The sequence below is a fragment of the Paenibacillus sp. 7523-1 genome (assembly GCF_002276415.1).
In the GTDB taxonomy this organism is placed as follows: Bacteria; Bacillota; Bacilli; order Paenibacillales; family Paenibacillaceae; genus Paenibacillus; species Paenibacillus illinoisensis_A.
In genome coordinates, this window is sequence record NZ_NPBR01000005.1 from 230,687 (window position 1) to 288,357 (window position 57,671).

General features: G+C 45.4%; 52 protein-coding genes and 1 riboswitch (2 of these 53 running past the window's edge). Of the genes, 23 read left to right on the plus strand and 29 right to left on the minus strand.

Annotated elements, in window-relative coordinates; genetic code table 11:
• Positions 1–82 carry the end of an AraC family transcriptional regulator gene (locus CHH60_RS04515; protein ID WP_095358120.1) on the plus strand. Its footprint begins 791 nt before the window's first position, so the window shows 82 of its 873 coding nt (coding positions 792–873); the start codon falls outside the window, past its left edge; it ends in the stop codon at positions 80–82.
• 121 nt (positions 83–203) lie between these two features.
• Here the strand turns inward: CHH60_RS04515 and CHH60_RS04520 are convergent, their stop codons facing one another.
• Positions 204–2,072 carry a methyl-accepting chemotaxis protein gene (locus CHH60_RS04520; RefSeq protein WP_255247824.1) on the minus strand — a complete coding sequence of 623 codons (1,869 nt, stop codon included), beginning with the start codon at positions 2,070–2,072 and terminating at the stop codon, positions 204–206.
• Positions 2,073–2,555: 483 nt separating this feature from the next.
• The gene (locus tag CHH60_RS04525; protein WP_095358122.1) at positions 2,556–3,479 is read right to left on the minus strand and encodes an ArsR/SmtB family transcription factor; all 924 of its coding nucleotides are present in this window, start codon (positions 3,477–3,479) and stop codon (positions 2,556–2,558) included.
• A gap of 176 nt (positions 3,480–3,655) precedes the next feature.
• Here CHH60_RS04525 and CHH60_RS04530 point away from each other — a divergent pair, with 176 nt between their 5' ends.
• Positions 3,656–5,146 carry a glycoside hydrolase family 43 protein gene (locus CHH60_RS04530; protein WP_095358123.1) on the plus strand — a complete coding sequence of 497 codons (1,491 nt, stop codon included), beginning with the start codon at positions 3,656–3,658 and terminating at the stop codon, positions 5,144–5,146.
• 145 nt (positions 5,147–5,291) lie between these two features.
• Here CHH60_RS04530 and CHH60_RS04535 read toward each other — a convergent pair whose 3' ends face one another.
• Complete coding sequence (locus CHH60_RS04535; RefSeq protein WP_095358124.1) at positions 5,292–6,332, minus strand: NAD(P)-dependent alcohol dehydrogenase; 1,041 nt, start codon at positions 6,330–6,332, stop codon at positions 5,292–5,294.
• A gap of 295 nt (positions 6,333–6,627) precedes the next feature.
• Between CHH60_RS04535 and CHH60_RS04545 the strand changes: the two genes are divergently transcribed.
• Positions 6,628–7,041, plus strand: a complete 414-nt coding sequence (locus tag CHH60_RS04545) for a MerR family transcriptional regulator (RefSeq protein WP_095358126.1) — start codon at positions 6,628–6,630, stop codon at positions 7,039–7,041.
• A 54-nt stretch (positions 7,042–7,095) separates the two neighbouring features.
• Here the strand turns inward: CHH60_RS04545 and CHH60_RS04550 are convergent, their stop codons facing one another.
• The 3 genes from CHH60_RS04550 to CHH60_RS04560 all read right to left on the minus strand — a co-directional run bounded on the left by CHH60_RS04550 (position 7,096) and on the right by CHH60_RS04560 (position 10,791).
• Positions 7,096–7,401, minus strand: a complete 306-nt coding sequence (locus CHH60_RS04550) for a hypothetical protein (RefSeq protein WP_095358127.1) — start codon at positions 7,399–7,401, stop codon at positions 7,096–7,098.
• Between the two features lie 96 nt (positions 7,402–7,497).
• Positions 7,498–9,009 (minus strand): response regulator, encoded by a 1,512-nt coding sequence (locus CHH60_RS04555; protein ID WP_095358128.1) that lies wholly within the window; start codon positions 9,007–9,009, stop codon positions 7,498–7,500.
• Positions 9,010–9,027: 18 nt separating this feature from the next.
• Entirely contained in the window at positions 9,028–10,791 is a 1,764-nt protein-coding gene (locus CHH60_RS04560) for a cache domain-containing sensor histidine kinase (RefSeq protein ID WP_095358129.1), read from the minus strand.
• A 209-nt stretch (positions 10,792–11,000) separates the two neighbouring features.
• Between CHH60_RS04560 and CHH60_RS04565 the strand changes: the two genes are divergently transcribed.
• From CHH60_RS04565 to CHH60_RS04575, 3 genes are all read left to right on the plus strand, one after another.
• The gene (locus tag CHH60_RS04565) at positions 11,001–12,314 is read left to right on the plus strand and encodes an ABC transporter substrate-binding protein (RefSeq protein ID WP_095358130.1); all 1,314 of its coding nucleotides are present in this window, start codon (positions 11,001–11,003) and stop codon (positions 12,312–12,314) included.
• Between the two features lie 69 nt (positions 12,315–12,383).
• Positions 12,384–13,256: a carbohydrate ABC transporter permease gene (locus CHH60_RS04570; RefSeq protein ID WP_095287215.1), complete on the plus strand. Its 873-nt coding sequence runs from the start codon at positions 12,384–12,386 to the stop codon at positions 13,254–13,256.
• A 1-nt stretch (position 13,257) separates the two neighbouring features.
• Positions 13,258–14,088, plus strand: a complete 831-nt coding sequence (locus CHH60_RS04575; RefSeq protein WP_095358131.1) for a carbohydrate ABC transporter permease — start codon at positions 13,258–13,260, stop codon at positions 14,086–14,088.
• A 117-nt stretch (positions 14,089–14,205) separates the two neighbouring features.
• Here CHH60_RS04575 and CHH60_RS04580 read toward each other — a convergent pair whose 3' ends face one another.
• The 4 genes from CHH60_RS04580 to CHH60_RS04595 all read right to left on the minus strand — a co-directional run bounded on the left by CHH60_RS04580 (position 14,206) and on the right by CHH60_RS04595 (position 17,816).
• Complete coding sequence (locus CHH60_RS04580) at positions 14,206–14,559, minus strand: MmcQ/YjbR family DNA-binding protein (protein ID WP_095358645.1); 354 nt, start codon at positions 14,557–14,559, stop codon at positions 14,206–14,208.
• 212 nt (positions 14,560–14,771) lie between these two features.
• Positions 14,772–16,025, minus strand: a complete 1,254-nt coding sequence (locus CHH60_RS04585; protein ID WP_095358132.1) for an MFS transporter — start codon at positions 16,023–16,025, stop codon at positions 14,772–14,774.
• A gap of 159 nt (positions 16,026–16,184) precedes the next feature.
• The gene (locus CHH60_RS04590; protein ID WP_176476005.1) at positions 16,185–17,294 is read right to left on the minus strand and encodes a threonine aldolase family protein; all 1,110 of its coding nucleotides are present in this window, start codon (positions 17,292–17,294) and stop codon (positions 16,185–16,187) included.
• A gap of 150 nt (positions 17,295–17,444) precedes the next feature.
• Positions 17,445–17,816, minus strand: a complete 372-nt coding sequence (locus tag CHH60_RS04595; RefSeq protein ID WP_095358134.1) for an iron chaperone — start codon at positions 17,814–17,816, stop codon at positions 17,445–17,447.
• A 425-nt stretch (positions 17,817–18,241) separates the two neighbouring features.
• Here CHH60_RS04595 and CHH60_RS04600 point away from each other — a divergent pair, with 425 nt between their 5' ends.
• Entirely contained in the window at positions 18,242–18,484 is a 243-nt protein-coding gene (locus CHH60_RS04600; RefSeq protein ID WP_176475979.1) for a hypothetical protein, read from the plus strand.
• Between the two features lie 48 nt (positions 18,485–18,532).
• The gene (locus tag CHH60_RS04605; RefSeq protein WP_095358136.1) at positions 18,533–18,985 is read left to right on the plus strand and encodes a hypothetical protein; all 453 of its coding nucleotides are present in this window, start codon (positions 18,533–18,535) and stop codon (positions 18,983–18,985) included.
• 131 nt (positions 18,986–19,116) lie between these two features.
• Here the strand turns inward: CHH60_RS04605 and CHH60_RS04610 are convergent, their stop codons facing one another.
• Entirely contained in the window at positions 19,117–19,533 is a 417-nt protein-coding gene (locus CHH60_RS04610; protein WP_095358137.1) for an Lrp/AsnC family transcriptional regulator, read from the minus strand.
• A 215-nt stretch (positions 19,534–19,748) separates the two neighbouring features.
• Here CHH60_RS04610 and CHH60_RS04615 point away from each other — a divergent pair, with 215 nt between their 5' ends.
• Positions 19,749–20,510: an MBL fold metallo-hydrolase gene (locus tag CHH60_RS04615; protein ID WP_095358138.1), complete on the plus strand. Its 762-nt coding sequence runs from the start codon at positions 19,749–19,751 to the stop codon at positions 20,508–20,510.
• Positions 20,511–20,574: 64 nt separating this feature from the next.
• Here the strand turns inward: CHH60_RS04615 and CHH60_RS04620 are convergent, their stop codons facing one another.
• The 4 genes from CHH60_RS04620 to CHH60_RS04635 all read right to left on the minus strand — a co-directional run bounded on the left by CHH60_RS04620 (position 20,575) and on the right by CHH60_RS04635 (position 23,102).
• Entirely contained in the window at positions 20,575–21,588 is a 1,014-nt protein-coding gene (locus CHH60_RS04620) for an ABC transporter substrate-binding protein (protein ID WP_095358139.1), read from the minus strand.
• A gap of 228 nt (positions 21,589–21,816) precedes the next feature.
• On the minus strand, positions 21,817–22,089 hold the full coding sequence (locus CHH60_RS29690; RefSeq protein WP_176475980.1) for a hypothetical protein: 273 nt from the start codon (positions 22,087–22,089) through the stop codon (positions 21,817–21,819).
• Positions 22,090–22,420: 331 nt separating this feature from the next.
• Entirely contained in the window at positions 22,421–22,696 is a 276-nt protein-coding gene (locus tag CHH60_RS04630; protein ID WP_095358141.1) for a barstar family protein, read from the minus strand.
• A 16-nt stretch (positions 22,697–22,712) separates the two neighbouring features.
• Positions 22,713–23,102, minus strand: coding sequence for a ribonuclease domain-containing protein (locus tag CHH60_RS04635; RefSeq protein WP_095358646.1), 390 nt, complete (start codon positions 23,100–23,102; stop codon positions 22,713–22,715).
• A 174-nt stretch (positions 23,103–23,276) separates the two neighbouring features.
• A riboswitch (ZMP/ZTP riboswitch) is annotated at positions 23,277–23,358 on the plus strand.
• Between the two features lie 51 nt (positions 23,359–23,409).
• On the opposite strand from CHH60_RS04635, the gene CHH60_RS04640 reads away from it, so the two are divergent.
• Positions 23,410–24,264 (plus strand): bifunctional 5,10-methylenetetrahydrofolate dehydrogenase/5,10-methenyltetrahydrofolate cyclohydrolase, encoded by an 855-nt coding sequence (locus CHH60_RS04640; RefSeq protein WP_095358647.1) that lies wholly within the window; start codon positions 23,410–23,412, stop codon positions 24,262–24,264.
• Between the two features lie 143 nt (positions 24,265–24,407).
• Here the strand turns inward: CHH60_RS04640 and CHH60_RS04645 are convergent, their stop codons facing one another.
• Both CHH60_RS04645 and CHH60_RS04650 read right to left on the minus strand, forming a co-directional pair.
• Positions 24,408–25,031 (minus strand): hypothetical protein, encoded by a 624-nt coding sequence (locus tag CHH60_RS04645; protein WP_095358142.1) that lies wholly within the window; start codon positions 25,029–25,031, stop codon positions 24,408–24,410.
• A 36-nt stretch (positions 25,032–25,067) separates the two neighbouring features.
• A complete protein-coding gene (locus CHH60_RS04650) occupies positions 25,068–25,901 on the minus strand; it encodes a helix-turn-helix domain-containing protein (RefSeq protein WP_095358143.1) in 834 nt (277 codons plus the stop codon).
• A 120-nt stretch (positions 25,902–26,021) separates the two neighbouring features.
• Between CHH60_RS04650 and CHH60_RS04655 the strand changes: the two genes are divergently transcribed.
• The 4 genes from CHH60_RS04655 (at position 26,022) to CHH60_RS04670 (ending at position 30,958) form a co-directional block, all read left to right on the plus strand.
• Positions 26,022–28,385 carry a beta-galactosidase gene (locus CHH60_RS04655; protein WP_095358144.1) on the plus strand — a complete coding sequence of 788 codons (2,364 nt, stop codon included), beginning with the start codon at positions 26,022–26,024 and terminating at the stop codon, positions 28,383–28,385.
• Positions 28,386–28,633: 248 nt separating this feature from the next.
• A complete protein-coding gene (locus CHH60_RS04660; protein WP_176475981.1) occupies positions 28,634–29,683 on the plus strand; it encodes a Gfo/Idh/MocA family protein in 1,050 nt (349 codons plus the stop codon).
• A gap of 60 nt (positions 29,684–29,743) precedes the next feature.
• Positions 29,744–30,019 carry a hypothetical protein gene (locus tag CHH60_RS30050; RefSeq protein ID WP_095358146.1) on the plus strand — a complete coding sequence of 92 codons (276 nt, stop codon included), beginning with the start codon at positions 29,744–29,746 and terminating at the stop codon, positions 30,017–30,019.
• A 138-nt stretch (positions 30,020–30,157) separates the two neighbouring features.
• On the plus strand, positions 30,158–30,958 hold the full coding sequence (locus tag CHH60_RS04670) for a hypothetical protein (RefSeq protein WP_095358147.1): 801 nt from the start codon (positions 30,158–30,160) through the stop codon (positions 30,956–30,958).
• A 47-nt stretch (positions 30,959–31,005) separates the two neighbouring features.
• Here CHH60_RS04670 and CHH60_RS04675 read toward each other — a convergent pair whose 3' ends face one another.
• From CHH60_RS04675 to CHH60_RS04690, 4 genes are all read right to left on the minus strand, one after another.
• Positions 31,006–32,481, minus strand: a complete 1,476-nt coding sequence (locus CHH60_RS04675) for a DUF4179 domain-containing protein (RefSeq protein WP_095358148.1) — start codon at positions 32,479–32,481, stop codon at positions 31,006–31,008.
• Positions 32,468–32,995, minus strand: a complete 528-nt coding sequence (locus CHH60_RS04680; protein WP_095358149.1) for a sigma-70 family RNA polymerase sigma factor — start codon at positions 32,993–32,995, stop codon at positions 32,468–32,470. Before CHH60_RS04680 ends, CHH60_RS04675 begins: the two co-directional genes overlap by 14 nt.
• A 165-nt stretch (positions 32,996–33,160) precedes the next feature.
• Positions 33,161–33,394, minus strand: a complete 234-nt coding sequence (locus CHH60_RS04685) for a helix-turn-helix domain-containing protein (RefSeq protein ID WP_095358150.1) — start codon at positions 33,392–33,394, stop codon at positions 33,161–33,163.
• A 9-nt stretch (positions 33,395–33,403) separates the two neighbouring features.
• Positions 33,404–33,880, minus strand: a complete 477-nt coding sequence (locus CHH60_RS04690) for a DUF2975 domain-containing protein (RefSeq protein ID WP_095358151.1) — start codon at positions 33,878–33,880, stop codon at positions 33,404–33,406.
• A gap of 167 nt (positions 33,881–34,047) precedes the next feature.
• On the opposite strand from CHH60_RS04690, the gene CHH60_RS04695 reads away from it, so the two are divergent.
• From CHH60_RS04695 to CHH60_RS04730, 8 genes are all read left to right on the plus strand, one after another.
• Positions 34,048–34,965, plus strand: a complete 918-nt coding sequence (locus CHH60_RS04695; protein ID WP_095358152.1) for a helix-turn-helix transcriptional regulator — start codon at positions 34,048–34,050, stop codon at positions 34,963–34,965.
• A gap of 83 nt (positions 34,966–35,048) precedes the next feature.
• Positions 35,049–35,564, plus strand: a complete 516-nt coding sequence (locus tag CHH60_RS04700; RefSeq protein WP_095358153.1) for a DinB family protein — start codon at positions 35,049–35,051, stop codon at positions 35,562–35,564.
• A 43-nt stretch (positions 35,565–35,607) separates the two neighbouring features.
• The gene (locus CHH60_RS04705; protein ID WP_095358154.1) at positions 35,608–36,177 is read left to right on the plus strand and encodes a YdeI/OmpD-associated family protein; all 570 of its coding nucleotides are present in this window, start codon (positions 35,608–35,610) and stop codon (positions 36,175–36,177) included.
• 93 nt (positions 36,178–36,270) lie between these two features.
• The gene (locus tag CHH60_RS04710) at positions 36,271–37,020 is read left to right on the plus strand and encodes a YqcI/YcgG family protein (RefSeq protein WP_095358155.1); all 750 of its coding nucleotides are present in this window, start codon (positions 36,271–36,273) and stop codon (positions 37,018–37,020) included.
• Between the two features lie 112 nt (positions 37,021–37,132).
• Entirely contained in the window at positions 37,133–37,768 is a 636-nt protein-coding gene (locus CHH60_RS04715; RefSeq protein ID WP_095358648.1) for a LysE family translocator, read from the plus strand.
• Between the two features lie 346 nt (positions 37,769–38,114).
• The gene (locus CHH60_RS04720) at positions 38,115–39,038 is read left to right on the plus strand and encodes an ABC transporter permease (RefSeq protein WP_095358649.1); all 924 of its coding nucleotides are present in this window, start codon (positions 38,115–38,117) and stop codon (positions 39,036–39,038) included.
• Between the two features lie 19 nt (positions 39,039–39,057).
• Positions 39,058–39,939 carry a carbohydrate ABC transporter permease gene (locus CHH60_RS04725; protein WP_095358650.1) on the plus strand — a complete coding sequence of 294 codons (882 nt, stop codon included), beginning with the start codon at positions 39,058–39,060 and terminating at the stop codon, positions 39,937–39,939.
• A gap of 43 nt (positions 39,940–39,982) precedes the next feature.
• Positions 39,983–41,494 (plus strand): extracellular solute-binding protein, encoded by a 1,512-nt coding sequence (locus CHH60_RS04730; protein ID WP_095358156.1) that lies wholly within the window; start codon positions 39,983–39,985, stop codon positions 41,492–41,494.
• A gap of 100 nt (positions 41,495–41,594) precedes the next feature.
• On the opposite strand, the gene CHH60_RS04735 is transcribed toward CHH60_RS04730, so the two are convergent.
• The 8 genes from CHH60_RS04735 to CHH60_RS04770 all read right to left on the minus strand — a co-directional run bounded on the left by CHH60_RS04735 (position 41,595) and on the right by CHH60_RS04770 (position 56,390).
• Positions 41,595–43,868, minus strand: coding sequence for a helix-turn-helix domain-containing protein (locus CHH60_RS04735; RefSeq protein WP_095358157.1), 2,274 nt, complete (start codon positions 43,866–43,868; stop codon positions 41,595–41,597).
• Between the two features lie 112 nt (positions 43,869–43,980).
• Positions 43,981–45,978 carry a glutaminase family protein gene (locus tag CHH60_RS04740; RefSeq protein ID WP_095358158.1) on the minus strand — a complete coding sequence of 666 codons (1,998 nt, stop codon included), beginning with the start codon at positions 45,976–45,978 and terminating at the stop codon, positions 43,981–43,983.
• A 172-nt stretch (positions 45,979–46,150) separates the two neighbouring features.
• A complete protein-coding gene (locus CHH60_RS04745) occupies positions 46,151–47,803 on the minus strand; it encodes an extracellular solute-binding protein (protein WP_095358159.1) in 1,653 nt (550 codons plus the stop codon).
• 67 nt (positions 47,804–47,870) lie between these two features.
• Positions 47,871–48,767, minus strand: coding sequence for a carbohydrate ABC transporter permease (locus tag CHH60_RS04750; protein WP_095358160.1), 897 nt, complete (start codon positions 48,765–48,767; stop codon positions 47,871–47,873).
• A 12-nt stretch (positions 48,768–48,779) separates the two neighbouring features.
• Positions 48,780–49,706 (minus strand): ABC transporter permease, encoded by a 927-nt coding sequence (locus CHH60_RS04755; RefSeq protein ID WP_095358161.1) that lies wholly within the window; start codon positions 49,704–49,706, stop codon positions 48,780–48,782.
• A 37-nt stretch (positions 49,707–49,743) separates the two neighbouring features.
• The gene (locus CHH60_RS04760; protein ID WP_095358162.1) at positions 49,744–52,839 is read right to left on the minus strand and encodes an alpha-mannosidase; all 3,096 of its coding nucleotides are present in this window, start codon (positions 52,837–52,839) and stop codon (positions 49,744–49,746) included.
• Positions 52,840–52,879: 40 nt separating this feature from the next.
• Entirely contained in the window at positions 52,880–55,084 is a 2,205-nt protein-coding gene (locus CHH60_RS04765; RefSeq protein ID WP_095358163.1) for a hypothetical protein, read from the minus strand.
• Positions 55,085–55,241: 157 nt separating this feature from the next.
• Positions 55,242–56,390 (minus strand): GntR family transcriptional regulator, encoded by a 1,149-nt coding sequence (locus CHH60_RS04770; protein WP_095358164.1) that lies wholly within the window; start codon positions 56,388–56,390, stop codon positions 55,242–55,244.
• A 311-nt stretch (positions 56,391–56,701) separates the two neighbouring features.
• On the opposite strand from CHH60_RS04770, the gene CHH60_RS04775 reads away from it, so the two are divergent.
• Positions 56,702–57,671 carry the 5' portion of a GxGYxYP domain-containing protein gene (locus CHH60_RS04775; RefSeq protein WP_095358165.1) on the plus strand. The gene runs 1,088 nt beyond the window's last position, so 970 of the gene's 2,058 nt are visible here — the first part of the coding sequence; it begins with the start codon at positions 56,702–56,704; its stop codon lies beyond the right edge, outside the window.

Below are 57,671 nucleotides of genomic sequence, written 5' to 3' on the forward strand. Positions count from 1 at the left end.
AACGGTCGGTGAATCCCCGCGAAGCTTTCGCAAGCGAAATCAAAAAGATATGTTCGGGGATACTACCTCCCATTCATCATAAAAGAGATATCTCCCTGATCTAGTTAATCCTTAACACACTATCACGGCTACTAAGATATCATGTAATAAGACGCTCCTGATAAGGAGCGCCTTTGTCATTCAAACCTAAACTTTTATTCAACTTAGAGCGTGAATCGACGGACCAAGTTTTGCATATTTTCAGCCGTTTTGGATAATTGCACGGATGAAGCAGCAATCTCCTCCATGGCCGCCATTTGCTCTTGGGCTGCTGCCGAAGTGGTCTGGGCACTGTCAGCAGACACTTTGGAGATATTGGCCATTTCTGCCACAGAAGCAGAGACTTGCTCCGTACTTGCTGCCAGCTGCTCTGATACAGCAGACACATCCTGGATCTGATCCACGATATGAGCCGTATATTGTTCAATGTTTGAGATGGTTGCTGAAGCCTCGCGGCTGATGCGCATCCCTTCGCCGACTTGATTTCGAACGTTATCATTCATTAGTGATGTGGATTTCTCGATCAGGTCGAGCATTTTGCCGATGGTTGCGCCAATTTCCTCCGCGCTTTGTCTGGATTGCAAGGACAGCATGCGTACTTCACCTGCAACGACGGCAAAACCTTTTCCATGCTCCCCTGCTCTCGCTGCTTCAATTGAAGCATTAAGTGATAGAAGATTCGTTTGGCGAGAGATATCCGCAATCGCCTCGTTCATTCTACTCGCTTCTGCTGATAGATTAGACAGCTCGTTAATCAATGCTGAGGTTTCCTGGACGGCCACTAGGATGTGCTCCATTTGGTCGCCAACCTGGTTGATGGTCCTCCCACCGTTCGCGACAGCTCGCTCTGTCTCTTCAGCCGAATCTACAATGGCACTTGCAGATTCAGCAATGGTACCAATCCCTCTGGCCATCTCTTCCACTGCGTTCGCTGTTTGTTCAGAACTTTCTGCACCAGCGACTGCCCTTTCAGCGGTCTGCTGGATCGTTTCAGCAACATGCTGAACAGATGTGTTCGTTTGTTCAGTGCTTTCCTGTATCATTTGTGAGGTATGGTTTAGAAGCGACGATGTCTGATTAAGTTCTGTCACGACAGATTGTAATGAAATGGTCATTTGGTCAAAATCATTAGCCAATATGCCGAACTCATCTTTATTCCTAAGATCAACCCGTTCTGTCAAATTCCCTTCTCGAACACGACGGGTTGCCGTTCGTAATTTTTGCATAGGAACCATGAAAGATCTCAAAATAAAGAATATGATTATTCCAGCCAGCAATGTAGAAATGATAATTACGGTAAGACTAGTGACCAATATTGGTTTCGCAGCTGCGATGAAATCTTCATGCCCCATCAAAGCGATGACATTCCAGCCTGTTAACGCATTAACGCCGTTGTAGACCTCCAAGTCATATTCCAGGTCCGTTCGGACAAATTGGGAGAATGCCATGGGTTCATCAGGACTAGATGCTGTAATCGGATGGACAGGTATCCCATCAATAAGTGCCCCGCCAAGCTCTCCTCCTCCACCTTCAACAATCGCACCAGCCCAGGCGGCGATGGTTCGATTGGAGTCGACTACAATCAAACTTCCGTTCCCCCCAACATCCACGTAGGAGATCTCTTCTGCTAATGGCGCCAGATCAAGTTTTATGCTTGCTACGCCTTGTCCACTTGAGAGAGCCTGGGATATCTCAACATAAATCTCTCCGGAATCGGAGTCTTTCATAATGTTAGAAAAATAGACCGATCCATTATTATTTTTACCATTGGTGTACCATTCCGTACTGCGTGGATCATATGTTGTATCTCCGATCTCTGGAGAAGCAATAAAGCTGCCCTGATCGTTACCTACAGTAATCGCTAGAATATCAGGATATGTATATGCTAACTGGTTTAATTCTGCTTGCACTGCTTCAATGTTCACCTGACTGGCATCAGCATTTAACAATTGATCTATATAACTTAACAGTTCTGCTTTTGTCCCTACTAGATTATTAATATGCTGCCCTGCCATTGTTATTATCGTATTCATCGGATCGGTCATACTTTTTTGAACCTGTTCTTGTGCACTGTGATAAGAGAAATATCCGATAAGTGCTGTTGGAATGATAAGAACCGTTAGGAAAGCAGCTATAAGTCTGGTACTCATCAAACGTAATACAGATGCTAGTCTCGTGAATAATGACGCTTTTTTCTTTTTCTTCTTTTCGTTCAAATGGATCTCCCTCTCTTGTTAAAATAAAGAACAAAACTATATATCGGTATATCTAGTAAATAATTTAATTAATGGTATATATTTATTTTTATTAATAGCTAATAATCGCTCTGTAAAAGACGTCACTTCAGTGATGTAATTCCCGTAATTGTCGATGTATTACCGTATGTAAACGCAAAAAAACCCATATATATGCACACTCAAAGAAACGTTGAGCATACATATACACAGGTATTGCCTGATAAAAATCAGTAACAAGCCTTATTTGTTTTGTATTATAGCATAGATCGAACGGCTATGTTAACCATAATTTGGTTTGTCATCAACATATACTCGGATCACAATGTCCTGATCATGGTTACCGAAACCAGCTCCGTACAACGTCACTCCCCCGACATGATCCGCTTGTTCTTCAACCGCAAACCTGAGTGTCCAGAACGGTTCACCCAACTTCACCTCATTCAGCGTCACGTCTGACATCCACTTTCCATCTATCGTTGTCCCCGAAGCATCCACTCGAATCGTCTTTAATAATCCATATTGATTCACGTTGCGATGCCACCATTCGGGTGTATATTTGCCTCGTGCCGCCCTGCCGAAATCCGCTGGACTTGTCCAGGTTCCAAGCTTAATACCGTTAAAGGTGAACGTAATATCTGATGGCCAATCATCTCTTAGACCGGGTGCTTCAGAAGCGATCTCCATGGAAATTTCTATAGCATTCACACTGGGCTCAGGATATAGATAGTTAGGCGTCTTATACTCCACATAACCTCTCCCAAACCACAGGATGGAAGCTTGAACCCGTTCAGGATCCAGGAAATAGCGAGGATCGTCCCATACCCCGATTTCCTTTTCCCTTGTACCCAGACCACAAGTGGGATGAATATCAAACGCAGTATAATGACCCACCGAAATGGTCTGTTCCCTCATGTTGGTAACTCTGCTGGCTGCGGGCAGCTCAATTTCGATCTTTTTTTGTTTGAGAAAACACATTTTGTGTGTTCCTCCATTACGGCGGACTCTGCGGCTTCCAATTAATTCGGCTTGTTCCAGTTTTCGAATATGCATTGTGACAATGGAAGGGCTAAGTTTGATCTGTGTGGCAATATCCTTGACACTCATCTCCTGGTCGGCTATCAACTCCATAATCCGCCAGCGAACTTCACTGGCCAGCGCATCGTATAAAGGCATAAACCGGGACTCCCCGTTCGATTGAATCATTTTTCACACTCTCCTGCTCACTTCAATGAAATCACATTTATATAAATTTAAAGAATATAACTTGAAATTACAAGTCCCTTCTATTGAAATGAACAGCGGGTTGGTGTTTAATTTCAGTAGCTTCCTATTATTAGAATTCTTATTTTTATGAATTTATCATCGAGGTGAAAGAACGAATGCAGTTTAACAATCCCGTTATCAAAGGGTTCTATCCAGATCCAAGCGTATGCAGAGTGGACGATACGTATTACCTGATTTGCAGTTCATTTCAATACTTCCCCGGAGTACCCATATTCGAGAGCAAAGACCTAATTAACTGGGAACAAATTGGTCATTGTCTAACCAAAACGAGTCAGGTTCAGCTTGAACATGTGAACAGTTCAGGAGGCGTATTCGCTCCTACCCTTCGGCATCATAACGGGCGATTCTACATGACGACCACGAATGATACGACCCGCCAGAACTTCTATGTGTGGACAGACGATATCTATGGCGAGTGGTCTGAGCCCATATTCGTGGATCAGGGTGGCATCGATCCGGACTTATATTTCGAAGACCAAAAAGCGTACTTTATGAGTAACGGTTCCGACGATTTCGGGGTCTCGGGGATCGTTCAATGTGAGATTGAGATTGAATCCGGCAAAAAGCTTACGCCAAGCCGGACCATATGGCAAGGTACGGGTGGACGTTACCTGGAAAGTCCTCATATGTATAAGATCAACGGTCTTTATTATCTGCTGGCTGCTGAAGGAGGCACCGAATACGGTCACATGGAAACGTACGCACGCGGATCCTCTGTCTCCGGACCTTTCGAAGCCTATCCCCACAATCCGGTGTTAACCAACCGTAACCTGGGCGGTTATGAGCTGCAGGGTGTTGGGCATGGCGATCTGGTTCAGGATGTTGAGGGAAATTGGTGGCTCTTCCACTTGGGATTCCGGCAAATTGGACAATGGCAGACGTTTCATCATCTGGGCCGCGAAGTTTTTGTAGCACCTGTAACATTTGATGAAGACGGCTGGTTTACAGCAGGTCACCATGGAACGACTTTATTAACTTTTGAAACAGACCGGATATCCGAATCTGTCGTTCAGGCGGAGAAGAAGTCATTTACTTTTGACAACACGGAATGGGACAAGGACTGGTGTTATCTCAGACATCCTCATCCACAGAATTATAAGCTGCAATCCAACAAGCTAACGCTTAAAGGAACCGACGTCTCACTCGATCAACCGGGCACACCTACCTTCATCGGTATACGGCAAAAGGACTTCAATGCCATTATTTCTTGTAATGTTCATCTTACAGACGGAGAAGCAGGCATCACCCTGTACATGGATGAGCACCATCATTATGATCTGGCTATACGGAAAGACGCTGAAGGTTATAAGGTAATCGAGCGCCTTAATATTGGAGATATCAAATCGGTTGAAAAAGAAGTGGATCTCGGAAGCCGTAATCACGCCACATTGAAGATCCGGGCAACCAATGATTGTTATACCTTTAGCTTGGATACCCAGGGCGAGGAGATTGAATTAGGCAGCGCACATACGAAATATCTATCCTCTGAGGTAGCCGGCGGATTTACAGGCGTCGTTATTGGTTTGTATGCCTATGCCGAAGGAGCTCACGCAGAATTCTCTGAATTCAAGTGCGACTATATATAAAAGATAATCTCCGAGTTAAACAATAGAAATATACATTTTAACTTATAACTAACTGCCCATAAAAAAAGCGAGGATGTCCTCAAAGTTAACACTTTGGAGACATCCTCACAGTCTTTTTACATGAAGTTTAATTTTAATTCAGCACTTACATTGTGCTTGTATCAATAACGAATCTGTACTTCACATCCGAAGCAAGTACGCGTTTATAAGCTTCGTCGATTTGATCAGCCGAGATCACTTCGATCTGAGGTGTGATGTCATGTTTCGCACAGAAGTCCATCATTTCCTGAGTCTCACGAATACCACCGATCATGGAGCCTGCAAATGATCGACGGTGACCGATGAGAGACATGACGTTAACTGCTAGTGGCTCACCAGGTGCACCTACGTTTACAAGTGTACCATCTAGCGTAAGCAATCCGAAATAAGCGTTAATGTCGATATTGGCACTTACCGTGTTAATGATCAGATCGAAGGAACCCGCAAGTTTCTCAAACGTTTCAGCTTCACTTGTGGCGTAATAATGGTTTGCACCAAACTGTAAACCATCTTCCCTTTTATTCAGGGATTGAGACAGCACTGTTACCTCGGCGCCCATGGCATGTGCGATTTTGACAGCCATATGACCGAGCCCGCCCATACCTACAATCGCTACTTTTTTGCCTGGAGCTGCTCCCCAATGATGGAGAGGCGAGTACGTCGTGATCCCTGCGCAGAGTAACGGCGCAGCGGCATCCAGCGCAATGTTATCCGGAATCCGGACAACGAAATTTTCCGTTACAACGATGTGAGTCGAATATCCACCTTGTGTGGGTTCACCGTATTTATCAACCCCAGCATACGTTTGAATATTGCCTTTAAGGCAGTACTGTTCTTCTCCGCGGCGGCAATTTTCGCATTCCCCACAGGAGTCAACCATACATCCGACGCCTACTCGGTCACCCACTTTATATTTTGAAACTTCAGGTCCTACTTCTGTGACAATTCCTGCAATTTCATGACCGGGAACCAGCGGATAATTCACAGGGCCCCACTCACCGTGAGCCGTATGAATGTCAGAGTGACAAATGCCGGCATATTTGATTTCAATCAGGACATCATGTGTGTCCAGATCCCGTCGTTTGATTTCAGCTGAGCGGAACGATTGATCCGGTCCGTCCACAGCACGTGCTTTAGCAGTTATCATAATAGAAACCTCCTAAGATGTTCATTTTCCAAGAGAATACACCCATTCAGGGGCAAGAATCACGATTGATACATTGGTCAATCATTCCTTCTCTTTCTCTCGCAAAATCATCTTAATCCCTCTAGTTAACTCTAGGTCAAATATCTTTTCCAATTTTTTTATAGAAATAGATAAAGATATTTCTAAGCCCCCATTATGTCTTTGCTGACTTTGACATCCTGTATATACCGTGATAAGATTCCCCACAGTAACTAGAGTTAACTCGAAGTCTATGCCGTTAGAAAGGAAGATCTGTATGACATACTCGATCAGCGAAGTTGCCAAGGAATTAAATCTCACCGTATATACATTGCGTTATTATGATAAAGAAGGGCTCATGCCTTTTGTCGAACGTACCCCGAGCGGAGTGCGCAAGTTTAAAGAATCGGACATTGATTTTCTGAAAATTATTCAGTGCCTGAAGCTCACTGGTATGCCGATTAAGGATATCAAGGATTTCATTGAATGGTGTTCCGAAGGTGACTCCACGCTGCAGGAGAGATACGACATGTTCATTGAACGTAAAGCCAGTGTGGAAGCACAAATGGAAGAATTGAGAAAGACCATGGAAGTCATTGAACACAAATGCGACTATTATAAAACCGCCATCGCTGCAGGAACGGAAGATATTCATAAAAAGAATAAGATGGGTCAATCGGTGACCAATTAAAGAAAAACACCAAAAACCTAGAATCCATTTGGGAGCTAGGTTTTTTGGTGTTTCTTACTGAAAGGTTACGGATTCAATTTGATTGTTCCAGCTTATCACGAATTGAATGGGATCACTGTTCTTTTCAGAGTCCGTCACCGTTCCGGACATATTAAAGGGTGTGGTATGATCACTCAAAGAACTACCTTGCTGAGAGATGTTCGTTCCGGAAACATCATATTTGAAATCGCTAATTTTTGTCTCATCCCCTATATAGACAATTCCGTATGAACCTGTGGATCGCTGCAGCGAAACATCCCAATGATCCGTCTTGCTGTGTTTAATATCATCTGCACCGCAAGCAAGCAACAAAAATAACATAAAAAGTACACAACCAAATAACGAACCTTTGAATGCTCTAATGTAAATCCCCCCTTCTATCTAACTATTACCCAAGAAGGATTATTACAAATTATTCTAAATATCAGGCATCAACTCCTTATACTCCGTAGGGCTGTATCCTGTATATTCCTTGAACACCTTAGAGAAATAATGCTGATCACTGAAGGATAGGAGGTCCGACAATTCCTTAAATTTCATATCAGGTTGCTGTTCCATCAGCCTGCAGGCTTCCTGAATTCTCAGCCGGGTATAATACTGAACAAACGTGGCTTGCGTTACGTTTTTGATCACCCTGCTCACATAAGATGGACTGACGTGAAACTTCAAAGCAATGTCGTTGATGGATAAATGGGAATATTTATTAAGCTTGATATACTCGTCCATCTGCTCGAATAGGAGCTCCTTGCTTTTTCGGACATGCGACTGCAGCATATCAAAACACTGCCCTGTCCATTCCTGTATTTCCTGGCAGAAGTCGGCATATGTCGGTGCTTCCAAGAGCTGTTTGGCCCGATGCTCCAGACCGAGCCTGATCCCCGATCCTTGTTCTTCGTACAAATGAGCGAATGTATCCACCAATAACCCAATGAAACGTTCCACCTCTCTCACATGCACATGCTCCCCCGCCCATCGTTCAAGCAGCTCGGAGAGCTTCAGAGCGAAGCGATCTTTCTGATAAGCCTGTATCATTTGCACAAATGTGAATTCCAAGGCGGAATCCAGACATCCTGATTCCAGCCTGGCCGTCGAAACCGGATTTCCGGTATCGAGTGCCAATCCTTGGTTTAACCGCTGCTGTGCAAGCAATATCGACGTTATTTGATGATAGACTTCAGGCAGATGTACCGAATCAGAGGACAGCAGCTGCCCTCCAATCATCGCATCCATATGATACGTAGCCAAATGCCGACGAAGTGATTCCAGACATTCATGCATGGAGGAATAAGCAGCAAGCGCTCCCTTGTTTACGAAAACGATATATTGATTCGGCGTTTGACTCTGTAACACACGACAAGGCTGCGGAGCAAAAAGAACCTCCACGGCGCCAAGAAGCGTCTGCAGTGTCCATTGTTCCTTCCCGGGTGTAAATGGCTGCTTGCGCAAAATGATCATCATCTGAGAAAAGAGCGATAAATCCTCTCCCTTTTGAACTTCAGCATAACACTGAGGGTCGACAATCTCTCGTAGGTCATTCTGATTTTTGGATTTCTGTTGATCAAGCTGGTCAATCACCCGTCTCATGACCTCTTCTAACGCTTCTTGCTCCACCGGTTTCAGCAAATAGTCGAACACCTGCAGGTTGAGCGCTTTTCGTGTATATTCGAAGTCGCTATAACCACTAATCAGAATCACTTTCAAGTCCGGATTTGCCTTCTTCGCCTGCTCAATCAACGATAACCCATCCATCTTCGGCATCCGAATATCGGTTAGCAGCAGATCAATGGGCTCAAGCTGAATTGCAGCCAGGGCATCCTCTCCATTCGTTGCTGTAGCCACCACTTGAATGGGTAGGGTAAGCGCATCCAAAAGCATTTTTATATTACGCAATATTGGTTTGCTATCCTCTACAATCATGATGTTATACATCACATGTCTCCCCTTTGCCTAGTAGAAGTCCTTTGTCAGCGAGCCGATGATTTGAATGGTGGCTCCTTTGTCGCCATGCGCGTGATTGTTGAAAATGTTGAAAAAAAGCCGATTGCTATACATGAGTTTAAGCCTGTTGATGCTATTGAGCATCCCCATATTACCAAGGGACGTTGGATGGTTGAGAAGATGGTTCTCTCCAGCAGCGGATTCCTGAACCTTTGCGAGGATCTCCTGCATTTTATCAAGTGGGAAGCCTTGTCCGTTATCTTTAATCTCCAGAGCCCATAGTCCGTTATATTGTTTCACCGTAATTTGAATGCGCCAAGGCGGAGCCGTATTGGAAAAGGCATGTTCAATGCAATTCTCTACAAAAGGTTGAATAACCAGCCTCGGAAGTCGTATTTCGCTTGCCAAAGCGTCGGCATGAATCTCCCACTCCAGATCTTCTTCATACTTCTGCTGTACAAGTGATAAATAGTGCCTGGTATGTTCCAGCTCATCTGCCAAAGTCACATGTGCGTAAGGCGAGGAGACAATATAACGCAGACTGTCCGAGAGATGTTTGCACATATCCGATACAACTTTGGTCTTTCCCTCCTGTGCTGCAATGCTGATGAGATACAGGACGTTGTGTATAAAATGAGGAGCAATCTGAGCTTGCAAAGCCGAATTGCGCGCCATGACTTCTTCATGTAATGCTGCCTTTTCCCGGTCTATGGATTGCTGCAACCGTTCCATCAAATCCTGAAAAGCTTCATTCAGCAGCAGCAAGTCATTGTTCTTCGGTCTCTCGTCGACCTTCAGATTCATGTTGCTGTAATTGATACGCCAGATCTGACTGCGAAGCTTGCGGATCGGAAGCAGTAAATTGCGTGTGGTCAAGAGGATGTATACAAAAGAAACCAGCATCAAGGCTGTAATCAGTAGGATCGACATGCTCTGTACCGAATGGATTGAGCCAAGTACCGACTGTTTGGGCGTAACGATATAAGTAATCCATCCCGTGCTGGGGGAAGTCGAATGTGAGACGTAATTATTCTGTTTGTCCACGTCCAACCCCTCGTCGGATAACGGTTTGGTCCATTTCGACAACGTGGTTCCTGATTCCGATCCGGTCATTTGATTACCTTGCTGGTTCAGAATATACACCTCGCCTGCAGCAATTCCGTCAGTGAGTTTTTGGATATAAGCCTGATCCATTTGGATACTCAGATAACCGTACACCTTCCCGTTCTGATCATTGATCGTGCGGACGAAGGATATCGTATCCTCTTGGCGCACCAGAATGAATCCGTTCCCTTCCCACTCTCGTTCATCGCCGCTGTTAGCCACCATATTGCTGAGCATCGCGGGAAGATCTCCACTTCCCAGGTAAGAGGTAAGCAGCACCCCTTCCTTGTCATAGATCGTCATGTCCTTCATATTCATGCTGGGTCCGATGGCCTGAAACATGATGTCTTTCAGCTTCCGGATCTGATTCAGCCTCTCATAATTACTGTGAGCCGTGGAACTCTTCTCCATCGTAGCAAAGATATCCTTGCTGGCCAAAATTCGCTGGGACAACTGGTTCTGCTGCTCGACATAGAGATCAACCTGCTCTCTAACCTTAGTCGCTGTCACAAGCATATCCTGCTCCGTTTTTTGTTTGAGCGGGCGGATAACGATAATGTTTACATAAACGATAAAACAGCCCAGCACGAACATTAGCAGGGCCAGAAATGTCAAGAATACCTTCGTTTGCAAACTGAATTGAGTCGCCCGATGTATTAGCTTTATCATCCTTCTCCATGTCCTCCTGTTCCCCCATCATGATGCGTCTCTCAATCATTTATGTCCTACTGTATCATGTGAACGTTTGAAATGATAGCGATTTCAAGTTCAGAATATTACACATGAACGTTCAAGCACAGACATGTACCGGGAACCGATAAAAATTTATAATCGATATTGTAAACGGATTCATTAAACGTTTTAGAGGGGGATTTGCATTGAAGACTCATAAAAGAAAAAAAGCAGCATCTATCGTTTTGGCCAGTTTATTATCCATATCATTAACCGCATGCGGATCTGGAGGAAGTGATTCCGGAACAGCTGCTGGCGGAGACAGCAAAGGTTCCAAGGTCACATTGGAACTCGCCATTTCCAAAAGCTCGCAGGACTCTGCCTTTATTCAGCAGGACATTCTGGATGAGTTTGAAAAACAGACGAATGTACGTGTGAATCTGCAGCTTATACCAGCAGAACAGACCACGACCGTACTGCAAACCAAGCTGGCTGTTGATGAAACCCCTGATATCATTCAATACAACCTGGCGAGCGCTGTGACGGACCTGAACCTGGAACGTAATTTTGAAATTCTGGATAACGAACCTTGGGCGAGCAGAATTGTGAACAAGGACGTCCTTTCTTCCGGCGGTCATCTCTACAGTTTCCATGTCAGCCAGGATACAGGCATGCAAGGGGTTGTTTACAACAAACAGATCTTTGAGGACCTTGGTTTGTCCATTCCGACAAACTATGAAGAGTTTTTGGCTATATGCGAAAAGATCAAGGCGAGCGGCATCACTCCCGTATTTATGCCTTACAAAGATGCCTGGGCAGCCAACATCTGGCCCGCTGCAGCTTTTGCCGACTTCGTAGCCAAGAATGATCCTACGTTCTTTGATGACCTGAACAGCAATAAGAAAAAATGGTCCGATGTTCCGGAGTTCAAAACCTTCCTGGAGCAACAGTACGAAGTGTACACCAAAGGCTACACCAACACAGACGTGCTTAGCGACAGCTACGATATGGCCGTGGGTAAATTCCTGAACAAGGAAGTCGCCATGATGTTTATGGGTGACTGGTTGATTGAAGGTGTGGCAGAGCAGGACCCTAGCATGGAACTCGGCGTGTTCCCTATTCCGTCTTCCCAGGATGCGAGTTTGGGCGCAAGTCCACTCGGCGGGCAGCTGTTCATTCCGAAGAAATCCAAACATCTGGAAGAAGCCAAACAGTTCCTCGACTTTATTGCTTCGAAGGAAGTTGCTCAGCAGATCGTTGATTCGAAAGGTTATGTATCCAATTTCAGTGACGTAACAACGCCTGAGCTGCCTGCCTATAAACAGGATATCGTAGACAATTACATTACGCCTAAGAAAACGGTGCTAACGACTGATGCGTATATGCTCGTTGACCGTAGTGAACTGTACAGATTGCTGCAGGATCAATTTGCAGGCGGACTGACACCGGAAGAAGTACTGAAGGCGTGGGACGAGAAGTTCAGCCAGCTGATGCAGGACAAAGGTGTGGCCGGTTTCTAAGAAGATAAAAAACCGGGCAGCATAGATTCTTGTTATCTATGCTGCCCGAGCTATAACGGAGCGTGAGACATGAAAAGGGCTAAAAATCTGTATTCGTACTACATGATCTATCCGGCATTGCTGATCTACTCCATCTTTTTCGTCATCCCTGCCATCGCAGGATTCTACTACTCATTTACGGATTGGCGGCTGGATCGACTGGAACTTCAGTTCATCGGCTGGGACAATTTCAAGAAGATCTTCTCTGACAAAACGCTGATCCTAGCACTGCAAAACACGGCGATCTTCGCGATTGTCACTGTCGTTGGCAAAAATGTCATCGGTCTATTGCTGGCCGTAGGACTGAACATGAGATTAAGAACCAAGAATCTGCTGCGTGCCATCTTCTACTCCCCTTCCATTCTGAGCATTCTCGTCATCAGTATTTTGTTTACACCGATGCTGCGAACCGAAGGCACGATTAACAATTTGCTCGAAGCTGTAGGCTTGCACTCATTAAGCCAGGCTTGGCTGACCAATCCGTCCATCGTCATCTGGACCATCGCCATCGTCTCCATTTGGCAAAGCGCCGGATTTCAAATGGCCATCTATCTGGCCGGGCTGCAATCCATTTCCCAGGAATATTACGAAGCGGCTACCATTGACGGGGCTAGCTCATGGAAAAGCTTCTTTAAAATCACACTGCCACTGCTGCTGCCAGCCATTAATATCAACCTGATGCTGACACTTATCGGTGGACTCAAAGTATTTTCGGAAGTCTACGTCATGACCGGCGGAGGTCCGGGTAATGCTTCTCAGGTTGTGGGTACCATTATTTTGCGCTCCTTCGGTGAAGGCAACTGGGGACTCGGTACCGCAGTCAACACACTGCTGTTCGTCGTTGTCACCATTATCGCCATTCCGCTGCTGATTTTCATGCGTCGTAAGGAGGTTACCGAATAACATGGGCTATACTCGCAAACTTGCCATCCGCAATTACATTGTGGAAGGATTTCTAATTCTGGCCTCCCTGATTGTTCTCCTGCCGCTCGTGATTCTGATCTTCGGTTCATTCAAAACAAGCGCCGAGGTACTCAGCTTCTCCCTTAGTTTACCTGATACATGGAAGTTCTCGAACTACGTGCGGGTCTTCGAAGAAGGCGGCCTATCTAGGGCTTTTCTCAACAGTATCTGGATTACTGGTGTATCCTCGGTAATCAATATCGTGGCATCTTCGGCAGCATCATTCATTCTTGCACGCAGAGAAACGAAAGTCTCCGGAGCGATCTATATGTATTTCTTCATGGGACTCATTGCTCCAATGTCGATCATTACAACGATTCGGGTTGTACAGGGCTTGGGCTTCTACGGAAGCATTACAAGCGTTATCCTGATCTATGCCGCTCTGAATACGGCATTCAGTGTATTCTTGTACAGTGGTTTTATCAAAACCATTCCAAGAGCGCTCGACGAAGTTGCGTTTCTGGAAGGGGCAAGCGTGTTCGGCGTTTTCTTCCGGATCGTCACGCCGCTCATTCTGCCTGTTAACGCGACGGTAGCCATCATGGTGTTCATGTCGGTATGGAATGACATCACGATTCCGGTTTACTTCCTGACAGATAGCTCCACGTGGACGATGCCGCTTTCGATCTACAATTTTTACGGCAAGTACAGCCGGGACTGGAATTTGATTTTTGCCAATCTTGTACTGACTTCGCTGCCTGTATTCATCCTGTATTTATTCGGTCAGAAATACATCGTAAGCGGCCTCACAGCTGGAGCTGTCAAAGGCTAAGCAGCTCTACAACCAGAGCTCACGATGTTTAATCAAACCCTAAGAAACCCACCTAACAAGGTGGGTTTTTGTCGTTTAACCTTTGTCTTCAACTTAATGGGAAGATACTATCCTGCACTAAGCTTCGCTCTTCTTTTTTACCCGCTTGGGCCTTGTCAATTCGTAACTGTGCTTAATCATTCCTTGCACATCCTCCACAGGCAGATTACCTTCCACATTAACCGTGTTCCAGTGTTCCTTGTTCATATGGTAACCGGGAATAACCTCCGGGAATGCGTTTCGCAGGAAATCTGAACGTTCCGGCTCACACTTCAGATTGACACTGACATGTCCGTTGTAGTTGTGCAATATGAGTGCAAATAATTTTTGGTTTCCTTGATGGCGTATCGCCGTCCATCCTTCTCCAAATGGATGATCTTCATATGAACTGGGATACGACAAGCAGTATTCCGTTAATTCTTCCAACGTCATGATCTGTTTTCCTCCATTTTCGTTCTCTTCGTTTACTCCATCCTCGCTGCAATGAATCAGTCCAAGTCGGACGACGCTCATTATAGAAATCCTTCCATCCCATTTTGTATGAACCGCTGGTTATATGCAAGGTTACATCATCGTGAATGACAAAAAAGAACCGGCTCTTCATGCCGATTCCTATGAATTGCTCATATGAAGTTATTGCTGTACTATACCTCTTGGGCAACTTGTGGTAATTTATCCGGTGCTTTGTGGTTCATGATTGGAATCATGGCCAATGCGCCAATGAGAAATAAAAACCCTGCTCCGCTATAGATGGTGCTCAGTGAAAAGGCATCTTTTAACGCACCTGCGAAGGACATAGAAATGACCATCATGCCTACGAACATCGGATTCAAAACGCCATTCACGCGGCCAACAATAGAAGCCTCCGACCATTTCAGAATCATGGTGCTGATCCCTATATGTATGCAAGGGAAGACCAGTCCATTCAGAAATTGAACGGTCAGCGTGACGGGAACACTTGTTGAATAACCCACGATGGCCGTACAGACCGCACCCGCTACCATTCCAATGGCCAGCAGTATTTGTGGTGGAACCTTCTTCGCAAATGTGGCTACTATTCCCCCACCAATTAGCATGGCTGCACCATTCACCATCAGAAGATATTGCAGGAATTCCTTGCTCCTGCCAAGCTGCTCTGTAACAATGAACAGGTTGAGCGCTTGAGCTACGCCAACGGAGAGACCAGCAAGTATAAACGCCAGCCCGAGCATCCGGAGCACCTGACTTTGCCAAACGTAACGAAACCCTTCCACGAATTCTTTTCGGAACTGCCCTTTAGCCCCAGCCGTTTGTGTCTGCATCTGATCCTCGGGCAGGCGAACAAGAACGAGTGCGGATAGCAGGAAAACGATGCCCATAACAGCGATGGATATTTCCAGGCCAAACGTGCTGTATACGAAGGTGCCAAGCATTGGGCCAAGCACCATAAAGATGGCCATCAGCGATTGGAATAGAGCCATGCCTTGCTGCAGCTGTTCTTCTGCAACATGATACTTAAACAATCGCATGCTTGAAGGTTGGGAGAACTGTGACAGAATTGCCGAAATAAATGCAACAAGGTAGACCGAATGCCATGAGCCGTAATGTATGGTCAGGAGAACTGCAAATACCGATACGGCAGATAATACATCACACCAAATCATCGTTCGTTTTGGCCGCCAGCGATCAGCAAAGGTACCTCCGATGAACGAAAACACAAAAATCGGGGCAAACTCGGCCACACTAATGAGTGAAATGGCGTATGGATCATTATTCGTTGTCTCTGCCACGTACAGTAAAATTGCAAAATTCCGAACCCATATGCCGATCTGTAGGAGAACGCTGGATAACAAGATTGTCTGAAGAAACCGATTGCGAAACAGGCTTGGTGCATTAGTGCCTTGGACTTGCCTATTCAATCCCCTCAACCTCCATTTGTCATAAAGATGTCCATACTTTAATGATCTGACGTCTCCTTTCAAATCATAATTATACGGACATCATCTTCCCACGCCTCCGACTAAAGACTGATTTTTCCAATTCGAACAAATTTCATGTATTTAACAATGAAGTCCAACTCAGCCCTTCGGACCATGTGAACGCAGCTGCTCATCCAGCCACATCAGAGCAGATTGCAGCCTATCTTCCGGTATGGTTTCATATCGGTCTCCCAGAGAAAGTTCAAATGAACAATGCCCGGTCTCGCTGTTTTCGTTTAGATACGAAGTTAACCCTATTCCAAACTGCTCGGTCATTCTGCTGAGAATGGGTTCAGCTTCAGCTGGGGTTCGTTCGATGTACACATGAAACATATTCGACACGGGTACTTCGGGCAGCGTGCGTACTCCATGACATTGATTCAGCAAAGAAGCGAGCTGCTTCGCTTGTTCATAATAAATTCCCATTTTATTGATGCGTTGATCATAATAATATTGGGCACTTAGAATATATGGATACAGACCGATCAGATCCCCGCCAAACCGGCGTTTCCAAACTCGGGACTCCTTTATCATATCCGTATCACCAGCCAGTATGGCTCCTGCAATACCGCCGATGCCTTTATAAAAAGATACATACACACTATCAAACAAGCTGCAGATCTCAGCTGCCGACTTCTGATAGTAAGGTGTGATCTCAAACAGTCTCGCTCCATCCAAATGCAGCCTGATTCCCCGTTCACGGCAATAAGCCGAGATGGCTTCGAGTTCTTCATATGCAGGCAGCTGGCCGCCAATCTCCCGCTGGGGCAATTCAAGCAATAGACAGGCTATGTCGCCTTCGATAGCTTGTACATCTTCCAATCGTATCAATCGGTCCTTGTCACCGAGCAGAACCGCTTCTATCTGATGAAGCTCCTTCAATGCATTCTCTTCATGAATTTCAATGTGACACAGGGGATGATAAGCTACACGCTTCAGTCCCTTGTGATCACAGTAAATCCGCAGCGCTATCTGCTGTGACATGGTACCACTTGGGAAAAAGATGGCTGCCTCCTTGCCCAGTACTTCAGCCATCTGCTGCTGGAAATGTTCAATGGTTTCTCCGCTCCCGTAATGATCGCTGTACATCTCACCGTCAATGTGCTGAAATGCTTCCTGGAGAACCTTGATTTTGCGACTGCCATGACCGCCAACGATATACTCAGCCTCCATGAACGCTTCCATTAATGACTCCGGTGTATCGCTCAAACCATATCCTGCAGTCTCTTCAGCAGATGTCTCTTCGATATCACCTTTAGTTTCATTACCCGTATGTTGCCCCATCTGGCTCACACCTTTCTATTTAAACTTTACATAACCATTGTCATTCGCGAAAAGCCGTTATCTCGTGCTTTGCTTTTACTTCCGCCAAAAAGTCGAGCAGTCTGCCTTGTCTGTAATATTAAAAGCAATAATTCTCTCCAGCAGAGAGAAATCCACGGGTTGACTCCATTTGATTCGAATCAATTCCTTCGTATGATTATAGCCAGCCTCCACAATCTCATCTGAAAACTGAAGAATGCCTGCCTTCTCGGGAGCAATCGCCATATGCTGTTTGGCAACGCTGAATCCGATAATGAAGGTCTCATGATCCGTAAACATTGGCTGATTCCAAGCAATCTTGGCCTTAAGGTTAGGAAATTTCGAAGCCACCCAATTTAGCACATCTTCTGCTCGAGCACGCTGTTCCAGGTTATCCATCCGTGCTAGAAAATCTTCAAATTCTTTCAAGTAAATTCCTCCTATGTAGAAAATAGTTTAGTTCGTTTGTTTATTTGGTAACTTACTCTTTTCATCAAGTATACACGTTCGTTTCAAGTCTCCAAACAAAAATCCGTTTGATTCATGCTGTATCTCTCTGGAGCAGATTAAAGTTCTTGCCGCTAAGCGGACAACTCCTCCCGATGAGCAACATATCATATGGCAAATTGATAGATTGGAGGAAAGGGCTGTAGTTCGTACACTTATCGCCCGTACGTCACTGGGGTTAGCAGGCATTCCCCCGCTCAACGTATCGCTTGGTACAAATACACCTACCCTGCTAGGGATTGTTGGACTCAATATTTTTAATCCGGGGCCGATCATTTGAACGCAATTTAATGCGACCTATCGGATCTCGTTGTCCAATGTGTCTTCCTTGCCTTCTTCTATTCGTTTTGAAATTATTCAGAGGGGCATCCTATACGGGCCAACCGATCTATGTGCTTTCTCAGCCTGTGTTTCCTAACGACAGTACGATTCTGGCGAGCTTCGAAGGTTCGGATTATAATGTGCCTGCACCAGCCAATGAGCAGCTCATCTACTCCTGCTTTGCAACGTTCGTACCTGAATCCGCATCAGAACAAGCCACCCGTCTTGGACCGGTATGCTTCAACGCGGTTGCTTACAGCGACGATTAACTCTACGTTTCGATTACTCCTTAGCTTCGAAGAAAGGAGGAACTTCAAATGGTTAAGACATTAGATGCAAGAACTTCTCAAGGATCTAAAGGTCAGGGCGTTCTCACTCCCAGTTTCACAAACGGTGTTCCGTTATTGTTCGCCCAGGTTGGGCTGCAAGTAAGTAATCCGGGACCAATCATCCGCACACTTTTTTCAGGTATCGTAACGGTAACCGCCAATCAGTTATTTAACAATGGTTCTCTTGCCATTGAGGTATATCGTGGTCTGGGAGCTTCGCAGCAGCTGGTGTACCGTGCAGAAAGGACTGTCCTCGGCAACCCTTTCTTCAGTCCGTGTGTGCTTAGTTTTACGGGCTCTGATTATAATGTCGCTCCCCCGGCAAATGGCCAGCTCGTCTACTCCGCCTATGCCACATTCTCATATGGTCCGGATACCGGCGTAAGTAATGTCCGGCTCGGACCCGAAAGTTTTAACGCAACTGTGTATTCCGATGACTAAGTTGATGGTTAGGACAAAATAACGCTATCATGTCTTGCACTTTCAGACTAATAATAAGGATGCTCGACCAATCCAGTACTCTCCGATGGCTAGAGCTGGATGGATCAGGCATCCTTATCCTTGTTTCATATTCAATTCTGCTTGTTAATGACAATGGAAAGATTATAGTTCGCATGTTTGTTTAAACGAACAAGGAATTGATCTAACACTTCATTCGATGGAAATCTGGTCTCCAGAATGTAGCATCCGTTTCCACTCACTTTATAGTTATTGATTACAAAATCTTTTTCGTTTTTAACAAAAGACAAGAATGACTGATGGTGAGGATTCGTCAGTTTGATGGTGATAAACGCATGGATTAAACAGTTTAATTTGACTTGGTTTACTTGGACGGTGTATTTTTCAATAATTCCGTTTTCCTCGAGTTTCAACACTCTCGAAGCAGCTGCTTGTCCAGTGAGATGAACCTTCTCCCCCAGCTTTTTCATCGTTATTCGACTGTTCTCGGACAGCTCTTTAATAATTAATTCATCTATGTGATCAAGCACTCGTTATCCTACCCCTTTTAATTTTAGTATCAACACCAATGAAAACCCAAATCATGAGATAAGTAAAGCTTACTCTATTCTACATACAAACCCATCAAGAAAAGAAATACTTTCATTATTCAAGCAAATGAGAAGAAAGACTTGATTCTATGCATGTACGCAGACATGCTGAGCGTGTAAGCTATTTATATATTCATGATCAAAGGAGAATTACAATGAAAATAACTCAAATCCGAAATGCTACGATTATCGTTGAATATGCAGGACAACACTTTTTAATTGATCCATTCCTGGCCGACAAGGGCGTGTATCCTCCATTCCCAAATTCTGCGAGGCAGGATCAGATGAATCCACTGGTCGACCTTCCGACATCTGTTGAAAATATAATCCGAGGTATCGACGCGGTGATCGTTACTCATCTTCATTTGGACCACTTTGATGATAAGGCAAAAGAAACACTGCCCAAAGACATCAAAATGTTTGTACAGAACGAAGCTGATGCGTCTGAAGTTAAAAATGCTGGCTTTAACAACGTAGAGATTCTTCATGAAGATTCAGTATTTCATGGAATTCAACTGTTTAAAACAAAAGGGGAGCATGGGAGAGGAGAAGTCTTGAAGCTTGCTGGCGAAGTATGTGGTGTAGTCTTTAAACACACTAGTGAGCAGACGTTATATGTAGCAGGGGACACCGTTTGGGTCGAATCTGTTCAAGAAGTGATCCACACTCACAAACCTGAAGTTCTTGTTGTTAATGGAGGAGATAATCAGTTTCTGGAGGGTGGTTCCTTGGTTATGGGCATACACGATATCTATAAAGTATACCAAGCTGCACCAGAAGCGAAAATCATTGTAGTCCACATGGAAGCAGTTAACCATTGGGGTCTCTCCAGAGAAGACTTAAGAAGCTTTTTGAAAGATAAAGGGATCACCAGTAACATTGCTGTTCCTGAGGATGGAGAATCCTACGTATTATAATTCAGCTATAAAAAAGGAACACTCCTCCGTCACTTCGTGACGGTCAGGAGTGTTCTTCTGCTGCTTACTTCACAGAAAGCAAGCTGTCTGTAATAAATTTAAGTTGTCCTTCCAAAGTGATCGGATCGTTATATGTGTCCGACGTGTTATCCAGCTGGAAGACATGTCCTTCTTTAACAGCAGGAAGATTCTCCCACAATGTATTGCTGTATACGACTTCGGAATCACTTGTATCTCCCGACCAAGGGCTGGTAAAGATGATGTCACCTGCATATTCCGGCAGGACTTCCATGGAGATCGAAGCAAAGCCTGTTCCGCTGTCAATCGCTTCTGCCTGAGCCTTGGTCGGGGCTTTCAAGCCAAATTCACCATAGAGGATTTCACCGCCACGACCATAGTTATGGCCGAATACGTACAATCCCTTCGCGTATGGATTCAGAATGGAGACAGTGCGGTCACCGACTGCGGCTTCTACTTTGGGTTTCCATTCGCTAATCTGCGCTTCCCAGTTTGTAACCCAGGCTTCCGCTGCATCTTCCCTATTCGTTAGCTTGCCTAATTCAATCATAAGATCTTTATAGTTGAGTTTGCCATATTGGATCTGCACTACAGGGGCAATTTGAGACAATTGATCAAGACCTTCTGTGCCCGTATAAGCAATGATCAGATCCGGTTTGAGGCTTACCAGCTGTTCCGCTGTAGGCTGCTCACCCAGATCGGTCGTTCCTTCGCTTATCAATTGATCCTTAATATATTTATTGCCCATTGCTCCAGACAGAGCTCCTACCACGGGAACATCCAGTGCTACAAAGTATCCTGTCGTAAACGCCGTCAAATCAATGACACGCTGTGGCGTTTTGGGTACCTCAACTTCTCCCGCATCCGATTGGTATGTAACTGTCTCCCCTTCGTCAGTTGTCGCTGGTTCAGCTGCTGATGTTGAGTCAGTTGTCTTCTCTGCCGTGTTTGCACTTGCATCCGTTGCTGTACTCGTCGTCTCGGTCTGACCGCATGCACTTAGTACCAGCAGCACGGTTAATGCCAGTATAAGCAAGATCGAATTAGATCGTCTCAACAATGTAAACCCACCTTTTTTTAATTGATATTGATAATCGTTATCACTTTATCATGATGCAGTCTATTTGACAAGCTAATTCTAGTTTTCTTTGTAAAATGTAGTTATATTGCATGTTTCACCCCTCATACATACATCCATTCCAGGATCAAAAAAAGCCGCCATTGGCGACTTTCAAGACAGATTGTTTAGTCTTCGTAAAACTTTATAGTCTCGCAACCTTCTCCAGTATTAGCTCTCTTTCAAGGTAACAAGATCAACTACCATCCAATTATTATCCCTATATTGCAACGTTATTTTTACAGAGATGGAACCCTCATTTGAACGATATTTACTTACCACAAGTGTGCCCTCGTTCTTCTCGTCCGCCAGCTCAACCTTTTCGAAATGCAGTAAAATTCCTCGGAGATTGCTTTCATTACCTTCATTCAAACCTTGCTTAAGCAATTGTTCATACGTTAGGTTATAAACGTCCACCTTATATTTCGTTCGTAAGAACTCCATTATATGTTGTCCATCCGAATCACTTAATGCGGGAGTCTGATCATAGTCTATTGATATATACTCCATCGATCTATTGAGAGCTGAATCTGTCAGTATGACCTCTTCCAATGCTGTAATATATAGTCCGCTTAGACTGTTATCAGCCTCTACATTCTTAGATGCGCTCGAACAAGATGTGGTCAAACTAACCAGTGACAGAACATAAATGAAGTACAATAACTTCCTGGGGATGACCCTCACCTCCTATGGATTCCTAAACTCATTAACGGAAATCTCATGGAACATGTTGCACAACAAAAAAAGCAGTCCTCAGGGGACTGCCCGTTCAATTTTACATTTTCAGATCCAATTGAAACTGATCCAGCTCTTCTTCTGCGTCACGCATTAACTCCAATAGCTGATCAGCATATTCTCCAAGCACAGCCCTGCTGGCCTCAAAATTAACCCATCGAATGGTTAGCGGAATTGAAATGAAGCCTGTAATGACATCCCATAACGCATCGAGATTCCGCCCGTAAGAGTCATCTAACCCCAGCTTCGCCTGAAGAATATCATGCAGCTCTTCTTTTCCATGAATATCATTTCCATCAATGATTACTGTCTTCATACCATCCTACCTTTGGTCATTTGATTTGTTCAAACGTGCGATAATGATCGGTTGTCTTGTATATTAAGCCATCACTGGAATAGAGGATTCGATCACTCCCCCGGGTTCCACCGGAATAATTGATATCTGCCTCGTACCACGTTCTTCCCTTTTTCTTGGGTAACAGGCCTTCCCGATTCTGAAAAATATCACCGCCGATACTTTTGCCTGGGGCCACATCTTGCAAATTTCCCTCACTTGGTTCCCAGCCTAAAGCTCTGGCCTCCTTCTTGGTAATATAATTATCCGGAAGTTCCTGATGCTCGGTAAGATAATTGGCAACTTCGTCAAATTGGTTCAAGACAGCATGAGTCTGGGTCGAATCATCTACAGATAGCGATTCAAGCGAACAGCCTGCGAACAGCATCGTCGCAAGAATAATGAGTACAGCACCTAACCATTTTTTAATATTCACTGCTTATAATCTCCTTTTAATCTTCTTAACTCAAAAAAGTATATACCAATCTGGACACCGTTCCAAGTATAGCTATAAGTTAAAGGGATTGATGTACATTTCAAAATGAAGTACTATCAATTTAATATGGTCATATGTAACTGGCGAACACGGTGAACCGTGAGGGAGCATATGATGTCTAATCAAGCCGTACGCCTGGGCAGAGGTAAGGAAGTTTTATTTCCTTGCCTCTTTTTATTTGGAAAGGGCGATGATGAGCATGAGTACAGAGAAGCTAATGTTGAATGGACAAACGGTAGCAGACTTCATGAAGGAAGAGATGACTGCGAAGGTTGCCGGGTTGAAGGAGAAAGGAATCACGCCTTGTCTGGCTACTATTTTGGTTGGTGATGATCCCTCATCAGAAACGTATGTACGAATGAAAGGCAGTGCATGTGCCCGAATAGGGGTACATTCGATTAAAGTGGTTTTGCCTGCAGAGACTACAACGGAACAATTAATTCAGGAAATAACCAAATTAAATGAAGACGTATCCGTTCATGGCATTCTGCTGCAGCACCCGGTACCGCATCATATCAATGAAAGAGCCGCTTTTGATGCAATAAGCATAGAGAAAGACGTGGATGGCGTTACCACCCTAGGATTTGCGTTAAATGCCTTTGGAGTCGCCGCTTTCCCTTCCTGCACACCACAAGCGATTATCCGTATTCTGGATTTCTATAACGTTCCAATCGAAGGCAAGCACGCTGTTGTCATAGGAAGAAGTCCAATTCTCGGTAAGCCCGTTTCAGCCATGCTGCTTAACCGAAATGCCACGGTAACTACCTGTCATTCCAAAACCGCCAATCTGGAAGAAATCGTGAAGTCAGGAGATATCGTGATTGCTGCCGTTGGCAAACCCAATTTTGTAAAAGGAAGCTGGATTAAACCTGGTGCAGTTGTCATTGATGCAGGTTACAATAAAGGAAATATCGGTGACGTGGACTTTTCATCCTGTTTGACTCCGTCATCTGCCATTACACCCGTCCCGGGTGGGGTTGGTCCCGTAACCATTGCTACGCTGATTGAACACACGATCAAATCAGCCTGCATGCAATCAGAAAAAACATCATAATATGTACGAAAGCACGCAAAGCTCACTCGTTTCATGAGGGCTTTGCGTGCTTCTTAGTGTATAGACATAAAGGGTAATGAGCTTTGAGAGTGCGTACATCTGTTAATTCCATTTTCGTTACTACTTATCTATTCATGTTCTTTTTATTTTTTCGCATATTGTAAAATGGCCGTCGCCGCACGAATACGAAGTTCCTCGTCTTCACTCTGTAGTGATTTCCTTAGTACGTCGAGAGCTTCCTGTACTGTTCCGTCATCTACGCCAACCGGATGTTGAACTGCTGTTTCAGTTTCGGGAGTTCTTGAAATCCACGGCTCCAATTGAGCCTGTGAAAGTGGATACTCGAATGTTGAAATAATCGAAGCATTCGAAATCAGAGCACCCACTTTATCGTTTATCTTTGTCAGAGGAATTCGTCCCAACCACGTTACGCCTCGCCGATGACATATCGAATCTTCTTCAATGCTAACGGAGTCATCGTAAAAGTAGTCACCGACATCTCCAACATATACCCACTCATCGTCATGAATTAAGACATGATCTCCATCCTGCATGATGTTTACAAATGTCTGTAGTGTAGCTATTACTCCGCTCAGTTCCGATTCAGGTAGTGCATAATGCTGCCCGATTTGCTCATTCCATTCTTCAGCAGACAGTTGTTCCAGATCCCCTGTAGCTGGCCAATCGATCCCAATAAAGTTATCTTCCAGAAAGGCTGCAGTTCGGTCAGTTCCGTGTATGATGGATTGGATGTGAAAAAGGTTCATGCTGCACTTGTCCTCCTCTGATGCTACAACTGTATTTTACGTTCTACGTTTACGAAATGCCGATGGTGTCTCGCCAAAGGCTTCACGGAATTTTCTTGTAAAATGTATACCGCAGTCGAATCCAACATCCGCAGCGATCTCTGCGATCTGCCGATTCGTTCCAGCGAGAAGCTGCGCTGCCTTCTCCAACCTGAACTTGTGAACTGTATTTAGAATCGTATCCCCTACCTGCTCCTTAAATAAATGAGAGAGGCGTGAGGTGGATAAACAGCATCGGTTCGCAAGTTCCGGTATGCTTATTTTCTGCGAAGGATGCATCTGCAGATACCGCATGATCTCCGCAATTCGGGGATCCATAGCCGCCGGAACATCCGGTGGATAGGTATGCTGAATGTGAATCAACGTCTCCTCCAGGGCCAGCTCGGACAATCGGCGATATTGTTCGGAACGGCCTTCCGAAAATCCATGACGCACCAATCTTTGAAGGGCATGTTGCAAATCATGTTGTACCTCTTCCGAAACAATCCGCTGGTAGATGAAACGAGCTGACGTTTCGGGGAGCTTCAACCAAGTACTCCAATGGGGATCGGGTATGAAGTGTACCCATATAAATTCCCAATGATCCTGCTTCGTTCGATAATGGTGCGGAAGCCCTGGCATAAGAATCGCCACGTCCCCCGCTGTGCAGGTTATCGAATTTTTGCCATGCTGTATTTCCCCTTCACCGGAAAGCGTATACATTAATAACCAGTCGATGCTCCCTGTTGGTCGATGAATCTCATATCCGTTCAACTCCTTATAATGACCTGCGATCAATATTCCAAAGGGCCTGTGTCCAACTATAGCATAATCCGCATGTTTTTCAGCCATTATCACACTACCTCGCTATGATCTATTCCATATAAAATGTAGCTGTATCGATATTTCTTTTATTTTTGAACACAGTAGAATTCATCGTAAAGAACATATCACAAGGAGGTTGTCCCAGCAATGAGTCACATCTCAAAATTATCATTAATAGATGCCGACCGTAAGAACATCCATCCGGGAAAATTGGGTATGCTTGGCGGAGCCAATCCCAAAGGAGATGCCTTTGGATTCACCAATTATTATATGACTCGTAATGGCGAGCCCTTCATCCCGATCGTAGGTGAATTTCACTTCTCCAGGTTTTCATACTTGTACTGGGAAGAAGAACTGCTGAAAATGAAGGCCGGTGGAATTCACATCGTCGCCACCTATGTATTTTGGAATTTTCATGAGGAAGAAGAAGGGATTTTTGAATGGGGTGGAAATCGAAACCTGCGCCATTTTATCGATCTGTGTGCCAAACTGGATCTGCCCCTCATCCTTCGTATCGGTCCATTCTGCCACGGCGAAGTTCGCAATGGAGGAATCCCGGATTGGGTAGTTTCCAAGCCTATTGAGATCCGCTCCAATGATCCCGGATATCTGAAGCTGACACGCAGACTGTATCGGGAAATCGCTAGTCAAATGAAAGGCAGCCTGTATCAGGACGGAGGACCCGTGATAGCCGTGCAGTTGGAAAATGAATTCATGCACGCCGGAGCACCGAATGATGCCTGGGGTTACAAAGCCGGTAAGTTTCTGTCCTCGGGAACCGGAGGTGCAGCTCATCTGGCCGAGCTGCGCCGCATTGCCGAGGAGGCAGGCATCCATCCTCTGTTCTTCACGGCTACCGCTTGGGGCGGAGCTGCCGTTCCCGAGGAAGGCTTTTTGCCCATGCTTGCAGGCTACGCCTATACGTCCTGGCTGCCTGACCAGCCTCCAAGCAAGGAATTTGTGTATCGCGATCTTCATAATACTCCGGCAGAGCCCGTTCATTTCGACACACCTGAATATCCCGTTGCGTATTGTGAAATGGCCGGTGGTATGCAGGTCAGTTATAATGTGAGGCCGTTCGTTCCGGCAAACAGCATCGAGGCCATGACCCTTGTCAAACTGGCCAGTGGCAGCAATTTGCTGGGTTATTACATGTATCACGGCGGCTCCAACCCCGTCGGCAAGAAGAGTTACCTCAATGAGCAATTCCTGCCGAAAATTACGTATGACTACCAGTCTCCATTGGGTGAATTCGGCAGAGTCGGTGCATCCTATGACCGCATCCGCGCCATCTCCTTGTTTCTTGAGTCTTTCGGATCGGTCCTTGCTCCGATGAAAACGGTACTGCCAGAGGGACAGTCTGCCATCGATCCGACAGATACTGAGACATTACGCTGGTGCGTCAGACATCAGGACGGCTCTGGCTTTGTTTTCCTGAATAATTTTCAGGACCAGATCGACCTGCCCCGCCGTAAAACACGAATCGAATTGGAAACTTCCAAAGGCAGCGTTGCATTCCCTGCTGAAGGTGAACTGGAGCTTCCTGAAGGAATCGGATTGATGCTGCCATTCAATCTGGATCTTCATGGCGTGTCCCTACTTAGCGCAACGGCTCCATTGCTCACCATGATCGATACAAATCAAGACAAAGCGGTTTTCTTCTATGCACATGAAGGCATGACACCGGAATACGTCGTTTCCAAAACGAATCTAAAGGATGTGCAGTGCAGCGGAAGTGTAATATTGGACCACGAATCTTATTATGTGATTCAACCAAGCGTGGACAAAAATAATCCAGTTAACTTCCTAACCACAGATGGAGATTCCGTACGTTTTGTACTGCTTTCCAGAGAAGAAGCGCAAAAAGCATACACCTTTGAACTATGGGGACAACCAACGCTGGTTATCAGCGATAGCCCCGTAACAGTCAGTAATCATCAGCTTATCTGCACATCGACAGGGTCTTCCCATATTGCTATTTCGCTGTATCCCAAGCCAGAGCAAGATTTGCAAACCCAAAGTTCAAGTACTGTTCATTGTCAAAACGGGGGGTCCACTCTTTTCACTACCTATACAATAGACCTGCCTGAGTATACACCAGAGGTGTTGATGAAGAAACCAGCGGACAAATCGGCCTTGCTGCAATTTGCCGGAGAATGGCCGGCGCATGTTCATGATGTGTGGCTTGAGATCGATTATGAAGGTGATGTGGCCGAAGCGTTCCTGAATGGCCGGCTTATTACGGATCATATTTTTTACGGCAAGACCTGGTCCATAGGCTTAAAGGAATTCTACACTCAGCTTGAATTCTCTGAGTTGCACTTATCCATAACGCCGCAGCGCAGAGGAACGGTCCATACTTTTGTCAATCAGGCACAAATTGAGCGCTTTGAGGGAGTCGAGATCGCCGAATTCCGCCGAATCGAAGCCATTCCGCAATATCAAGTCGCGTTGTATCCGGTTAAAACTGCTGCTGCGATTGGACAACTATCCGTCCCATTCTCCAACTAAGATCATATAAAGTCCTGAATTCGTTCAAATCGAACAACTCAGGGCTTTTTCTCATATCACTGTGTAGGTTAACTTCGTCATACGACGGATTAAACATCGATCAGACTCTTGTCGATATTCGGGTTACACCTCCTTTTTCCAATTCTTTCGTTGTAAATGCTTAGCAACGTGGTATCCTTGAATAGAAAATATAGGTAATACACATACATATTTCTTTCAGTAGAAGCATGAGAAGTGAGGAGATTTTTTTGAGTAAACCAATCAGCTTTGGGATTATAGGATTCGGCTGGAGAGCAGAAGCTTATCTGCGGATCGCGAAGCAGCTCCCCCATGTATTCAAAATCAGCGGAATAGTCGTGCGTAATTCGGCTAAATATGCGGAGGCTGCCAAACGTTGGGGCGTCACCCTGTACGAGTCATCCTATGAGATGGCCCGGCATTGTGATTTTCTTTTGGTTGCTGTGTCCAAAACATCCGTTCCTGCCGTCCTAGAAGAACTTGTCTCACTACAAGTTCCTCTCTTGGTTGAAACGCCGCCAGCTTTTAATGAAGACAGCTTGAGGACCATGTCCTCTTTTGCCGAGAAAAACAGTCAGATCCAGATAGCAGAACAGTATCCCCTGCTGCCGCATCAGCTCGCTCGAATGTCCCTGATCCAGTCAGGGAAACTGGGTCAGGTTCATCATGTACAAGCATCCGTAGCACACGGTTATCATGGGATCAGTCTGATCCGTAACTGGCTGTCGCTCACGGATATCAGCTGTGAAATTGTCGGCCGCCGATTCGAACTTCCGATTCTGGAAGTACCTTATCGCGGTCGACAAGTCCAGGATCGAATCGAGAATGAAGTTCAAGAGATCGCCATGATGTCTTTCCATAACGGCAAGAGTGCTGTGCTTGACTTTACCCGTTCTCAATACTTCTCTCCTCTTCGTCAAAACCGGGTTCTGATTCGCGGGTCCCATGGGGAGATCCGGGATAACGAACTCACGATCAGCTTGGGTACCGATGCGTATGATACATACTCCATCCACCGAATTCAAAGCGGCATGGAAGGAAGTCTGGGACCGCTCTCCCTTCGTGAGCTACGCGCAGGACAAGAGTGCCTGTACCGTAATCCCTTCTCTTCTGCTCCGTTTTCCGATGAAGAGCTGGCCATGGTTGAAATTTTGACGCGCATGTCTGCTTTTGTAAGAGAGAATATCTCTTTTTATCCCTTGACCGAAGCTCTTAAGGATGTGCGTTTGTCTCTAGCCATCGAGAAAGCAATCTCAACTCAGGAATCGGTAAGCATCTGATTTTAATAAGTATTCTGAACGAATCGTTTAACGAAATCGCTCCTTGAAAGGTGTTCTTACATGTTTGCAATCGTCATTACAGGTTCTATATTCTTATTTCTTGGGCTGTGGTATGTCATGTATCTGATATCCCAACATTCCAAGGATCCGGACCGTTCATCAGCTCGAGTCATGAGAGCTATCTTAGCCATATCCATCATTGTTCTGTTGGTTCAAGATTACATCGTCAAGACGGTACCGTCTAATACCATATTAATCGTCGCTTTTATTGCTGTTTTGATAGCTACGATTTCATTGTCAGATAAGAACAAAAAAGAGAACAAAGAAAAGAAGTAAATATGATGTCCTATTCTCTGCGCTGATTTTTTTATTTCATTATAAACCTTACAGACTCTTTTGGCGTTTATCTCTACAGACAGCCACTTCAGAGGATCGACTTCACTTCACTCCTCCCATCAATAAGGAGATGTAATCATGAAATATACGCATATTCTTTTCTCAGGTGCTATCCTGCTCAGTTCGTTGTACATGCTGATTGTGCCACAACAATCTGCTGCAAAGACAGCTGCTAAAAGTTCAGTAGAATACAAAGTCGTTGATTCGTCCATTTACCCAAACGCAAACCAATTTAATAAGAAGATCAGTGCGAAAAAAATAGTTTGGACAGGAATGAATGTTATTTTAGAAGCAGACGTGGTGAATAAACCTGATCGGGCTTCATTCGAACAAAACGTGATTGAATCCATTACGGTCACCTCAGGAGAGCAAGCATACACCATTAATACGGAGAAATTCGATGATGAACTGATGGATATTATCAGTATGGATGTTTCCCGGTCCAAGACATGGATTGCCATTCATGCTGAGCGGAGTGCGGGCAAAGCCCTTATTCTTGTGAATGTTAAAACCGGGAAGTTAATGGTGTTAAATGATCGTCTGCAAGAGGAACGAAGTCAAACCATTGAAACCATTGCCTCCTTTCATTGGTCACCTAAAAGAGATGAGATCGCCATTTCATTTGGAAACACGGAAAAAAGCTCGTTAGCCATATATGATCCAACTAAAGACAGCTTCCACTTTCTCCCGAGAACGACCAATTATATAAGTACTAATCTTGTTCTATGGCAAAAAAACGGGAACACTCTGGATTACATTAGTGAGTATCCCTCTGATCAACTGATTCTGTTTAGATATAACACAAAGACTAATCAAGTTAAGCCCGTACAAAAAATCAACAAACAGGAATGGGCTCAATGGTATAAACTCATTCATTAGAAACCCAAAACGAACTTACTCCATGACAGGAATAAGTTCGTTTTGGGTTACTCATTTAGTATTACGGACCAGTTAGGGTCTTTATATCGTTTATCGACCACTTCTCTCACTAGGCTAAGTTCTTCTGGAATATGGCCTAACCCCTCAATACGGTATTCGAAAGGACTATTCATTTTACGGTCTCCCATGCTTATAAATCCCTCTCTCCAGTGATCAGGCAGGCTGTTCTCTAGTCTCGATGATCCTCTTTTGCTAACATTATATTGTTTATCTGCCGAATCATATGCTTTCCAAGCATCATTACGAATTTCATTATCCATTTCTCCGTAGAATAAAACAGCTAATTCATCTGCTTCGCCACCACTTTGTGATTTCTCCAACGAAGTCCCAATGACGTCCAATCTATCCTTTAAAACATTAAAAGACTTAGGCTCTGTTAACTCCGCAGGTTTAAAGGAAAACTTGCTACCATCCACTTCTGCAATAGAGTATCCATCCATTACAAAACGGTAAGGTTCATTTTCAGGGAGATACTTAAACGTATAGCTCCATCTCATTTTTCCTTTTTCAATTACGCTATAGTCAGATGTCATCAGGCTGTCCATATAACCAGTTTTCCATGGATTTACTGAGTGTATTTCTTCGTTTTCGAGATTCTCAAAGTGAAAGCTCAATGCTTGTTTTTCCCATAAATCACCGGGGGATCTAGCCATTGCTGCATCATCGAGCTCAGTCTCCAGTTCGAATCGTACACCCTGTACCATTCGTGTGATCCTTTTTAGATTGACGGTCATTCCATGAGGTGTTGTGTAAGTTCCAGAGAGTTCCTCTACTCGGGTCTTACTGTTCGCCTCTTTCATATCCAGGTCAAAGCTAAAATTCCAATTTCCTTCAATCGTACTTTGATTGCCAGTTCCAAGGTTATTAATATTTCCCTCAATCGTAATCTTGTCCGTTTGGAGCGGCTCACTAAAGAATTCGACCATATAATAAAAATCATTTGTATAACCCATATCGTACATACTGCCCACATTGTTTCCCTGAGTATCTTTAATAGTAATGGTGTTCTGCTCCCCTAGACTCAGCTTATGCCGGTCATGCTCTCCTTTTTTATCAAAAAGTTGGAGCGCTAGCGTCACTCGTGTAGGATCTGCTACAACTTCCTCAATGACAAGCGTATAACCCTTGTCCTTTACTTTAATATGTGGATTATGTACTAATCCCAGCTCTTGTGCTCGTAGGAGTCCGATATCGGGGTTATCTTTGGCAAATAAAGATCTGATCATTTCAGCAAAGGTTGGAACTGTATAGATCATGACCGCCCCTAGAGCAAATAAAAGAGCTATGGACGCTGCAGTCCATCTCCAGCGATTAAGGCGAGCGTTCTTTTTCGACCTTTGCTCAGGTAGTGAAGAGAGAGCATTCTCCACAGCCATTTGGACTGTATCGGGGAGGACGACGTCTTGTGATTTCTGCTTAAGAAACTGTTTAATTTCGTGATCAAACGGATCATGATAACTCATATTTATCTTCTCCTTCCCCTAGCATGAGCTCAGAAAGTAGTTTTCTAGCCCTGAACAGACGTGACTTTACAGTGCCCTCAGAAATTTCAAGCACCTTGGAAATGTCCTTAATCGCCAAATCCTCGATATAAAAGAGTGTGACGATGGTTTGAAGCTGTTCATCCAGTTCATCAATCACCTCAAATAGCTCTACCTGTTCATACTCGTCCTGGTATGAAGTCTTTCTCAAGTCGTAAGGGAGCAGAGATACTCGCTTCTTTTTTCTATTCATTTGATTGCACTCATTGATTAGTATCCGAATAATCCATGTTTTAAAATAAGCAGGTTCTTTTAATGTATGTATACTCGTAAATGCTTTGGTAATGGTCTCTTGCATCGCATCTGCACTATCTTCGTTGTTCTTTACGATTGATCTTGCTATAACATAGAGGCTCTTCTGAATCGTGTGTATTAATGATACAAATGCTTGCTTATCCCCTTTTCGTGCAAGTTCTGCTTTCTCGCTTAAATCCACGAAAAATTCCCCTCCTCCTCAACACTATCTAATCATTAGATCACCAATGGCTTCATTTGGTTCACAAAAGGTTACTATTATTTTCAAATCATGATTAAATTCTTATTTTCTAAGCAAAAACAGCCGAACATAATCGTTCGACTGCCTTCTGTATCTACATCGTTATCAAGACTGCTCAATGGCGTCTTCATCTTCATCCGCTCTATATTCCAATAGATCTCCCGGCTGACAATCCAGCGCTTTGCAAATGGCCTCCAAAGTGGACAAACGTATCGCTTTCGCCTTCCCGTTCTTCAATATGGAAATATTGGCGATCGTAATCTCAACTCTCTCCGCAAGTTCGGTAACTGTCATTTTCCGCTTAGCCAGCATCACATCAATATTGATTATAATAGCCATGTCTTCACCTCAAACCACTAGGTCATTTTCGGATTTAATATCAATGGCTTCCTGTAACAGTCTTTGGAGAACAGCGGAAAACACTGCAATGACCAGCGAAGCAAAGATGGGAACCATTCCGACAATAATAAGCCCTGGAGCATCATCTTTATCTGCTACAAGAAAAACGAACGGCAGCATCACGAGATATAGGCTACTAATTACAATAGCACAGTATTTTATGATTTTTAAAGAACCGACCGAAATTGAAGAGAAAGCCTCATTCTTGTCGATGTAGCTCAGGAGACGGAATGACTGGAACAGCGCAATGATAAACGGTATGACAGAGATATACATAATGATCACAATAGGATATAGCGAACCAGCATAATTCGGATTCACCGGATGATTCGCTAACCAAGGTATGCCGAAGATGCACAACGCCAGAATGGGAAGCCCAATAAGCAGAACAGCCATTTTCAGAAAGATTGTTGAACCTCGTTTCACAAAAAGCACCTCTCTTGTTTTAAGTGATTTGAATTTATCACATTATTTATCGTTTTACAATAAATAATTATTGATTTTTATTGTTTTATTATTGTTATGCAATCATTTGTGATATAATAACGACCAACGATAATGAATAAAACCAGTGGACAAGGCGGTCCTTACTCATGAAATTGGAACGATTAATCTCTATGATCTATAAGCTGCTGAACAACGAAGTTGTCTCTGCTTCCATGCTGGCCGAAGAGTTTCAGGTATCCCCAAGAACCATCTATCGGGACATCGACGTGATCTGTGCCGCCGGCTTTCCAGTGGTTTCCTATCAGGGAATGAACGGCGGGTATGGCATGATGGACGGATACAAAATGGACAAAAGCCTGCTTGGGTCGTACGATGTTCACTCTCTTATTACCGTTCTGCGCAGTCTCTCCACTGTATTTGAGGATGAGCGTGCTCAGGGCACGATTGAAAGACTACAAACGGTTGGCTCTGAGCAGCAATCACCCACTTTGGCGGTTGACTTGGAAACTCACCGTACGGATCACCATGCGCTTCGTGAGCTACGGTCGGGGATCACAAAGCATACCGTTGTCCGTTTCGATTACATTAACAGCCGGAATGAACGCACAACCCGCGAGTTGGAGCCGGTGATGCTTTATTTTAAATATCGTAATTGGTACGTATATGGTTTCTGCCGAATACGGCAGGATTACCGAGAATTTCGTCTATCTCGTATGATGAACCTCTCGCTAACCCAAGAATCATTTTTACCGCATAGTGAGGTGCCAAAAGAGCGTTCTTTGCGAAACGAGGAATGGAAAAATCAGATAAGTGACGTTGAGTTTCGTGTTGCGCCTGAGGCACTAGCAGAAGCGCTGGATCATTTTCATCAGGCAGAGAAGCAATTTAACAAGGACGGAAGCATGACCATGCAAATTTCCGTTTACCAACCCCTACAGGCAAGGTGGCTTCAATCATTTCTGCTGGGTTTGGGTAGTAGAGTCGAAGTGATTAAGCCGCGAGAACTTCGAGGGATTTTGAAAGAACAGCTGCAACAAGCAATCCTGCTATACGAAGAAGTATGACACGCTGTTGTCATACTTCTTTTTTTATAATCACAACAGATACCAAAACAAAAATCATTGCACAACAAAAGGAGACCTTTCAAATGTCAAATGTTCCAATGGAGATGCTGAATTATCACACGTGGGCCAACCAAACCATCTTGGGCAGAATCAAAGAATTGCCCTCATCTGTTCTAAGTCAGGAATTGAACAGTTCCTTCCCCACCCTCGCCCATGCCCTAAGCCATATCTACGCAGTCGATCAGATGTGGTATCTTGTTTTATCAGGTATGGCAATGGGTGAAGCGCTGCAAGAGTTCATGGCATTGAATGGAAAAACATTTCTTACCGTCGAAGAGTACATGGACACCTATGCCGAATTGGCAGAACGATACAAGCAATGGATACAGCGCCAAACCGATTTGGAGCAAACCATCATACTTGATAATCCATACGCCGGCATCTGCGAAACAACGTTGTCCAACATGCTGCTGCATGTGGTGAATCACGGGACCTACCACAGGGGCAATGTATCTACAATGCTTCGTCAAATGGGGCATGCATCCGTCATGAACGACTATTGTCTGTTTTGGTATCAGCAACCCGTGCAGTCCAATTAAATCAACAACGAATCAGGATCAACAGGATTGGAGCAGTCGCACAATGGAAATTCAGAATTTACTCTCTGTAAACTCAAGAGAAGACTTAAGATCATGGTTGCAGACCCACTGCAGGACGGAAACCTCCTGCTGGGTTATTGTAAGCATGACTCCTAGGCCGGGTACGTTATTTTATTTGGACGTCGTGGAAGAATCCCTTTGCTTTGGTTGGATTGATGGGCTGAAGAAGAAAATTTCGAATACAGAGCTTGCACAGAGATTGTCACCCCGAAGCCATAACAGCTCCTGGACTGAATTGAATAAAGAACGGGTAAGGCGTCTTGAAAAGCTGGGATTCATGAGAGATGAAGGAAGACGCGTGCTTCCGACCATGGAAATTGAGTCTTTTCGCATTCCTGAGGATATTGAGATCCGGCTTAAAGAGGATACACAGACTTATGAAAATTTCATGGCTTTTCCCGCTTTATATACAAGAGTACGCATCGACACAATCCAGAGCGTTAAGAATCAACCCGCAACGTTTAATCACAGATTGGATAAATTCATTACACACACAAGAGATAACAAAATGTACGGTCTATGGCATGACGGTGGGCGCCTTTTAAATTACTGAATGGTATTCCCCCGCCTAACGCACCCGAAGTGATGTGGGACAGTCACCATTTTGCCTCTGGACGATATCCTATAGGTAAAAGGAGGACTGTTCATGTCGCTTTTGTATCAACATTCTGAACTGGAGAAGAACGATGCTCCTCTGGAAGAATGGAAAAAGGATGCCTACCGCTTGTTTGCCTCCAAAATGAGTGATCGGGAAGCACGTTTCCCTTGTATTCCGGCGACGCAGGCTTTCGCCATGGGGCATCTCCGGTATGGTTTTGTTTCTGGCTCAGATCACCAGACCGCCGATCGTAAACTCGCGAAGATCATTTCGGAATACGGCCGGACATCGCGCTCTTTTGGTGAATATTCTTCATTGATTGTGTTTCTTGAATTAAGGGATACAGCAAGAACGGTTTTGGAGTATGAAGCGTTTTTTTGGGGACTGTTAAGCCAGGTCAGTGATTTGGATGTAAAGCCATGGCCGGATGATATACCGGAGAACCCGGAGAATCCCTTATGGGAATTCTGTTATGACGATGAGCGTTATTTCGTCTATTGCGGGACCCCCGCTCACACCAATAGGCAGAGCCGAAGTTTCCCATATTTTATGCTCGCAATGACACCTCGCTGGGTACTTGACCAGTGGAATGCTCACCCCAAGAAAGCTGCTGCCATCGGGCCCAAGATTCGTGAACGACTTGCCGAATACGATGCTGTCCCTGCTCATCCTGAATTAAAACAGTATGGATCGCAGGGGAATCTCGAATATAAGCAGTACTTTCTTAGAGATGATGACACCTCCCCTTCTCGTTGTCCTTTTCTTCGTGCTCTTCAAGCGGAGAAGATTCAGGAATAATAGTTTACCCTTTCTTGTCCTAAATGAGGCCTCCTTCGAATAAGCTGTACTCTGCAGATATTAGGAGGAGCGTCTCATTAACCGGATTCAGGAAAGGGAAATGACTATGGACATGGAACTGTATATCAAATATGTTCTGATTGGACTAGCTATCGCCATGCCAGTCGGAGCAATCACCGTAGAGATGACCAAACAGGGCTTGAAGAATGGCTTCATTCACGGCTGGGCTGTTGGTTTGGGCGGAATGACCCTGGATACAGCATTGATCCTTGCCATGTATTTTGGATTCGCCTCCATCCTCTCCCTGCCTTATGTCCAGATACCTCTCTGGCTTGTTGGTGCCGGTTTTCTTGCTTATCTCGGCTATGATTCAATTCGAAATGCAGACCAGGATATCACACCAGCCGACGAGAAGGTGAAGAAATCGTTTTGGAAAACGTACCGTAACGGCCTGCTTGTAGCCATCTCCCCGGGTAATCTGATCTTTTGGGTTTCCGTATTCGGAGCCGTGCTGTCTGATTCCTATCGTTCAGCTGGGAAGGAAAGCTTCGCTATTGCGGCCTGTGGTGTGCTGTGCGGTATTCTGATCCACGACCTTGGCCTGGTCTCTCTGGTTTCTATCACACGAAAAGTGATGAGCCGGCGAATGATCCATTGGGTTTCCATTGCAGCAGGCATACTTCTGCTCGGGTTTTCGTTTTATTTTTTGTATGAATTCGTACTTTCTCTCTGGACGTATATTCAGTGATTACCTTAGCTGGTTGGACAACCCTCCAAATCTTAAAGAATGACGAATACATAAGGAGCCCGTTTTTAGGGTTCCTTTTTTGTTGTGTCTTCATGAACATGTGCTTCCTGATGGCGCTATATCGCTGTTTACACGGCAAAAAGCAAGTAATGAACACCAGCGCAACGGATGACTACACGCTGTAATATCGTGCTATTCCGCACTCTAAGGACCATCTCCACAATCAGGGACTATCGACGGTAATTTCATCCCGCCACTATGATACAGCTAAGGTTGCATCCCCATATGAGACTCTTGAGGAAAGGAATGATGTCAGATGCAAAGAAATACAAAAGCTACCACACTCATGTTCCCCGCCTCCAGAGCACCAACGCTGTTAGGCAGAATGGTAAGAAATCGATGGCTATACTTCATGCTTCTGCCCGGCCTGCTGTACTTTCTTTTATTTAAGTACTGGCCCATGTATGGAATACTCATCGCCTTCAAGGATTACCAGCCATTCCTTGGCTTCTGGGATAGTCCCTTTGTAGGGCTCAAACATTTTGAACGCTTATTTAACGATCCTAACTTTATCATCCTTTTCCGGAATACGCTCATGCTTGCCATGCTCAACATTCTGTTTTTCTTCCCTTTACCTATTGTTATTGCACTTATGTTAAATGAACTTCGCCACCACTTTTTTAAGCGAACGATTCAGACACTGGTGTATATCCCGCATTTTATGTCATGGGTAGTTGTCGTGGGGATTGCTTACATTTTCTTAACTACAGAAGGCGGTATCGTCAATGACCTTCTGGTGTACTTTGGCTGGGATAAGATTAATTTCCTGGCGAGCAATGAGTGGTTTCGAACCATCGTTACTGCTGAGGTGATCTGGAAAGAAACCGGCTGGGGAACGATCATTTTTCTTGCCGCGCTGTCAGGGGTCGATCCACAGTTGTATGAAGCGGCCCGGATGGATGGAGCGAACAGGCTTCGCCAGCTCTGGCATATTACCCTGCCTGCCATTCGCAGCACCATCATCATTCTGTTGATTCTTCGTCTGGGAAACTTCCTGGATACCGGCTTCGAACAGATCTTCCTGATGCTCAATGCCATGAACCGTGAAGTCGGGGAAGTATTTGATACTTACGTATACTCCGTGGGGATCAGTCAAGGGCAATATAGCTTTAGTACCGCAGTCGGTTTGTTCAAGTCTTTGATTGGTTTGGTGCTCGTAGTTGTAGCCAATTATCTGGCCAAGAGGTTTGGTGAAGAAGGAATTTACTAAGGAAGGAGCTCATCATGAAATGCCTATCAAACCTAGCGTGGGAAGTCGAGTTTTCGATGTACTGAACATAACGCTGTTGACTGTATTTGCTCTGCTCACGATACTCCCCTTCGTTTATGTTATTGCCGGCTCTTTCGCCACTCAGAAGGAATTATTATTACGTGGGTTCATTTTATTTCCAACAGAGTTTACACTGGATGCATACAAGTACATCTTTTCAACCCCCACTCTTGTCAAAAGCTTGCTTGTTACCATCTACATCACTGTGTTCGGCACGCTGATCAACATATTTTTGACCTGCTTAATGGCCTATCCATTGGCGCGAAGGGACATGGACTTCCGCAAACCGATTCTCATGCTGATCGTTTTTACGATGTTATTCAGTGGCGGCATGATTCCAACGTTTCTCGTGGTCAAACAGTTAGGAATGATCAATACGTACTGGTCCCTGCTTATACCTGGAGCCATTAGCGCTTTTAATTTGATCATTATCCGCAATTTCTTTCAGCAGCTTCCCGAGAGCTTGGAAGAGTCAGCCAAGATTGATGGATGCAATGATTTAAGCGTATTTTTTCGCATCGTGCTGCCTCTTTCCATGCCGGCAATCGCTACCTTCTCCCTGTTTTACGCCGTAGGGCATTGGAATACTTACTTTAGTGCTGTGCTCTATATTAACGATAACACCAAATGGCCAATTCAAGTGCTATTACGGCAGTTCGTTATTTTGGCTTCTGGCGGAATCGGGGACTCCACGGCCATGGAATCAGACTATGTTTCCCCACCGGAGCAATCCATTAAGATGGCTGTCATTGTTGTATCCACTCTACCGATCCTGCTCGTGTATCCATTTTTGCAAAAGCATTTCGCCAAAGGCGTATTACTTGGTTCTGTAAAAGGCTGATCGTAACTTAAATCATGAAAATAACGATTAGGGGGATTTGAATATGAAGAAATCATATCGGAAGTCGTTGATTAGCACTGGAGCTCTTATCGCTTCATTAAGCTTAATGATTACAGCATGTGCCAGTAACAATTCCAACGAGGCTCAGGGGACAGGTACGGGCGGTGCCCAAGGCACTCTCTCTTTGACCATGATGCTGCCAACATACAGCGCGGAACAGATGAATGCGAACAGCTCCATTTTGGCTCAGCTTGAGGAGAAAACGAACACGGATCTAACCGTGTCCTGGGTCCCCTCCTCATCCTACACAGATAAATTAAGTGCTACCGTTGCCTCCGGCGAGCTGCCCAAAACGTTCGTTGCTTTGGAGCCAAAAGCTTCTTTTATCATTAATGCTGCCCGTTCAGGCATGTTCTGGGAATTGGGACCGTATCTCGAAAGTTATCCAAATCTGAGCAAGATGTCTGATGTTGTGTTAAACAACTCATCCATAGACAACAAAATCTATGGCCTGTATCGCGAAAGGGATATTGCCCGATTCGGTCTGATGATTCGACAGGACTGGCTGAACAATCTGGGTCTGGAAGCTCCTAAAAATGTGGATGAACTTTATGATGTTTTGAAAGCGTTTGCCACAAAAGATCCGGATCAAAACGGCAGACAGGATACCGTTGGTCTCGCGGTAGGCATGCAGGGAAATAATATCGCCGGATTCAAAGACATCTTGGTCTATCTGGGAGGCCCAAATGAATGGGAACTAAAAGACGGGCAGTTAACCCCGGCTCACATGACCCCTGCATACATGGATACCATGAAGTTTTACAAGAAACTATATGACGAGAACCTTATCAATCAGGATTTTGCGCTCGTTCAGGACGGTCGATCGGTGATGTATAAAGGTAAGGCAGGATTGTGGATTGACAACATGGTGGATGGAAAGAACATTGAAGAGAATATCAAGAAGGTCACCCCCGATGCCAAAATCAATCTGATTAACCGGATCTCTGGCCCGAACGGAGATGCTACTCGAGCAGGCACAGGTTATTTGGGAATGTACATGATTCCGAAAACAAGTGTCAAAACGGAAGAGGAATTGAAGCAAATTCTTGCTTACTTCGATAAGGTATCGGAGAAGGACATGCAAAACCTTTTGAAATATGGCGTTGAAGGTAAGCAGTACACCGTTGAAAATGGAGAATACAAGCAAAACCCGGATCCCAAGTTGCGGTCAGAAATGACGGATAGCAACCAGTTTATGATATTGCAGGATCAGGTGGAGAACTTCGGTACTGAATTGGAGAAGCTCAGCACAGAATTGTTCAAAGACAACGCCACTTTTGCCATTCAAAATCCTGCCTCTCCTTATATCTCTAATACCGCCATTGAGCTCGGCAATGAACTCAATAAAATCATACAGGATGCCACAGTCAAGTACATTATGGGTACTGCTAGCGAAGAGGATTGGAATCAGGCGGTAGATAAGTGGCTGCAAGGTGGCGGAAGCAAGATTATTGAAGAGATTAATGCAAGTTACGCCAAATCTGCGAATAAGTAATATCGGATATAATCTCATCAATTCATAAATAGCCCCCAGGACGATGATTTTATCTCGTGACCTGGGGGCTTTTTTTGTCTCAGACAAGTATGGCAGCAAGTTAATGTTCTTCCCTGTACTTTCCGGGAGTCGTTCCTGCAATTTTCCGGAAGGAGCGAATAAAATTGGCCGAATTATTGTACTGCAGGCGTTCTGCAATTTCAGCAATTTTCATATCCGTCTCCTTTAGCCACTTCTTGGCCATATCCATTCGGTACATTGTCAGGTACTCCCCGAAGTTTACCCCCGTCTCCTGTCGAAATACCCGGCTCACATAATGGGGGTGATAATTGATTCGAGCTGAGCAACTTTCCAAGGTTAATTCCGAATCGAACTCCCGATGAATCATGTCGACGATGGCTTCCGATATATGCTTAAACTGCGATTCTCGGCGATGCTCCAGCTCCTTGGCGTAGGGCACAACAAATAATGTCCAAAACCAGGACTTCATCTCCGTAACGTTTCGCAGCTTAAATAATGTATCAATTAAAGAGGATTCATCTCCCTCAATGCCTTCCATTGGAATAGAAAGCTCATGACCGAATTTGAGAAAATTCACCAGCAGCCTCAAAAGTGACAACTGATAGTGCTGAAATGGTGTTTGGGCCGGAAACAGTTCCTCCATAAAATGTTCCAATTCGATCTCGGATTGGGCCAGATCTCCTGCTCGTATGGCGTCAAACAGCGCCAGTTCCCGGTTATGTGGAAACCTGCCTGGATCATTTTTCTGCGGCTGCACGTCCTCTATAAACAGAATGGATTCTTGCCCAAGTCCTACACTAAACTTCAGTGATGTCATGGCTTCATGCAGCGCATTCTTTGCCTGGTCAAAGAAGTGAAATGGACGGCTAATTCCAATACTAACCCGGATTCCGAGATATTGGGCAATCGCCTTCTGGACGTCCACACACAACATGAACAACTCTTCCTTAAGCTCTGCACCCTCGTTGGATGATCCGATCAGGGTTACTTGGTAATCCGTGGTCACCACCGGTACCAACCTGTTATCACCTGGTATCAGTTCACCGACCATATTACTGATTGCAAACAATAATAAGTCCCGATTCCTCTCCTCATAGCGCGTACCTATAAGGGTGTCCATCTGGATCGCCACCAGGCTCATGGACGACCATGTCTGCTGCACGCCATACAGTCCCAATTTCTCTTCAAAATCAGCATGAGCAATCTCACCCTTCAGCAATTTATGCATGAAGAACTCTTTCAGCTGTGATTGTTGGCCCTGGAGCTCGTTCATGACAACAGAGTGGTTACGGATCAGATCGTTTACCCGTTCTCCGATCACTTGCAGCTCTCCCGCAGCTCTCTCCCTCCCTGCTTGCGGGGTGGCTACAGCTGCGAGGGTTGAATAGATGGATCGAATCGGGCTGTACATTCTCTTTGAACCGAACCAGGCCAGAATTAGAGTAATGAACAAGATCAAAAAGCAAACGAGTAAGGTAAGCCAGCCAATGATCTGATTCTGTTGGTTCACTTGTTCGTTAGAGGCTACCGAAACATAAACCCATCCATTGTAGGAAGATTTACGATAGGTGACGGTTACCTTCTCCCCCTCATGCTTGGATATGTACTGCCCGGTGGTGGATTCGGTTTCTTGAAGCTGTTGAAGATAGGACTCATCCGACATATTGCTTCCTGGTGACGCACCTCCATCACTTCGATGAATAAGCTTTAAATCGCGATCCAATATGAAAGCGTTTGCTATTTTCCCGTTTTGAACGGATAACGTTCTTCTTATCACGTCAGGAGACAGCGATACACTAATCAGGCCTTTGGGATTCGCAGCGTTAAAAGGATATTTTTTGACGAAATAGACAGACTCCGACGAATCCGGCAGATTGTCCTGCCCTCTGCTCCAGAAAGATCCAGCCTGCTCACGAGAAAACATCTCGAGTTGTGACTTGAATTCAGGGGAGCTGTATTCATTCACACCGGTGCTTGTGACTAGCCATTTCTTGTTCAAACTGTACAAATAGATCTCCTTAATTCCCAGCTCGTACGTTTGAATCGTTGCAATACCCTTATACAGCTCATGAACCATTTCAAAATCCTCATTCGTAATCGGCTTGCTGAATGCCTGTCTAACGATCGGAGATTGCAAGAACTGCGTCGCCGAGTTATCTACGGTTCTCAGCATTTGCTCTACACCCATCTGCGTTTGCTGCAGCAGCAGTTTATTGCCTTCATTCACCTTTTCCTGGACGGTCAAGGAGGAATTATAGTAGGAAAAGCTACCAAGAACAATTACCGGGAGAGTTCCTATGACAATAGAGAATAACAATAGCTTCCATAAAAAAGAAAGGGAACGTAATTTCATAATGCCTCCTGGAGGATTCCGGTTCATTACATTATTACATTAGTTCCCAGATGAGGATACGTCAATCCTTTTTAACTTTACCTTGAGAGAGCGCATGTCTGTGAAAAAGGAATTATTTTAACAGATGAATAAAAAATCCCCCAACAACGGATCGATTCTGAAAGTTCAGCTGTTTACCGGTTAGGGTATCGTACCAGTCGGTTACTGGCACACGACTTGTTGTCTCATTCATGAATTGCCATAGTGGCAAAATCATTTGTTCGAACTGCTCTTGTGTTTCGCTCATGGAGGCACACCATACTAGCCAATCGGATTTGGTATACGTATCCCGGCTATCCAGAGGCGTTCCATATCGATTTTGTTGACGTGCATAATAATTGAGTTCTTTCACAGCAATTTCTTTTGGAAACAGATTGAAGCCTAACAGACGATCCCACACCAAATTGTACTTCATGCTCCATGATTCATTGGAGCTGTCAAACGTCAGCTTATAGTGATCATCGGCATCCGCCATGGAGACCCACTCTTTCGCCATCTTTGCAGCCGCTTCGCGGTATATGGTTCCTTCTTTCTGCAGCTCGAGCTGATCACACATATAAGCATAGGCAGCAATCCCCAATATCGCTTTGATGGAAAGATTGGCATTATGTGCTAGATGACCTGCGAAGTCATCGGTGCATAGCTGATTGTCCGGATCCAGACCATGCTGCAGCAGATAAGATGCCCATTTCGTCAGAAGTTCCCAATGCTCACGAGCAAATTCAGCATGCATCTCATATTTGCTAACCGCCGCCGCCATCAAAAGCATGTTGCCACATTCTTCGATCGGCATCTGGTACTCCAGCTTGTTCTCCCCGTATACTTGCCCGTTCGCTTTCGGGTAAGTCCCGACATCATGGGGCGCAAAATCAAACGACCACTCACAGCTCTTGGCATATTTATAGATGGGACGCATCATGCCTTTGACCAATTCAGGATTATATTTCAGAAACAGCGGAATCGATGGGTAGCTTACATCCACCGTGGCAATACAGCCATTGCTGAAGTTTTCCTTGGAGAAAAATAAGACTTCGCCCGCTTCATCAACAACCAGTTTATGCGCAGCAATGGCTTGACGATAAGTGAGCGCCAGAATGTCTCGATAAGAAGCGCCGCCCGCCTCCTGACTTTCCTGCAGGAGTTCACGATTAAAGGTGTCGCATCTCTTCCTAATCTCTTCATACTGCTGTGCTGCCATAATCAGCATGTCATGAAAGTTCATTCCATCTTTTCTCCAATAGGCGTTCAAAGGTTGATGAAAATATTCAATCGAGTGAATGTCATCATACGCTAACATCAGATAACCGGAAACCGTTTCTTCATGGACGAGACCCATATCCATCTCCGTTGCCATGACAGGCATATGATCAGATACTGCCCTTGGCTTATGGCCATCCTCTTCTACTTTCAACTCCGCTGTTTGAGCATATTGCTCACGACTTGATACTGATTGAACAACCGATTGGCTTCGGGGGGACAGGGGAACCGCCAGATACATATATCCCCAGTCTATTCTTGTATCATCGCCAGCAAGCTTCAATATGGGCTGTTCAACCGTTCCCATAGTCAATGCATGCAATTGTTGGTTGATTATAGAAGAAGACCAGGTCACTTGCTGCTCTGGTGTATTCACACACCATTCTCCTGTTACATCAAAATAAATCTTCAATTGGTGTTCCTGACCATCGATCGCACGAGCAAGGAATGTAACATACGTCACGGGTCTGGATAAGACCTCAAGATCATACACTAATAGCGGCGTGATAAACTCAACCTGAAGCTCAATGCCTTCCCCTTCAAACGTGTAACGAGTCGTCACAGGTTCAACTGTTAGATTCGTCTGTACAAGTGTGGCGTTTTCCTCCACATCTGCAGAACGATCGAGTGAATCCATTTTCCCCATAAATCTTCGGATTTTCCCATCGATCACTGCCATGCCTACCATGCCCTGAGTTTTGTTAGTCCAGTGCCGAGTGTGTTCTTCATAGAGATGATCGGCTGTTGACCATACGCTAAAATACGAGTCGACCGTTACAAGCGGCACCGCTGGCGGCCTGAAACTTGTTGTCATGACGTACAGCTCCTTCATATGATTTATTGTTTATTCTGAATATTAAAATGTATACGACTATAAACTTCTAAAGGTCATTGCTCTATTCATCCATAAGGGCTTTGTTAGCCTTGCTGGTAAGGCATTACAAAGCCCATGGATTCTCTCATGATGGCTTTACGTGTTAGGAAAATCAGTTCGGCATCTGGACAGTCACCACGTCTTTTCCTTTTAGATTTTCATTGGTAAACTGCATCGCTTGATCGTATCCGGTATTCTTCAGCTGATCCCTCAATTCGTTAATGATGCTCAAGGCATCTTCATCCGATTTTGCAAAAACAGCTTCCTTCCAGGCATCTCCCATCCTGTCCATGGAAGGCTTCAACATTTCCCATTCAGGTGCTTTGGTGATGACATCCCCCGGATTATAGGCGGTAATAACCTGAGTACCGTTTGGACGAAGTATTTTACGAGCATGATCCATGGCATCCAGTCTGTCCTGATCTGCCCAGATATCTCCTCCGGCATATGAGTTGATGCGATCAAGTCCGGTTAGCGATTCCAGACCAATGCCAATACCTACACTCTTGCGAACTTTACCGGATTGATCAGCTGCGAATTTTTCAAACCATTCCTGATTGGCTACAGGTTTGCCATCCTTCATATCCCAGTGAACGCCTTGCACCCCATATCTGGCCAGCATAAAGCCTTCGTCAGAAGCCATGTAGTCCAGAAACTTAAGTGCTGCATCCACACATGCACCTTGGCAGCTTTTGGTGATAACTGTTACGTTGTTGCCCTGAATACCTAGGTCCACGGGGCGACTCGGATCAACATCCGCACGCTCTAACGGACCAACCGGAATGTAATCGCTTCCGGGATGAGAGGTGACATATTCCTTCGAAGCATCCAAGATGGCCGGATAATGTGCGGCGAGGATGGCAATACGGCCTTGATTAATCTTTTCTTTGGCGATGGGGTCTGTTTGGGTAAATACATCCGGATCGAGCAGGCCTTCTGCCAACAGTTTACGATAGAACAGCATGTATTCTTCATAGCCTGGCGTGAAGAAACTGTGCTCTAGTGAACCATCACCTTTGTCTACGTAACTTGCTCCAGAATAGAACATTGTATTGCCGATACCTACTGCCCAACCGTTACTGAATCCGCCCAGTGGGAATACGGGCTGCCCGTTTTCCTGCAGGTTGGCGTCTTTTATTTTTTTGAGAAATGCATAAAAATCCTCTTTCGTTACTACCGACTGCGGGTCCACACCTACCTTTTCGGCAATGTCTTTGCGTACATAGAACCCGTAGAGCCAATCAATACCGTCTTCGTTTGTAGCGGGCTGATTCTGCAAAAGCAGATACTTTTTGCCGTCATATGCATTGATCGCTTTTTCATATAATGCTGGCGGCACGTTTTCTTCCGCGATCGACTTGGCGAGGTTGGGATAATTGTCCAACTTATCGGATATGTCGACTAACTGACCTTCTTTGGCGGCTTTGATGATCCCATCAAGCTCCCCTCCCCAAGCCGGTCCGGTATATATATCAGGCAAATCCTGTGTGGCGAAGATCTGATTCACTTTCTCGGTCTCACTGCCTTTGGTATATTCCCATTCCAGGGTCACTCCGGTCTTTTCCTTAATGACTTCCTCTATAGGGGTGATTCCATTATCCGATCCGCCCGAACCATTCCAATTATGCAATATTTTCAGCGTGTTTCCGCCACCCTCTCCATCGCCTTCTCCGTTCCCTGATGAATTCATACAACCACTCAGCAAACTTCCAGTCATAATGGATACGAGTAATACGGACATCCCTTTCGACCAAATCCTATTCACACCAATCGCCTCCTGGATATGGATATCAATGAATCAAGGTTATGCCTGATCGATCGAACCGATATGATTAACCTTTAACCGAGCCGATCATGACCCCTTTGACAAAATAGCGTTGAAGAAACGGATAGATGCACAAGATTGGAAAAACCGTAATAACAAGCAGGGCCATGCGCATGGATTCCGGTGTTGCTCCTGCCCCGCCGACTCCACCTACCGTCTGGCCACCTTGCTGTGCTGCCCGCTGCATGGAATTGGATAATGCTTCTGCTTCCGTCAGCATTTCTTGCAGCAAGGTCTGCACCGGGATCAGATTTTTGTTGGATACGTAGTAGGCACCAGAAAACCAGTCATTCCAATGAGTTACTCCGATAAATAACGAAATGGTTGCGAGCACCGGGCCGGAAAGAGGCAGGATAATTCTCACAAAGATCTGGAAATCGCCATAGCCGTCAATACGGGCAGACTCCTCCAATTCCTCCGGTATACCTTGCAGAAACGTTCGAATAATGATGATGTGCATGAAATTGAATAACAGAGGCAAAACGTACACCCAAAAGGTATTAATCAGATGCAGTTTTTGAAGTGTAATGAAGAACGGAATGAAACCCGCACTGAAAATCGTGGGCAAAAAGATGTAAAAGGTAAAAAAGGATCGGCCAGGCAATGTTTTTTTGGAAAGTGCATAAGCCATAAGGGTACACAATATCACATGCAGGAACGTACCCAGCACGGTGCGCATGAGGGTAATTTGGTATGCCTTCCAGATGCGTGCATTATCAAATACCTCGGCATAGTTCTCCAATGTGAATTTTCGGGGTAAAAAATAGATTGCCCCCTGCATCGAGTCCTTACCTTCATTTAATGAGTAGGCCAAAATATAAATAAACGGGTAGATCATGGAGAAACCGACCAACGCAAGAAAAGTATAGTTGAACACTGAGAATACAGACCATTTTCGTTCCATATCGTCACCTCCTTAGAACAGGGATACATCACTGACTTTGCGGGCAATGCGATTGACGGTCAGTACCAGAATAAGTCCTATAAGACTTTGGAATAACCCAACAGCTGCGGCATAACTGAGGCGCCCTTCGCGAATTCCGGAGTTGATGGCATGAACGTCCAGTACGCTCCCAATGCTCGCGGTAGCAGGTCCATTCAGAAGAAGCAGCTGTTCGTATCCTGCACTCATCAAGCTGCCTACGGCAAGAATGAACAAGAGGATCGCCACACTGCGAATGCCGGGAAGTGTCACGTGCCACATCTGCCTGAAACGTCCAGCACCATCAATCTTGGCAGCCTCATAGAGCTGCTGATCGATCCCTGCGATGGCAGCCATGAAGATAATGGAGTTCCAGCCAATGTTCTTCCAGATGTCCGATCCAACAATCAGTTGATAGAACCAGGTTGGATTGTTCAGAAACTGGATTGATTCTGCCCCCATCGTTCCCATGAAGTCATTGACTGGTCCGCCATATGGTGTCAACAGCCTCTGCATCAGCGTGACCACTACGATCCAGGATACGAAATAAGGCAAGTAGGATAACGTCTGAACTGTCTTCTTAAACCGGATCATGCGGACTTCATTTAACAGAAGTGCAAGAATAATGGGCATCGGAAAACCGATCAGCAGCTTCATAAGACTGATGATGATCGTATTGCGGATGATGTCACCGGATTGATAGTAATTGAAGAACTGTTCGAAATACTTGAAACCCGCCCATGGACTTCCGGTAAATCCACCCATAAAGTTGTAGTCCCTGAAGGCAACCTGGATTCCGTACAACGGGACATAAGAGAAAAGAAAAAACCAGATTATACCTGGCAGCATGAACAAATAAAAGAGTTTATGCTGCCAGATTCGCTTGATCAATCGATTGTTGGTTGCTCTTGGCTTGATCACATTCCCACCTCTCCTTTCTCAAAATGAAGGACACCCGCTACCTTTGCTGTACCTGCAACAACTTCAAACGCAGAGTAATGATTTCAAATGGCGTAAACGATAGCGATATTTGGGATGGATCTGTCATCGGAAGTGGCGATATGATGTTCTCCATCAGATCAGCTTTCCAGGCCTCAGCGGTATCGAATCCAAGGTGAATGACCGTTTGAGCATGTGTTCCAGACGTTTCATACAGGCGAACGATAATCTCGTCACCTTCTTCAGCCTTTTTGATGGACTCCACCATGACGTGTGTATGGTCGGGTTGCAGGAATGATTTTGAGAAAGGCAGATTTCCATCCTGTTTCTCGCCTACCGAGGGTAACGCCACTACACGCAAAGGGATATTCAGTTCATTGCCTCTTCTATAGATTTCGGCTTGAACGTGACTCCCTTGATGCGGATATAACGAGTAAGTGAATTCGTGTTCAGCACGATCTGCTTCCGGATCAGGATACGAGCTGCTGCGAAGCAGGTTCAGGTCAAGCACGTTATCAAAGGCTCTGTGACCATACTTGCAATCATTGAGTAATGCCACACCGTAATCGGGCTCAGATATATCGATCCACTGATGTGCGCAGATCTCATCCTTCGCAAAATCCCACATGGTATTCCGGTGGGTCGGTCTGGATAGACTGCCAAACTGAATCTCACAATGCACCTGATCTGTGCGAACATTCACCGGGAAAGACGTACGCAGCATCTTGGCGTTTTCTCGCCAATCCACTTTGGTTACAAAATCGATTCTCCGGCTGCCCTCAGTAAGAATAACACTCTGAGTCAACTCGGATTTGCCATAGTTGTATTGGAAGATCAGTCCAATCCTGGGCCCTTCGCAAAGTTCACGAATTTCATGCAATGTTAGCGGCACACCGGCCTTTTCTGAATAATCATGGCTAAAATCCCATGCATCTCCTTCATCATGATACACACGGAGTTTATTTCCCTGATGTCCCTGTGGAATGACTTCTCGTGCTTCTGCTTTATCCAGGATAGAGAGAATGGCACCATTCTGATCAAATTTCACGAAGAAGGAGTCGCTTTCGATGAAGCGTTCTTCCACATTTACATGTAACTCTGAATCCAGTATCCCTGATTCCAGTTTAATGCAGGCTCCGGACTCAGCTATGCTGCTCTGGTTTGAATATTCAGGTACAACCGTGTATCCCATGGAGGGAACTTGAACCTTCATCCATCGGCCTTGCATGTGAAGCCATTCCTGTCGCTCCCAAGGTAATGAATTAAACACCACTGCAGATACTGAGGGTGACTTCTCGCGTAGAGCCATCTGATCTGCCAAACGGCTGTAGGTATCTGCAATCATGTTCTCTGTTTGGATGAACAGCTCTTCATACCTGATTAGTGATTCATCGTATACCCGCTTGATTGATGATCCCGGAAGGATATCATGAAATTGGTACAACAAGACTTCCTTCCAGATGGTTTCAAGTAGATCAGAGGGATAAGAGTGACCTAACTGGGCTGCCGCCAGAACGGATGCAAATTCCAATTCACGCAGCGCTTTCTCCATTTTTCGGTTATACCGCTTGCTTCGCGCCTGACTAGTCAAGGTACCCTGATGCTTTTCCAGATACAGCTCCCCGCGCCATGTCTGGAATTTCTCTCGATCTTCATTGAGTTTTTCAAAAAATGTCCATGAAGGCTCTTGTATAACGGGAGACAAGCCGAGCAGGTTCTTGGTCCGTTCGAGTCGTTCCAGATGCTCTTCACCCGGTCCTCCTCCCCCATCCCCTATTCCGAAGAGCATCAGCGCGTGACCGGATACATTTTTGTCCAGATATCCCTGCTCAGCCTTGGCGATGGAACGGGGTGCTGCCGGGCTGTTGTACGTATCCTCGGGAGGCATATGCGTTAATACCGCTGAGCCATCAATCCCTTCCCACATAAAAGAATGATGGGGATGCCGATTGTACTCACTCCAGGAGAGTTTCTGGGTCATCATATAATCGACTCCGGATTTCTTCAATAATTGGGGCAAGCTTGCCGAATAACCAAATACGTCAGGCATCCAAAGTGATTTCATCTCCATCCCGAACTCTTGTTGAAAATAACGTTTGCCATACAGAATCTGCCGTACAAGGGATTCTCCGCCCGGCACATTCGTATCCGATTCCACCCACATGGCTCCCTGCGGCTCCCATCTTCCTTCACGTACTCGTCCCTTGATCTGCTCATATAACTTGGGATAATGCTGCTTCATCCAATCGTACAGCTGGGGCTGACTCGCTCCAAACACATAGTCCGGATAACGTTCCATCATGCGAAGCACGGTTGAGAACGTTCTAGCCCCTTTACGGATCGTTTCACGAATCGGCCATAACCAGGCCAAATCGATATGTGCATGACCTACAGCACTCAAGGTTAAGACCGGGTCTCCCCCTTCAAGGCTGAGCTGTTCATGCGTTTGTCTCTTCGCTAGTCGAATACGCTCTTCCGAGAGATCAGTCAGCTGCAAGGACACGTCATAGAGTGTCTGGTAGATTCTCTCCTTGCGAGCTGTTCCCGCTGGGAGATGTTCTGCCGTCTCCAGTAGAACTTCGGTGTCGTAGTACAAACTACGAATGTCTTCCCGGCAGACTGCGATAACAGCCTCTCTCAGAGAACCGCCTTGATACTTGCCAAACAAATCATTATTGCCCGCTTCAGCCCATACTTCGATTTCATCTCCTCTGATACATGCCTCACGGAGCTGAACGACTCGCTTGCCAGGCAAGCCCAAGGAGAAGTCAAATTCGGAGTTAATGGTCGTCAACCCCTGAACTGGTGTTCCTTCGTGGTCGACAAGACATAGTTCGCCACTGACGTCCAACAAGAGGACGAAGCTCTCATGACTGTTGACTTTAAGGGCTGGAGTTTTGCCTGTGAAACGGAACCAGGCACAGTCCCATAGCTCTCCCCAGCGTTCTCCTGGATGGAGCGTAACTTCCGTTCCCGACATCCGGGATTCATAGGATACGGGCTCAGGCGTAACCCACGCTTTTACTTCCAGCTCGGTAATCGGCTTATATATGGCTTCTCGAAGTTTATATAACATCTGTTTTAACCGTTCCGGCCTGATCGGTTCGTATGGCATGTTCGTTGCTCCTCTCTGTTACGGTGATTGGGCTAAGAAATCAGGAAGACCATCTCACATGTACCTCTGCATTGTTTTCATTCCCATGCTCGTATTGAACAAGCACGGTCTGTGAATCCGGATCCCATTCCCAAGCTGCGGATACCGCTTGACCTTGAACAATGTAATGGGCCGATACAGGCTTCACCTTGCTGTGCAAACGCGCGGTTGCTTGCAGACGGGCGGGTCCTTTCGCCAAAAATTGAAAACCTGTACCCGATTCGGACAAATTTTCGATTCGGGAAGAAGCCGCGATGAGGGAAACTTCTCCAGTCGCTGGACGTCCTGACTCAACATCATAGAGCAGCGCCTGTTCTCCAGGTTTCAGAACCACCTGGCTTAGTACAGAGAGCTTCGAATCAAACAAATCCACCACTGGGCCGGATATGACCAGGGGTTCTTCGCTTACCGACTCATTCAAAACAGAACCGATGATGTAAGGGCCGCGTCTAATTTTGAAATACGGTCTCGGTTCCCACTGGATAGCTGATGGGTTGAGCGCGGCAATGATATCTTGAACCGATTGACGAAGGAGATCAGCTCCTGCCCTGGATCGTGTAAATTCTGCTGGGTGTTCGTTCAGCCAGACCATCCCTCCCTTGCCTATCCGGTGGGCGCGGCCCACTTCCTCCTTCAGACCAAGCTGCTCGAACAAATGCTCACGCGGGGAATGATACTTGGTTCCAGACCTTCCCTCTTCCTGATCCAGATTCCACCACGCGCGAATATCATGATAGGGGTCACTATCATCGCCTACATAGATCAGCGCCCCGCCATCCTGCACCCACTGTGCCAGCACATAATGAACATCTGGATACTGTGGCTTGATAAACTCATAGCTCAGGACCAGTACATTGTAGGGCGCCAGATAACCCGGATACCGCCGCACATTATCCAGTAAAAGGGGACGGACAGGCACGCCGTGTTTTAGCAGTGGAAGCGCAAGACCATAAAAAGGAGAGAAATCGAGCAGTTCGGTATCCCCCTCTTCTTGAAACCCTTCAGGATCTGTTCCATCATACTTTCCTGGATTAGGCGCCTCTGGATCAGGCTTCATTCGCTGAAACATCGCAGAATCGGCAATAAGAACACCAACTTGCAGCGAATTCTTATCGACTTCGCTCACATTCTGGTCCAGGTTACCCAGCGTATGCATGACCTGAAGCAGCGTTGTTGCATAGTCTGCGGGGATTCTCTCCTTGCCGGAACCTTCTTCCGTGGGGTAAGTCCCTTGAAAGATCCTTCGCGGCCATGGCGCAACTTCGTAATGGGCAACCCCGGGATGCAGAAGAGAGGCGACAACCGTCTTTAGATAGTTCTGTTTGTAATCCGCCCAGGTGTAATTCGGGTTATCCTCGATCGGATCATGCAGAAACCACATGCGTCTGTCGGTTCCGCGTACCAGTTCCTGCATCACGCCGTATTCAAGGTAAGCGGTTTCAAATGTACGTTCCTTGCGAACCCCTTCATACACATTGGCTGTACGCGATGTCCCTGTCCAGATCTGTGCTATGTATCCATCGATGGAAGCCAGCTCAACAAGTTGAGATTGCGGACTGACGATTCGCCACTGCGTGTAATTGATCAGACTGTGCGTTGGAACGTAAAAGCGGAGGACACGGCCATATCGCTGCAGTGCATAATCCTTCATCTCGGCACACAACCGATCAAGAGCCCGGGTGTATAAGTAGGCCTTTAATTGGGAAGCACGATATTGGGCATCCGGCGAAGCATGCGGCGGAATCCAGGATTCCTTGTAATACAGCTGCCATTCCCTCTTAAAAGCTTCAGAATATCCACCATTCACCCAAAATTCAGGCTCTTCCAGATGGATAGCCTCAACGCCAGCATCTACAGCGATTCGAATGCGCTCGCCTAGATAACGTCCGAACGAAATGGTTGGTACCATGTACGGAATAACAGGTTTATTCCCATGAAGAATCATCTGCTGGTGACGATCCATCTGAGCCTCATCCCAGTGGGATATTCCATCTACCTCGCCATCAAGGTAATCGTTGTATTCTCCCCAGGCAACCCCGGTCATAAGATGCACAATATATCCTTTGTCTTTCCACTGCTTGATGCGTTCCGGCATGGATTCGTCGATGCCATAAACCATTACAAAATCAGTCTGCAGATCATAGTCGGGATGATACGGAGCAGATTCCTGAAATCCGGTGCGCTCTTCCTTTCGGTCTCGAGACACGTTCTAACCCCCTTGTGATATGTGGTTTGGACTGTGTTGTATGATTATCCATCATTTTCTAGACTATAATATATGGATTGAATATATTCAATATGTTTTTTAATAAAATAAAAAACCTTCCCGGTGTTGACGGAGAAGGTTTTCATGTGCATCCTTTTCAGGTTTGAGGAGCTTTGCCAGTGGTCTGGCGTATCATAAGTTCAGGTTCAATCAGTATTTTACTATAACTTTTCGTTTCTTCCTGACCATGCAGCACTTCAAGTAATTTAACGGCAGCCTGGTATCCCATATCTCGTTCAAACTGATTCACATGGGTAAAAATGCTGAATTCCTCCACAATGGATGTTGGGTCGTCGAAGCTTACGATGGATACATCTTCAGGCACCCGAAGCCCTGCTTGCTTCGCCATTTGATAAATCTGCACACCAAGCCTTCCGTTGAGCGAAATGTATGCCGTGACCATTCGGTTAACTATATACCTGTACAAGGGGTGGGATTCCGCATCTTTAAGCACACTTAAAGGTTGGAAATCTGTAATCATGTGGGCCGGATTAATTAACGATCCTTTGCCTTTCAATGCCTCGATATAACCTTCGATCCGCTCCTGAACCGTGACGGTTTGCAGTGGCGAATCCGAACAGATGGCGATATCGCGATGGCCAAGCTCCCACAGATGCTCTACGGCAAGTTTTGTACCGCGTCGTCCATCCGCCGCAATATAGTGTGTCTCGACACCAGGCAAATAGCGGTCGATCAGTACAAAAGGAAAGCCAGAAAGCTTCATGCCAAGGATCTCCTCATTATAGTTTTCCTCATCGACAGGAAAAATTAACAGGCCTTCAGCACCAAGTGCCTTCAGTTCCTTGATGGCATCCTTCTCTTTATCCAGCCTGCCTTGTGTAAACATGACCATGCTGCGATAACCTTTTTCGCTAAGCGCCTGTTCAATTCCCTCAACAAGTCTGATGGCAAAGTAATCATGGATTGAAGGCATAACCACACCGACCATCCCGGTTGCCAGTGTACCTTCTCTTCCCTTCAATGCAATCGTCGTTGCTCGCGGCGCAGCTACGATATCGTTTTCTTCAGCCACAAAACTCCCCTTACCGGGCACCCTGTCGATCAACTTTTCATTCGCTAATCCGGTCAAGGCATTGGCCACGGTGATTTTGCTGACCTGGAACTGATCCATCAGTTCCTTTTCTGTCGGTATGCGATCGCCGGGTTTCATCTTTTCTGTAGTTATAATATGTCTGACATAGTCCTGGATTTGCTGATACAACGGAATTCGTTCGTTTGTACTCATTCGGATCACATCACCAATTCATTCGTAATATTTGAGATATATAATATATCCTTTCACAAGCAAGCGCAATAAACAAGCTGAACTTAACCGCAGTATTATATTACTCTTCCAGGTAAATATCTGGATAGGAATGTCGCTTTTCATTAAAAAAATGGGAAGTTTTGTCGAAACCCTTGCAATAACATATATGAATATATTTAATATATCTTGAAATGAGAAGTGTGTCTGGCTTTCGGCCGCAAAAGGAGGATGAGATAACTGAGGGATACACACGCTCTAATTTCTGACTACAAACAAGGAGTGAAATCGCCATGGCTCGTAGATTCAAGATGCTCTGTTTAGCCTTCCTATGTGCTTTTTCCTTAACTGCTGGAGCGGCTTCTGCTTCGGAAACCGTTGTTCAAACCACGAAGCCTGTGGATTCCAAAGCTAACCGGGAACTACCCAGTTTCAAGAAGCCGAAACATCTGGATGCAGCTGATATCTATGATGCGCCAGGTGATATCAAATTGCTCTTTGCAACGTTGCAGGGGATCGTTAACAGGAAACAACCGCGGATTTATCTGATCGAGTCCCAGGAAGAAGGAAAAATGACCTGGCTCAATGATCTCAATGTGCCCTATACGCTTCATCAGGATTACTGGAAAGTGTTCTCGGCATATCGTAACGATGTCAAAGGCATGATTGTGTATGACCCGAAGTTGCCTGATTCAATTAATGTGGCCACCACGCTTGCTGGTCTGAAAGATGCGGTTGTTGCCAGTCCAGAGCTTGCCGCCCGATTGTCCAAAGCCCCATATAAACTGAAGATCCTTGATGATCTGCAGGGCAAATTCAGCAGCCGGCTTGATGCTTATACCTGGCAATATGAGAATCTGTGGAAGGAAACGACCCACCAGATGTTAGTCGGACTTGGTCCGGATACAGCGATTCGAATTCCATCCGGCCTTCCGGAGTCCTTTGTGACCATTGCTGAGGAAGAGCAGCCAATACGTGATGCCAGCAACCGAGACATATACTCCCTTGACCTTTCTTCTTTACTTGGCAAGTCCGAGGTATACCTTCGGTTTGATGACGCTATAACTCAGGATGGCTGGGGACCAGCCGTGCATGAAGTCACATTGAAGGCAGATGGCAAAGTAATTGCAAACTTCGTTGCAGGCACCCCCGAAGAAGAAGCATTTCTGTATGACAGACAGAATTCCAAGGTTGCTGAGGGTCAGGGCGGTCATCGGTTCGCCGATAATGGCAATTATTTTGTGTATGAATTCAGTCCTCCTG

Bases quoted from the DNA above. Each gene is read 5' to 3' on its own strand.
- CHH60_RS04520 (WP_255247824.1), bottom strand. From the start codon at position 2,072: ATGAATACGATAATAACAATGGCAGGGCAGCATATTAATAATCTAGTA.
- CHH60_RS04525 (WP_095358122.1), bottom strand. From the start codon at position 3,479: ATGATTCAATCGAACGGGGAGTCCCGGTTTATGCCTTTATACGATGCG.
- CHH60_RS04530 (WP_095358123.1), top strand. From the start codon at position 3,656: ATGCAGTTTAACAATCCCGTTATCAAAGGGTTCTATCCAGATCCAAGC.
- CHH60_RS04535 (WP_095358124.1), bottom strand. From the start codon at position 6,332: ATGATAACTGCTAAAGCACGTGCTGTGGACGGACCGGATCAATCGTTC.
- CHH60_RS04545 (WP_095358126.1), top strand. From the start codon at position 6,628: ATGACATACTCGATCAGCGAAGTTGCCAAGGAATTAAATCTCACCGTA.
- CHH60_RS04550 (WP_095358127.1), bottom strand. From the start codon at position 7,401: ATGTTATTTTTGTTGCTTGCTTGCGGTGCAGATGATATTAAACACAGC.
- CHH60_RS04555 (WP_095358128.1), bottom strand. From the start codon at position 9,009: ATGTATAACATCATGATTGTAGAGGATAGCAAACCAATATTGCGTAAT.
- CHH60_RS04560 (WP_095358129.1), bottom strand. From the start codon at position 10,791: ATGATAAAGCTAATACATCGGGCGACTCAATTCAGTTTGCAAACGAAG.
- CHH60_RS04570 (WP_095287215.1), top strand. From the start codon at position 12,384: ATGAAAAGGGCTAAAAATCTGTATTCGTACTACATGATCTATCCGGCA.
- CHH60_RS04575 (WP_095358131.1), top strand. From the start codon at position 13,258: ATGGGCTATACTCGCAAACTTGCCATCCGCAATTACATTGTGGAAGGA.
- CHH60_RS04580 (WP_095358645.1), bottom strand. From the start codon at position 14,559: ATGACGTTGGAAGAATTAACGGAATACTGCTTGTCGTATCCCAGTTCA.
- CHH60_RS04605 (WP_095358136.1), top strand. From the start codon at position 18,533: ATGGTTAAGACATTAGATGCAAGAACTTCTCAAGGATCTAAAGGTCAG.
- CHH60_RS04615 (WP_095358138.1), top strand. From the start codon at position 19,749: ATGAAAATAACTCAAATCCGAAATGCTACGATTATCGTTGAATATGCA.
- CHH60_RS29690 (WP_176475980.1), bottom strand. From the start codon at position 22,089: ATGGAGTTCTTACGAACGAAATATAAGGTGGACGTTTATAACCTAACG.
- CHH60_RS04630 (WP_095358141.1), bottom strand. From the start codon at position 22,696: ATGAAGACAGTAATCATTGATGGAAATGATATTCATGGAAAAGAAGAG.
- CHH60_RS04635 (WP_095358646.1), bottom strand. From the start codon at position 23,102: ATGCTGTTCGCAGGCTGTTCGCTTGAATCGCTATCTGTAGATGATTCG.
- CHH60_RS04640 (WP_095358647.1), top strand. From the start codon at position 23,410: ATGAGTACAGAGAAGCTAATGTTGAATGGACAAACGGTAGCAGACTTC.
- CHH60_RS04645 (WP_095358142.1), bottom strand. From the start codon at position 25,031: ATGAACCTTTTTCACATCCAATCCATCATACACGGAACTGACCGAACT.
- CHH60_RS04650 (WP_095358143.1), bottom strand. From the start codon at position 25,901: ATGGCTGAAAAACATGCGGATTATGCTATAGTTGGACACAGGCCCTTT.
- CHH60_RS04655 (WP_095358144.1), top strand. From the start codon at position 26,022: ATGAGTCACATCTCAAAATTATCATTAATAGATGCCGACCGTAAGAAC.
- CHH60_RS30050 (WP_095358146.1), top strand. From the start codon at position 29,744: ATGTTTGCAATCGTCATTACAGGTTCTATATTCTTATTTCTTGGGCTG.
- CHH60_RS04670 (WP_095358147.1), top strand. From the start codon at position 30,158: ATGAAATATACGCATATTCTTTTCTCAGGTGCTATCCTGCTCAGTTCG.
- CHH60_RS04675 (WP_095358148.1), bottom strand. From the start codon at position 32,481: ATGAGTTATCATGATCCGTTTGATCACGAAATTAAACAGTTTCTTAAG.
- CHH60_RS04685 (WP_095358150.1), bottom strand. From the start codon at position 33,394: ATGGCTATTATAATCAATATTGATGTGATGCTGGCTAAGCGGAAAATG.
- CHH60_RS04695 (WP_095358152.1), top strand. From the start codon at position 34,048: ATGAAATTGGAACGATTAATCTCTATGATCTATAAGCTGCTGAACAAC.
- CHH60_RS04700 (WP_095358153.1), top strand. From the start codon at position 35,049: ATGTCAAATGTTCCAATGGAGATGCTGAATTATCACACGTGGGCCAAC.
- CHH60_RS04705 (WP_095358154.1), top strand. From the start codon at position 35,608: ATGGAAATTCAGAATTTACTCTCTGTAAACTCAAGAGAAGACTTAAGA.
- CHH60_RS04710 (WP_095358155.1), top strand. From the start codon at position 36,271: ATGTCGCTTTTGTATCAACATTCTGAACTGGAGAAGAACGATGCTCCT.
- CHH60_RS04715 (WP_095358648.1), top strand. From the start codon at position 37,133: ATGGAACTGTATATCAAATATGTTCTGATTGGACTAGCTATCGCCATG.
- CHH60_RS04720 (WP_095358649.1), top strand. From the start codon at position 38,115: ATGTTCCCCGCCTCCAGAGCACCAACGCTGTTAGGCAGAATGGTAAGA.
- CHH60_RS04725 (WP_095358650.1), top strand. From the start codon at position 39,058: ATGCCTATCAAACCTAGCGTGGGAAGTCGAGTTTTCGATGTACTGAAC.
- CHH60_RS04730 (WP_095358156.1), top strand. From the start codon at position 39,983: ATGAAGAAATCATATCGGAAGTCGTTGATTAGCACTGGAGCTCTTATC.
- CHH60_RS04735 (WP_095358157.1), bottom strand. From the start codon at position 43,868: ATGAAATTACGTTCCCTTTCTTTTTTATGGAAGCTATTGTTATTCTCT.
- CHH60_RS04740 (WP_095358158.1), bottom strand. From the start codon at position 45,978: ATGACAACAAGTTTCAGGCCGCCAGCGGTGCCGCTTGTAACGGTCGAC.
- CHH60_RS04750 (WP_095358160.1), bottom strand. From the start codon at position 48,767: ATGGAACGAAAATGGTCTGTATTCTCAGTGTTCAACTATACTTTTCTT.
- CHH60_RS04760 (WP_095358162.1), bottom strand. From the start codon at position 52,839: ATGCCATACGAACCGATCAGGCCGGAACGGTTAAAACAGATGTTATAT.
- CHH60_RS04770 (WP_095358164.1), bottom strand. From the start codon at position 56,390: ATGAGTACAAACGAACGAATTCCGTTGTATCAGCAAATCCAGGACTAT.